Here is a 57,671-nt window from a genome sequence, read left to right on the forward strand (position 1 = left end):
CGCAGCCTGGTTCTGGTGGATGACACCCTTGCTGACGGCCTTGTCGAGCTTCTTCGACGCGACGACGAGAGCAGCGGTCGCAGCAGCCTTGTCGCCGGCGGCGATGGCGGTGTGCGTGGAGCGGAGGGCGGTCTTGAGGCCGCTCTTGACGGCCTTGTTGCGCTCCTGGGCCTTCTTGTTGGTGCCGATGCGCTTGATCTGCGACTTGATGTTTGCCACGGTGGTGACCCTTCGTCTGAGTGAGTTGTAGTTGTTGTACGCAGCCGACCAGACCTTTAGAGGGAAGTTCTGCTCGCGGTAGCGCGATGTCCGCCCGGCACGATGTCGAAAGACACTGACCAGATGAACGGTGGCTGCGATTCGCTGCGCAGCGGGGAAGCGGCAGCGGAAGCCAAAAATCAACACTACCAGGGGGTCCCTCCGCCCACAATGCAGGGCAGAGGCGCGTGTTGCCGACGGATTCGGCACCAAGACGCACGAAGCAAGCAGGAAACATCCCCGTAGTAGCGTCCCAGCATGCCTTCCCTCGCTCCGCACATCGAGTCCGTGCCGGGCTCCGGAATCCGTCGCGTCTTCGAGATCGCGATGAAGCTCGACGACGTCACGATGCTCGTGGTCGGCGAGCCCGACGTCCCGGTGGCCCGCCACATCATCGACGCCGCCCGCCGCGCCTGGGCCGAAGACCGCACGGGCTACACGCCGAACGGCGGCATCACGCCCCTTCGCGAGGCCCTCGTGGCGAAGCTCGCACGCGAGAACCAGATCCAGGCCGATGTCGAGCAGGTGTGGGTGACGGTGGGTGCCACGCAGGCGCTGCACCAGGCGATGGGGCTCGTCCTCAGCCCAGGATCCGAGATCCTCGTCCCCGATCCCGGCTACACGACCTTCACCATGAACGCCCACATGCTCGACGCCCGCGCCGTGCCGTACCAGCTCGCTCCCGAGGCGGAGTTCCAGCCCGACCTGGAGGCGCTCGAGCACCTCGTGACCGATCGAACGCGGGCGATCATCGTCAATTCCCCGTCGAATCCGCTCGGGGTGGTGTTCGGTGAAGCGACGCTCCGACGGATCCTTGATTTTGCGAAACGCCACGACCTCTGGGTGATCAGCGACGAGGTCTACGAATACTTTACCTACGGGCCGAAGCACGTCAGTCTTGCCGCCCTCGACGACGACGATCGAGTGTTCAGCGTGTTCTCGCTCAGTAAGACGTACGCGATGACGGGCGTGCGCGTGGGGTATCTCGTCACGCCGAAGGGTCTCGCCGACACGATGCGCACGGTGCAGGAGGCACAGATCAGCTGCGTCGCCGAGCCCGACCAGTACGCCGCCCTCGCCGCCGTGACCGGCGACAACCAGCCGGTGGCCGACGCTCGCGAGCACTATCGCGAGAACCTCGACCTGGCTCGCAGCCTTCTCGACGAGCGCGGTCTCACCTACCTCGACCCGGAGGGCGCCTTCTACCTCTGGATCGACGTCTCCCACGCCTCGCGCGGCGACGTAGCGACCTGGGCCGAAGACTTCCTGCTGAGTCACCGCGTCGCCGTCGCACCGGGCAGCGCATTCGGCCGCACGGGGGAGGGCTGGATCCGCATCAGCCTCGCCTCACCTGCCGAAGCCCTCACTCGCGGGCTCTCGGCGCTTCCCGCGCCCTGACGCTCGTCTCCAGCCCCACAGAACAGAAACGAAGGATCCGACCCGGCGCCGACGAACCGCACCGTCGCCGGTCCGTGGGAGAATCGACGGACCGCACTCCCGTCTGCAATCAGAGAGTCTCCGTGAGCCCCAAAGCCGTCACCGCCCTCGAGCCGAAGTCGACCGCGCCCGATGCGATCCGCAACTTCTGCATCATCGCGCACATCGACCATGGCAAGTCGACTCTCGCCGACCGCATGCTTGGCATCACGGGCGTCGTCGAAGACCGCGCCATGCGCGCTCAATACCTCGACCGGATGGACATCGAGCGAGAGCGCGGCATCACGATCAAGAGTCAGGCCGTGCGCATGCCGTGGGCGCTTGACGGCAAGACGTATGCGCTCAACATGATCGACACTCCGGGGCACGTCGACTTCAGCTACGAGGTCTCCCGGTCGCTCGCCGCCTGCGAGGGCGCGATCCTGCTCGTCGACGCGGCTCAGGGCATCGAAGCCCAGACGCTCGCCAACCTGTACCTCGCTCTTGAGAACGACCTCGAGATCATCCCGGTGCTCAACAAGATCGACCTGCCGGCCGCCGACCCCGACAAGTACGCGGCCGAGTTGGCGCAGCTGATCGGCGGCGACCCGAAAGACGTGCTGCGCGTGAGCGGCAAGACCGGTGTCGGAGTCGAAGAGCTCCTCGACGTCGTTGTCAACCGCATCCCCGCGCCGAAGGGTGTCAAAGACGCTCCGGCCCGCGCCATGATCTTCGACTCGGTCTACGACAGTTACCGCGGCGTCATCACCTACGTGCGCATGATCGACGGCACCCTGTCGCCGCGCGAGAAGATCCAGATGATGTCCACCCGTGCGGTGCACGACATCCTCGAGATCGGTGTCTCGTCGCCCGAGCCCATCTCGTCGAAGGGCCTCAGCGTGGGCGAGGTCGGCTATCTGATCACCGGCGTGAAAGACGTTCGCCAGTCGAAGGTCGGCGACACGGTCACCACCGCTGCGAAGCCCGCGACCGAGGCCCTCGCCGGCTACACCGAGCCGCTGCCGATGGTGTTCTCCGGTCTCTACCCGATCGACGGCAGCGACTACCCGGTGCTCCGTGAGGCGCTCGACAAGCTCAAGCTCTCCGACGCCGCCCTCGTCTACGAGCCCGAGACGTCTGTCGCGCTCGGGTTCGGGTTCCGCTGTGGGTTCCTCGGCCTGCTGCACCTCGAGATCATCACGGAGCGCCTCGAGCGCGAGTTCAACCTCGACCTCATCACCACTGCGCCGAGCGTGGTCTACGAGGTCACCACCGAAGACAAAAACACGGTCACGGTCACCAACCCGTCGGAGTTCCCCGACGGGAAGATCTCGTCGGTCGCCGAGCCGATGGTCAAGGCCGCGATCCTGGCGCCGAAAGACTACGTCGGCGTGATCATGGAGCTCTGCCAGTCGCGCCGCGGCACCCTGCTCGGCATGGAGTACCTCGGCGAAGACCGGGTCGAGCTGCGCTACAACATGCCGCTCGGCGAGATCGTCTTCGACTTCTTCGACTCGCTGAAGAGTAAGACCCAGGGCTACGCCTCACTCGACTACGAGCCGAGCGGCGAGCAGGAGGCCGACCTCGTCAAGGTCGACATCCTTCTGCAGGGCGAACAGGTCGACGCCTTCTCCACGATCGTCCACCGCGATAAGGCGTATGCCTACGGCGTGCTGATGACGGGCCGCCTTCGCGAGCTCATCCCGCGCCAGCAGTTCGAGGTGCCGATCCAGGCCGCGATCGGTGCCCGCATCATCGCTCGCGAGTCGATCCGCGCCATGCGCAAAGACGTTCTCGCCAAGTGCTACGGCGGCGACATCAGCCGCAAGCGCAAGCTGCTCGAGAAGCAGAAAGAGGGCAAGAAGCGCATGAAGACCATCGGTCGCGTCGACGTTCCTCAGGAGGCGTTCATCGCCGCGCTTTCGGGCGACGTGGAGAAAAAAGAGAAGAAGTAGCACGCGGCCGGCGACGAGAGCGGGCATGCTTAGGGGCATGCCTGCTCTTTTTATCATCCTCATCATCGTCGGAATCGTCCTCTTCGGACTGAGCTTCATCGGCGCCGCCGTCAAGTTCCTGCTGTTCATCGGCCTCATCGTGGTTGCGATCGGTGTGATCGGCTGGATCGTCCGGGCGGTCACCGGCAAGCGCTGAACCCACAAGCGCTGGGGCCCGGCCCCATCGAATGTACGAAAACCGCCCCCGCGACTCTCGCGAGGGGCGGTTTTCGCACATTCGGCGTCGTGCGGTCGCGCGCGGTGCCGAGTGCCGCCTAATGCCGACGCACACGCGCGCAATCCGGCAAAGGGCGGCACTCGGCCCAGAGCGCGAGCAGCACAGGGCCCGGCGTTAGACTCGAAGGATGCGCCGCGCGACCCACACCGACACCCAGACCACCTACGGGCAGGTCGGGGCAACGCAGGCCCCCGACCTGATGCAGTACCCGCCGAAGGGCTTCCGCCCCGTCGAGTACCGCACCCGCATCGGCCACGGCGACGCCCGCTTCGAGGCGGCCTGGTCGGCCATCATGACCTGGAAGGTGCAGGAGCGCAGTGGCATCGATGTCCACGTCGATTCCGTGCCGACCGTCGAGGAGGGCGCATACACGCCCGTCACCTTTGACGACGAGGGCAACCCGCTCGAAGGTGCTGACTACTCGCCCTCCGACGGAGAGTCCCACTTCTCGCCCGAAGGGGAGCCGTTCCTGACTGCCGGAACAACCGCCACGCTTTCGATCAAGGCTTACGGCCGCACCAATCGCGCGCCGGTGCGTGTGGTCTACGTGATCGACGAGCCGACCCGCAAGGGCTTCGCCTACGGCACTCTCGAGGGTCACCCCGAGAGCGGCGAAGAGTCGTGGGTCATCGACCAGACCGACGACGGCTCCGTCTGGCTCACGATTCGCGCGTTCTCGCGTCCCGCCAACTGGAAGTGGCGCCTCGTCGCCCCGTTCCTCCGCGCGCAGCAGAACAAGTTCACCCAGCGCTACCTCCGCGTGCTGGTCGGCGACTAGGCGTGCCCAGCACTCTTCCTCTGGGCGGCCCCGCGCCCGCCGACGGTGCCCTTCCGACATCCGTCGTCGAGGGGGCCGACGCTCGCGACTTCGGCGTTTACCTGCACGTGCCGTTCTGCCGCGTGCGGTGCGGGTACTGCGACTTCAACACCTATACGGGCGACGAGCTCCGCGGGGTGAAGAGGAGCGATTACGCCGGGCAGGCGGTGAGTGAGATCGAGGGGGCCGGCCGGATCCTTCGGTCTTCCGGTCTTCCCGACCGCGTCGTCTCGACGGTCTTCTTCGGCGGAGGCACACCGACAATGCTGCCCTCGAGCGATCTCTCGGCGATGCTCGCGGCGGTGCGCGACACCTGGTCGCTCGAAGACGGGGCAGAGGTCACCACCGAGGCGAACCCCGACTCGGTCGACGCCGAGTACCTCCGGGCGCTCAAAGACAGCGGGTTCACGCGCGTCAGCTTCGGCATGCAGTCGGCTGTTCCGAGCGTCCTGGCGACCCTCGAGCGCACGCACGACCCGGCGAGGATCCCGCTCGTCGTCGAATGGGCCCGAGACGCGGGGCTCGACGTCAGCCTCGATCTCATCTACGGCACGCCCGGTGAGACGCTCGGCGACTGGGAGCGCTCGCTCGACCAGGCCCTCGCGCAGGAGCCCGATCACCTGTCGGCGTACTCGCTCATCGTCGAAGACGGGACGAAGCTCGCCCGGCAGATCCGGCGCGGCGAGGTCGCTCAGCCCGACGACGACACGGCCGCCGACATGTACGAGTTGGCCGACGCGCGCCTCGCCTCGGCGGGCTACGAGTGGTACGAGGTCAGCAACTGGGCGCGCGGCGACGAGCATTCGAGCCGGCACAATCTGTCGTACTGGCGCGGCCACGACTGGTGGGGAGTCGGCCCCGGCGCTCACAGCCACGTCGGGGGAGTCCGCTGGTGGAACGTCAAGCACCCTGCCGCCTACGCCGAGCGCGTGCTCTCGGGCGTCTTGCCCGCGGCCGGTCGAGAGACCCTCGACGCCGAGACCCGTGCAGTCGAGAACGTCCTGCTGAAGACGAGGATCCGAGACGGCCTGCTCGTCTCCGAGCTCGACGAGACCGGCAGAAAGGCCGTCGCCGGGCTCATCGCCGACGAGTTGGTCGACGGCAGGCGGGCGCTTGCGGGCACGATCCGGTTGACGCTTCGCGGTCGGCTGCTGGCCGACGCCGTCGTGCGCCGTCTGCTCGGCGACTGAGCTCGTCCGCTGCTCGCCCGGCCCTGGCTCGGTGATCGGTTTCGCCGAGTGCCGCCAAATGCTCGCCCGGCAAGATCCGTGCCGGCATATGACGGCACTCGGGGCTTTAGCCAGTGCCTGGCTGGCGGCAGGCCGAGCAGCTTTTGCCGAGTGCCGTCCAATGCGCGCGGTGCCGGTGCCGGCGCCGATGCAGCAATTGGCGGCACTCGGGGGTCCGCCGACGCGCAGCAGCTCGCAGAGCGCCTCAGGGCTTGATGAACTCGATGCTCAGCGGGTAGCGGTAATACTCGCCTCGATTGGCCGCCAGCGCGGCGATGATCGAGAAGACGATGTTGACGACCCAGACGGCGCCCACGATCAGAAGGCCGATACCGACGATCGAGAGGAGGCCGCCGACGAAGCTGGCGATCAGCATCGTCAGCTGGAAGTTGAGGGCGACGCGAGTGTGCTCGCGGATGAAGGGCCCGCGGTCGCGCAACAGCAGGTAGCCGATCAGCGACGGCAAGAAGTAGAAGATGCCGCCCACGTGAATCAGCGTGGCCCAGAGCTTCTCGTCTTCGGGCCGGAGCGGCTGCTGCGGCTGGTTGCCGCCGTAGGGAGGCTGATTTCCGCCGTACGGGCCGTCGGTCGGGGGCGGAGGGGGAGGTGTGCCGGTCATGTCTCGCCAATCGTCGTCGGTCAGCGAGCCTAGCGGCACGCCCCGCCCCACGACCAGGGCTTGTCGGGGGCGTGGAGTACCATTGGCAGTCTCACGGAGCGAGTGCCAGCCGTGCGACGTTCCGAATTTGTGGAGGGAGGCGACCGTGGTCAGCGAGCGAGGTCTCGAGGTTCTCCGCGTCATCGTCCATGACTACGTCGAGTCGCGCGAGCCCGTCGGTTCGAAGTCGATCGTCGAGCGCCACCAGTTCGGTGTCTCCGCGGCCACGATCCGCAACGACATGGCTCTGCTCGAAGAAGAAGAGCTGATCGCCGCGCCCCACACGTCGTCGGGTCGAGTGCCCACCGACAAGGGGTATCGCTTATTCGTCAACCAGCTTGCCGACCTGCGGCCGCTGTCTGTCGCCCAGCGCACAGCGATCGAGACGTTCCTCGGCAACTCGTCCGATCTCGACGAGGTGCTCTCGCGCACGGTGCGGCTGCTGTCGCAGCTCACCAACCAGGTCGCGCTCGTCCAATACCCCACGTTCTCCCGAGCCACGGTTCGTCACGTCGAGCTCGTTCGTCTCAGCGAGACCCGCCTGATGACGGTGCTCATCACCGACTCCGGCCACGTCGAGCAACGCAGCATCGAGACGGCGATCGCGGTCGACGAGGCCTTCGTCGGCGAGCTCCGCGCGAAGCTCAACACCCGTGTCGGCGGCAAGACGCTCGCCGAGGCAGCCGCCGTGCTGACCGCGCTGCCGACCGAGTTCCGCCCCGAGCGCGCCGCCTTCGTGGCGGCCGTCTGCACCGCCCTCGTCGACGAGGCGACGGCAGGCCGGCAAGAACGCCTGGTCATGGCCGGCACAGCGAACCTCGTGCTCACCGAAGACGACTTCTCGGGCAACCTCTTTCCCGTCCTCGAAGCCATCGAAGAGCAGGTCACCCTGCTTCGACTCTTCGGCGAGATGCGCGACGGCCCGGCGGGCGACGCCGACGTCATCGCGCGCATCGGACGTGAGAACGACTCGTTCGGCCTCGGCCAGACGTCGGTTCTCGCTAGCGGCTACACGGCGTCGGGTGGCGAGGTGGCCCGGCTGGGCGTCCTCGGCCCCACCCGCATGGACTACTCAAGCAACATGGCGGCCGTCCGCGCGGTGGCACGCTACCTGAGTGGCCTTCTCGGCAACGACTGAGACGATTTCGCACCCTTTCCCGTCGGATCCTGAGCTTCAGGATCCCTCCCCAAGACTCACCGAATCACCTTACGAAAGCACGACGGAGACCAGTGGCAGATCACTATGACGTCCTCGGAGTCGAGCGCAGCGCGACCCCGGAACAGATCAAGAAGGCGTACCGGAAGCTCGCACGCGAGCTCCACCCCGACGTCAACCCGAGCCCCGAGGCATCGGACCGCTTCAAAGACGTCACGCACGCCTACGACGTCCTGAGCGACCCGCAGCAGCGGGAGCGCTACGACCTCGGCCCGCAGTCGGGCTTCGGGGCCGGTGGTGGCGGCGGCGCCGGTTTCGGTGACATCTTCGATGCGTTCTTCGGCGGAAACCAGCAGCGCCAGGGCCCCAGGTCACGCCGTGAGCGTGGGCAGGACGCCCTGCTGCGCCTCGAGGTCGACCTCGAAGACATCATCTTCGGCGTCCAGCGCGACATCGAGGTCGACACGGCCGTGCTGTGCGAGACCTGCAACGGCTCGTGCTGCGCACCGGGTACCAGCCCGCAGACCTGCGACATCTGCCACGGCACCGGGTCGATCAACCGCCAGGTGCGCTCGCTCCTCGGCAACGTGATGACCTCGAGCCCCTGCGGCACCTGCCGCGGCTACGGCACGGTCATCCCGAACCCGTGCCCGACCTGCCAGGCTCAGGGTCGCGTCCGCGCCCGCCGCACGATCCCCGTAGACGTACCTGCGGGCGTCGACACCGGCATCCGTCTGCAGATGCCCGGCCAGGGTGAGGTCGGCCCCGCCGGCGGCCCGAACGGCGACCTCTACCTCGAGGTCAAGGTCAAGCACCACGACGTCTACAGCCGCAACGGCGACGACCTCCTGGCAACACTCGAGGTGCAGATGGCCGACGCCATCCTCGGCACCACGACCACGGTCAAGGCGCTCGACGGCGACATCTCGGTCGAGGTCAAGCCGGGCACGCAGAGCGCCGACGTCGTCACCATCAAAGACCGCGGTGTCACGAGGCTTCGGGGCACAGGTCGTGGCGACCTCAAGATCGGCATCCAGGTGGTCACCCCGACCAAGCTCAGCCACAAGGAGCGCGAGCTGGTCGAGAAGTTCGCCTCCGGCCGCAAGCACGACAAGCCGCAGCTCTCGCAGTTTCAGCAGGGTCTCTTCGGCAAGCTCCGCGACCGGTTTCTGAACTTCTGATCGTGGCGCACTTCTACCTCGCCGACGAGCTGACCGAGACCTCGGTCGGCTCCGACGTGGTGCTGACGGGCGCCGAAGCCCGGCATGCCGTCACGGTGAGCCGGGTTCGGGTCGGCGAGGGGCTCCGTGTCGGCAATGGGCGCGGGCTCGTCGTCGGGGGCACCGTGCAGGAGGCGAGCGGAGACAGACTCGTGCTTCGCGTCGAGACAGTGGCGGCGGATCCTGGTCCGCTTCGCCGTGTTGTGCTCGCACAAGCGCTTGCGAAAGGCGATCGCGACGAGCTGGCCGTGCAGGCGGCCACCGAACTCGGGGTCGACGAGGTCGTGCCCTGGGCGGCGGGGCGCAGCATCTCGCGCTGGGAGGGGCCGAAGGTGGCCAAGGGCCTGGCACGCTGGCGCGCCATCGTGCGCGAAGCGACCAAGCAGTCGATTCGTGCGTGGCAGCCGACGGTGTCCGAGGTGGCGACGACGCCCCAGCTCGTGGCCCGGGCGGCGACAGCACGAGTGCTGGTGCTCGAACCCACGGCGACCGTTGCGCTCTCCACCGTCGATCTGGGCGACGAGGCCGACACCCGCGACGTCGTGATCGTTGTCGGCCCGGAGGGCGGCGTGACGCCGCACGAGATCGAGGCGCTCGAGGCTGCCGGCGCCATTGCTGTGCGCCTCGGCGACTCGGTGCTCCGCACCTCGACAGCGGGCCCGGCCGCGCTGGCCGCGCTGAGTCTGCGACTCGGGCGCTGGTGACGGTGCGCCGCGGCTCCCGCGCCCCGCTTTCTCCGCCCGGTCCGGTGTCGGTCGCCTTCGTTACGATGAGGGCATGAGCACCTCCGCAGCCGAGCCGACGATCTTCGAGCGAATTGTGCGTCGAGAGATCCCGGCGACGATCGTGTTCGAGAGCGATTCGGTGATCGCCTTCGAAGACATCGCGCCGAAAGCACCCGTGCACCTCCTCGTCGTGCCGAAGACCGCCGCCTACGCGAATGTGGTCGAGTTGGCCGCCGGCGATCCCGGGCTGCTCGCCGAGCTCGTCGCCGTCGCGTCGAGGTTGGCGGCGGATCCTGCCGTCATCCGGGAATTCACGCCGGGTGAGTTCCGATTGATCTTCAATACCGGCGAAGCAGCCGGTCAGACCGTTTTCCACGTTCACGCCCACGTCATGGCGGGCACTCTCCAGGAAGGCTCACTTGCCTAGTAGCTCCGAAAGCCCCACCGGTGCCGGCGGCACCGGTTCCACCGTTCGCGACGACCTCACCATCGATGGCGTGGCCATGGTGCAGCTACTCGGTCCGCAGGATCGCCTGCTGCGCACCGTCGAACAGCGGTATCCGTCGGTGCGAGTGCTGGTCCGGGGCAACGAGGTCTCACTCGAGGGCCCCGCAGACGACGTCCGCCGTGCGCGCGACCTCGTCGACGAACTGGTGACGATGGTGCGGTCGGGGCACGAGCTCGGCCCCGCCGAGGTCGCGACCACGGGCGAGATCCTCGACAGCGGCAAAGGTCACCCCGCTGAGCTGTTCGGCGCCACGATCCTGACGAACAAGGGCAAGAGCATCCGGGCGAAGACGCTCGGCCAGAAAGACTACGTCGACGCCATCGACGACAATACGATCGTCTTCGGCATCGGCCCGGCCGGTACCGGCAAGACCTACCTCGCGATGGCCAAGGCCGTCCAGGCGCTGCAGCGGCGCGAAGTCTCGCGCATCATCCTCACGCGGCCCGCCGTCGAGGCGGGTGAGCGGCTCGGCTTCCTGCCGGGCACCCTCACCGACAAGATCGATCCCTACCTCCGACCGCTCTACGACGCGCTCGGCGAGATGATGGATCCCGAGATCGTGCCGAAGCTTCTGGCGGCGGGCACCATCGAGGTGGCTCCGCTCGCGTACATGCGCGGCCGCACGCTGAACGACGCGTTCGTCGTGCTCGACGAGGCGCAAAACACCACGCCCGAGCAGATGAAAATGTTCCTCACGCGTCTCGGGTTCGGCTCCAAGATGGTGGTCACGGGCGACATCACCCAGGTCGACCTCCCGACCGGCTCCAGCGGGCTGCAGCTCGTCACGCGGGTGCTCGGCGAAATCGACGACATCCACTTCGCTCGGCTCACCAGCGACGACGTGGTGCGCCACACCCTCGTCGCCAAGATCGTCGACGCCTACACGAAGTTCGACGCTGAGAAGCTCGCCCGACTCCACGCGAAAGAAGCCCAGTGAGCATCGAGATCAACAACGAATCCGGCATCGACGGGCTGGAGGGCGACGAGGCGACCATTCTTCGCCTCGCGACCTTCGCGCTCGACCAGATGCACGTCCATCCCGAGGCCGAGCTCGCGATCGTGCTCGTCGACGAGGCAGCGATGGAGCAGCTCCACGTGCAGTGGATGGACGAGCCCGGCCCCACCGACGTGCTGAGCTTTCCGATGGACGAACTCCGGCCCGGCACCGAAGACGAGCCGACGCCCGCCGGTCTCCTCGGTGACATCGTGGTCTGCCCGCAGGTCGCCGCCGCCCAGGCTGTGACGGCGGGCCACTCGACGCTCGACGAGATGCTGCTACTTACCTGCCACGGCATCCTGCACCTGCTCGGATTCGACCACGCCGAACCCGACGAAAAGGCCGAGATGTTCGGCATCCAGGGGCAGATCCTCTCGGCCTTCGCCGAGCTCGATTCCGCGAGGTAGCGACCGATGATGATCGCGATTTTCGTCACCGCGGCCGTCCTCCTCGTCGTGTTCGGCGGTGTGCTCGCAGCGACCGACTCGGCTCTGACCGTGTTGAGCCGTGCCGACCTGCTCGAACTGGCCGAGAAGCGGCGCCGAGGTCGCAGCGCCCTGGTAGCGATCGCCGACGACATCGGCGCGCACGTCAATGCGGTCAACTTCGTGCGGATCCTCGCCGAGACGGCCGCCGCCGTACTGGTCTCGCTCGCTTTCGCCTACACGATCGCCGAGTGGTGGTGGGCGTTGCTCCTGTCCGCCCTCATCATGACTCTGGTCTCGTTCGTGCTCGTCGGCTCCAGCCCTCGCAGCGTCGGGCGGGCTCACGCGCGCTCTCTGATCGGCTTCGACGCCTCGCTCGTCCGGGCGATCCGGCTCGTGCTCGGCCCTGTCGCAGCCCTGCTGGTCGCGCTCGGCGACCGGGTGACCCCGGGCCGCAACAGCGCCACTTCGTTCTCCTCCGAAGAGCAGCTGCTCAGCATGGTCGACGAGGCCACCGAGATGGAGGTGCTCGACGAAGACGACCGCACCCTCATCCACTCCATCTTCGAGTTCAGCGAGACCGTGGTCCGCGAGGTGATGGTGCCGCGCACCGACATGGTCACCGTCGACGCCGACGCCACGATCGAGACCACCATGGGCGTGTTCCTCGGTAAGGGCGTCTCCCGTGTGCCGGTCGTCGGGCGCGACAGCGACGACATCCTCGGCATCGTCTATCTGCGCGATACGGCCCGCTTTCTCCACGAGGGTCGTGGTGCGTCGCTCCGTTACGCGTCCGACCTCGCCAAGCCCGCGGTCTTCGTGCCCGAATCCAAGCGAGCCGACGAGACCCTGCGCCAGATGCAGGCGGGCAAGAACCACCTCGCGATGATCGTTGACGAATACGGTGGCATCGCTGGCCTCGTCACCCTTGAAGACCTCATCGAAGAGCTCGTCGGCGACATCAGCGACGAATACGACCAGGCCGTGTCGTCGCACCGCGAGGTCTCAGACGGCGTGTACCTCGTCAGCGCCCGATTGCCGGTCGACGAGCTCGGCGACCTGTTCGGTATCGAGCTCGACGACGACGACGTCGATTCGGTCGGCGGGCTCCTGACGAAGGCGCTCGGGCGACTTCCCGAACGAGGATCCGAGGCCACGGTCTCCGGGCTCATCCTCACCGCGAATCGCACGGAGGGCCGTCGGCGCGACCTGCAGACCGTCCTGGTGCGTCGCGACCCGGCCCTCATCGCCAGCCAGGCCGCCTTCGCGGCTCACGCCGGCTCCACCACCCCGATTCGACCAAATTCCCCCGGCAGCACCAGCACCTCCAACGAGCGGACAGCACGATGACCCCTTCCCCCGAATACCGCGCCGGCTTCGTCTCGTTCGTCGGTCGACCGAACGTGGGCAAATCGACCCTCACCAATGCTCTCGTGGGCGAGAAGGTCGCCATCACCTCGTCGAAACCGCAGACCACCCGTCGCGCCATCCGCGGCATCGTGCACGCACCCAGTGGCCAGCTCGTTCTCGTCGACACCCCCGGCATGCACCGCCCCCGCACACTTCTCGGCGAGCGGCTCAACTCGGTCGTGCAAGACACGCTGGGCGAGGTCGACGTGATCTGCTTCTGCGTTCCCGCCGACGAGAAGCTCGGCCCCGGCGACCGCTTCATCAACGAGCAGCTCGACCAGTTTCCTCGCGCCAAGAAGGTCGCGCTGGTCACGAAGGTCGATGCGTCCTCCCGCGCCGCTGTGGCCGAGCAGCTCCTGGCCGTCAGCGGCCTGCGCGACTGGGAGACGATCATCCCGCTCTCCGCGGTCTCGAAGATCCAGCTCGACACGGTGGTTTCCGAGCTGATCCGACTCCTGCCGGTGTCGCCGCAGCTCTACCCGAGCGACATCGTCACCGAGGAGCTCGTCGAAGACCGCGTCAGCGAGTTCATCCGCGAAGCCGCGCTCGAGGGCGTCCAAGACGAGCTTCCGCACTCCCTAGCCGTCACCATCGACGACATCGTCGAACGCGACGACAAAGAGCTGATCGAGATCTACGCCAACCTCTTCGTCGAGCGCGACAGCCAAAAGGGCATCATCATCGGCCACAAGGGAGCACGCCTCCGCGAGGTCGGCGAGCGAGCCCGTGCTCAGATCCAACCGTTGGTCGGCAAGCAGGTCTTCCTCTCAATCCGGGTGAAGGTCGCAAAAGACTGGCAGCGCGACCCGAAGCAGCTCGGGCGCCTCGGCTTCTAGCCAGTACATCGCGAGAGTGATTCCGCTCGCCGAAGGTCGCGACTCCGCTTCCCGAGCGGGGCGGGCGGCGACAGACCCCCTACGGTGGAGGGCGTGATCTTCCGACGCCTCACCTCGCGGCAACTGGCGTTCGACGTGGCGGTGGCCGTCGTCACGGCGCTGGTCACGCTGCCGTTCGACTACCGGGCCAACGCGTTCTCGCTGATCATCACCGGGGGCATGGTAGTCGCGCTGGCCTTCCGCCGCATCTCGCCCGCCGCGGCGCTGTCTCTCGCCTGGGCGACCGCTGCCTTCGAGATGCTGACGCTTTCGACCCCGCAGGTGTCGAACCTCGCGATCTGTGCGGTGCTGTACGCCACCGCGGCGTACGGAAGCTCGCGCGTCAAGTGGCTCGGCCTCGGCTCCGTCGGCATCGGCGCAGCGCTCGGCATGTTCTACGTGACGTTCGCCCGGCTGGCCCTGTTCGGGGTGCCGCACGACGTCACCAACGCGACCGACCTCGTCCAGTTGCTGCTCCAGATCGGCGTGACGTTCCTCGGTTTCCTGGCGCTTCTCGGGTTGCCCTGGGTGGGAGGCCAGCTCGTCCGCACGCGACTCGCCGCGAGGGAGAGCCGCGACGCGCAGCTCATCGCCGAACGCGAAGCTCTGCGTGCCGAGAACGACGCGGCCCGTGCTGCCCGCGAGGCCGCTCGGGCCGAGCGCGACATCGCCGTCGAGCAGGAGCGGTCTCGGATCGCGCGCGACATGCACGACGTCGTCGCTCACTCGCTCGCCGTCGTCATCGCGCAGGCCGACGGTGCCCGCTACGCCTACCAGGCTGACCCGACGTCCGTCGAGCAGTCGCTGAGCACCATCGCGGCGACAGCCCGCGAGTCGCTTGTCGAAGTAAGGGTCCTCCTCGGCCAGCTCAGGCACAGCCAGGGGGCGGCGCCGCAGCCGGTTCTCGGTGACCTCGAGAAGCTCGTCGACCAGATGACGGCAGCCGGCCTCTCGATCGATCTGCGCTCGAGCGGCACTCCCGGTCAGCTCGGCAGCAACCGCCAACTCGCCATCTACCGGATCGTGCAGGAGTCCCTCACGAACGTCCTACGCCACGGCGACCGGACGTCCACCGTCGAGGTGCTCTTCGACTGGCGTCCCGACGACCTGATCATCGTCGTCGCGTCGACCATGCAGCCCGCGGCACCGATCGATCCGAACGCCCTGACGTCGAGCGGGCAGTTCCGCCCCGATGAGCGGCGGGGCCACGGCATCGTCGGCATGCGCGAGCGCGCGACCCTCGCCGGCGGCACCCTCACCACCCACCAGGCCGGGGGCAGCTTCATCGTGCGAGCCACGATCCCCACCGCCGCGCTGACCCAGGAGGTCCGACTTCGATGACAACCACCAGCCCCACCGACGCCCCGACCGCCTCGCGCATCCGAGTGCTCCTCGTCGACGACCAGGCGCTGTTCCGGGCGGGCATCCGCATGGTGGTCTCGTCGCAGCGCGACCTGGAGTTCGTGGGGGAGGCGGGCGACGGAGCCGAAGGAGTCGAGGTCGCGGCGCGGACGCGACCGGACGTCGTGCTCATGGACATCCGCATGCCGAACATGGACGGCATAGCAGCCACCGCAGCCATTCTCGAACAGGCAGACCGCGAGAAGAGGCCCGCACCCCGGATCCTCGTCTTGACGACCTTCGATCTCGACGAGGCGGCGACTCGCGCGATCCGCAGCGGCGCCAGCGGCTTCGTGTTGAAAGACAGCGATCCCGAATTTCTGCTCGCCGCGATTCGCACAGTGCACGCGGGCACGAGCGTCATCGCCGCGTCGGCGACTCGCGAGCTGTTCGAGCACTTCGACGGCGGAAACCAAGGATCCAAGGTGGCACCCGAGGCGTTCGGCGCACTGACCACGAGAGAGCGCGACATCTTCCAGTCGGCCGCTCGCGGGCTGTCGAACTCCGAGATCGCGCAGCTCGAATACCTCAGCGAGGCGACCGTCAAGACCCACATCTCGAGGATCCTCGCGAAGCTCTCGCTTCGCGATCGTGTGCAGCTGGTGGTCTACGCCTACGAGCACGGCCTCACTATGTAGAATATCGGGATGCCCGAATCGCCGTCATTCTGGTCGATCTCGCTGGTCGACCCCGCGAGTCTCCTCGCGGTCGACATCACGGCAGCATTCGCCCTGGTGATGGTCCTTGCTCGGTCTCGTCGCCCGGGCGCGCGGTGGTGGCTGCGCGTCGGCACCGGAGCCGTCGTCGCGGGGGCAGCGGGTCTCGCGCTCGTCTGGATCGTCGTCGATCTCGCCAACGCGTTCGATGTCCCCTCCAGCTCGGCTCAGCGCGTCGCCGTCACCGCGGTGTCGGCGATCTTGGGCGCCGTCGTCGTCGCGGGTGTCACCGGTCGCCGCCGAGGGAGCGGGGTGCTCGCCCGTCTGAGGCTCGAGTCGATCGCCGCCCTGGTCGTCACAGTGCTGGCCGGCGCCCTCGCGATCAACGGCGACATCGGCCTCTATCGCACGGTCGGACAGCTGGTCGGCGAGAACGACCTTTATCCGCTGGCCCTGCCGCCCGTCACCGGCAATCCGGTCGCGTTCGATGCCCGGCTCGATCGCCGTGCCCTCGACGGCGACAGGCAGCCCGCTTCTGGCCGGGTGGGCTCCGTTCAGATCCCCGGGACGGTCTCGAGGTTCTCCGCTCGCGATGCCTACGTCTATCTGCCGCCGGCCGCTCTCGCCGACGACCCGCCGAAGCTGCCCGTCGTGATCCTGTTAAGCGGCCAGCCGGGCGACCCGACGAAGATGCTCCTGGCCGGGCGGGTTAGCGAGACAGCCGACGCCCTGGCTCGAACCCACCACGGTCTCGCGCCGATCATCGTCGTGCCGGATCAGCTCGGACGCTCCGACGCCAATCCGATGTGCGTCGACGGGCCCCTCGGCGACAGCGCCGCGTACCTCACGATCGACGTGCCCGACTGGATCACGACACACCTCAATGTCGAGACCGACCGGCGCGCCTGGGCTGTCGGCGGCTTCTCGCAGGGCGGCACCTGCGCCCTGCAGTTCGGCGCGGGGCATGCCGACCTCTTCGGCTCGTTCATCGACATCGCCGGGCAGGAGGGCCCGCGTCTGTCCAGCCGAGAATCCTCGATCGCACAGGGCTTCGGCGGCGACGAGGCCGCCTACGATGCCGCTCAGCCGACCCGGCTGCTCCAAGCCCACGCGCCCTACCCCGACAGTGTCGGCGTCTTCGTGGCCGGCGAGGACGACCGCCGGTACGGGCCGGTGATGCGCGAGATGTCGAACCGAGCCGAGCAGGCGGGCATGAGCGTCGTGCGGTTCGCTCCGGGCGGGAGCGGGCACGACTGGAAGACCGTCGCAGCCGGTCTGCGGCGCGGTCTCGAAACGCTGTGGCCTCGGTTCGGACTCGGTCCTGTCGAGGGGGATAGGTGAGCGCGCCCGCGGGAAGCCGGCTCCCGGGCCGCAGGGCTCGTGGCGCCGCGTGCCGGGCGGCGGGCCGTGCCGGCCTCCGCGGCCTCGGTCGAACCCTCCGGGGCCAGCCGGTCAGCCTCGAGATCGCGGTCATCCTGGTGCTCGTCGCCGTCGTCTCGGGCAGCATCGACGGCGGCCCCCGCGACGACCTGCGGCGGGCCGTCGGCGCCGGTCTCGACGGCCGGAGCTCCTTCCAGGCCTGGAGTGCGACGCTCGCCTCCGTCCTCTTCGCAGGGAGCCTGGCCGAGCTCGTCGTCACGATCCTCGTCGTCCTCGTGCTGGTCGGCGTCTCGGAGCGTCTGCTCGGGTGGCGACTCGCGATCGCCGCCTACATCGTCACGGGCGCCCTCGCCACGGCGACCGGCATCGGCGTGCAGGCCGCCGGGTTGGCGGTGGGGGAGTCATGGTCTCTTCAGGTCGCCTACGACTCGACGCTGCACCCATTCACGCCCGCGCTCGGCACGATCTTTGCGGCCTCGGCATTCGCCGGCTCGCTCTGGCGCCGTCGAATCCGACTCCTCGGCTTCGCGGCGATCACCACCTTCCTCCTGTACGACGGCCATCCCGCCGGGCTCTACGCGCTGGCCGGCGCCGTCGCCGGCCTGGTGCTCGGAGTCGTCCTCCGCCGCGGCTCTCGACCCGTCGAGCAGCAATGGGTCCGCAGCACCCACCATGAGGCGAGGGTCCTCCTCTCGGTCCTCGTCTCGATGACTGCGCTCGGGCCGGTGGTGACGCTCCTCTCGCGCGCGCCCATCGGCCTGCTGGCACCCCTCGGTGAGCTCTACCGCGACATCCTGCCGGAGCGCCCCCTGTCGGCCGGCTGCCGCCTCGCCCTGCACCACCAGGAGACCGGCACTTCGCGCGTTCCCTCGGCGGTCGGCGCCTGCGCCCGTGCGGCCGGCCTCGACAGCCTCCATTCACCGGGCACGGTCCTGCTCAGCATCCTCCCTCTCGTGCTCCTGCTCATTTCGGCCTCCTACATCCGGCGCGGCCGACGGGTCGCTGCCTGGGCCGCCATCGTCGTCAACGTCACGCTGGCGTTGCTCGTGGCGTTCTATCAGGGGGTGCTCCCGCTCGCCGCCGACGACTCGCCCGTCGTACCCGGCCATCAGATCGAGCGCGGTTTCCTGAGCGCCCTCGCCGTCGTTGTGCCGCTGGCCGTGTCGGCCGCGATCGGCTCGAGGCTCCGTCACTTCACCGTCCGGCCGCCCCAGCGCGTCGTGCGGCGCTACCTCGTCCGTCTCGCGGCCTGGTTCGCGGTTCTGGTCGGCTCCTTCGCGACCACGGCCTGGCTGGCACGCGGCCGGTTCACCCCGGCCTTCGATCTCGTCGACCTTCCGGCGGTCACGCTCCAGCGCTTCGTACCGGTCGGCTTCATCGGTCCGACACGGGTCGGTCCGGTTCCGACCGACCTCCCGGTCCGCATCCTGTTCGAGGCGGTCGGCCCCGCGTTCTGGCTGCTGGCGGCGGTCGGTCTCATCGCCGCGGCGCACGACTCGTCGCAGGCCCGCGCCGGCGGCCCTCGAGGCGCGCTCCGCCGGATCCTGCGCCACGGAGTGCCCGGCTCCCTCTCGCACATGGCCACCTGGGAGGGCAACGACTACTGGTTCGGCCCCGACGGCGAGACCGCGGTCGCCTATCGCGCCATCGGCCGCCACGCGGTGACCACCGGCGGTCCGCTCTGCCCGCCCGACCGGGTGGCCGAGACCGTCGCCGCCTTCGCCCGGTGGTGCGACGACCAGGGCCTGTCGCCCGTCTTCTACAGTGCAGGATCCGAGCTGGTCACGATCTTCGAGAGCCTCGGCTGGTCGACGCTGCCGGTCGGCGAGGAGACCCTGCTCGACCCTGGGGCCTTCTCCATGACGGGCAAGAAGTGGCAGGACATCCGCACGAGCATGAACCGGGCCGCGAAAGACGACATCCGCGCCGTGTCCACCCGCTACGTCGACCTGCGGCCGTCGATCGCCCTCCAGATCGAGGAGATCTCGGAGCTCTGGGTCGCCGAGAAGCGGCTCCCCGAGCTCGGCTTCACCCTCGGCGGCTTCGACGAGCTCGTCGACCCCGACGTCGACCTGATGCTCGCCCTGGACGCCGACGACCGGGTGCTGGCCGTGACGAGCTGGCTGCCGACCTGGCGTGACGACGAGGTCGTCGGGCGCACGCTCGACTTCATGCGGCGGCACCCCGATTCCCGGAGCGGCGTCATGGAGTTCGTCATCGCCGAGACGGTGCTGCGGGCACGGTCTCAGGGGCTCGAGTTCGTGAGCCTGTCCGCGGCGCCGCTCGCCGGCATCGACGTCGACACCGACTCCGACGCGTCGTCGCAGACCCGGCGGGTGCTCCAGTTCGTGGCCGATGCGCTCGAGCCCGCATACGGGTTCCGGTCGCTCCTCGCGTTCAAGCGCAAGTTCCAACCGACCTTCCACGGTCTCGTGATGGCGTATCCGGATCCGATCGACCTCCCCGCGATCGGCACAGTCCTGGCGCGCGCCTACCTGCCAGAGCTCTCGGTGAGGCAGCTGCCTCAGATCCTCCGCTCTGTGGTCTGAGAGGGGAGGCCGGTGCTAGGGTCATTTTGTGCTGTTCGGCCCGCTTCTTCTTAGTTGCCGCGACGAGACCTCCTCCTAAGGCCTCCCTCGTCGCGGTGTTCGCGTTGCTTCTCCACGCAACTGGCTGACCACTTTCACGACGCAAGGTAGAGACCATGAAGAACTCGCAGCAGCCCTCCGGGATGCCGATCCACAAGTACGTCCCGTTCCACGAGCAGATCGCAGTCGACCTGCCCGATCGAACCTGGCCGACGAAGCGCACCACGAAGGCCCCTCGGTGGTGCGCGGTCGACCTCCGTGACGGTAACCAAGCCCTCATCGATCCGATGAGCCCCGAGCGCAAGCGGATCATGTTCGATCTGCTGGTGAACATGGGCTACAAAGAGATCGAGGTCGGTTTCCCGTCGGCCTCGCAGACCGACTTCGACTTCGTGCGCAGCCTCATCGACGAGAACGCGATCCCCGACGACGTCACCATCCAGGTGCTGACCCAGGCGCGCGAGCACCTCATCAACCGCACCTACGAGTCGATCAAGGGCGCCAAGCAGGCGATCGTGCACCTCTACAACTCCACCAGCATCCTGCAGCGCGACGTCGTTTTCCGCACCGACAAGCAGGGCATCATCGACATCGCCCTCGAGGGCGCCCGCCTCTGCAAGATCGCCGAGGCCACCGTCCCCGAGACGACCGTGTACTACGAATACAGCCCCGAGTCGTTCACCGGCACCGAGCTCGAATTCGCCCGCGACATCTGCAACGCCGTCGTCGAGGTGTTCGAGCCGACCCCGGAACGCCAGGTCATCGTCAACCTGCCCGCCACCGTCGAGATGGCCTCGCCGAACGTCTACGCCGACGCCATCGAGTGGATGAGCCGCAACCTCGCGCACCGCGAGAATGTGATCCTGTCGCTGCACCCGCACAACGACCGCGGCACCGGCATCGCCGCGGCCGAGCTCGGCTACCTGGCCGGTGCCGACCGCATCGAAGGGTGCCTCTTCGGCAATGGCGAGCGCACCGGCAACGTCGACCTGGTCGCCCTCGGCATCAACCTGTTCACCCAGGGCATCGACCCCGAGATCGACTTCTCCGATCTCGACGAGGTCAAGCGCACGGCCGAATACTGCAACCAGCTGCCCGTGCCCGAACGCAGCCCGTGGGCCGGCGACCTCGTCTACACGGCCTTCTCGGGATCGCACCAGGACGCCATCAAGAAGGGCTTCGAGGCGATGGCCGCGTCGGCGGCGTCTCAGGGCAAGTCCGTCGACGACATCGCCTGGGCCGTGCCGTACCTGCCGGTCGACCCGAAAGACCTGGGTCGCTCGTACGAAGCCGTCATCCGCGTCAACTCGCAGTCGGGCAAGGGCGGCGTCGCTTACCTGCTGAAGACCGACCACTCGCTCGATCTGCCGCGCAAACTGCAGATCGACTTCTCGGGTGTCGTGCAGTCGAAGACCGACTCCGAGGGCGGCGAGGTGACGAGCGAGCAGATCTGGGAGATCTTCCAAGACGAATACCTGCCCGCCAAGGTCGACGACGCCAAGTGGGGTCACTTCGAGCTCACCCGCACCGGCACCCGCAGCGACATGAGCGGTGAGACTCACCTCTCGGTCGACCTCCGGGCCGGTTCGTCGGTCGTCTCGACCGAGGGTGTCGGCAGCGGCCCGATCGCCGCATTCATCGCCGTGCTCGCCGATCAGGGCGTGCAGGTGAAGCTGTACGACTACGTCGAGCACACCCTCAGCGCATCGGGCGACGCGCAGGCCGCGGCCTACGTCGAACTCGACGTTGACGGCACGCGCCTCTGGGGAGTGGGAATCGACGCCGACATCTCGACGGCCAGCCTGAAGGCCATCGTCTCGGCCGTCAACCGCGCACTGCGCACCCGTGCCGATGTCGACGCCGAGTTGGCGACGGCCTAGCACGCTCGCTCCCTAGCGGCCCCGCGACACTGCGACACCGCCTTTCGGGGAAGACACCGCCCGTTGCGGGTGTCTTCTCCGAAAGGCGGTGTCGTCCGTGCTAGCTGCGGGCCTCGCCTAGCGAGGGCGACGCCAGCGCGGCAGCCGTGACAGCGCGCGTTGCTCGGGCAGGCTCCACCCGAACCGCACCGCCAGCAGGCGGATCGAGAACGTCGTCGCGGTTCCGATGAGGCCGGCCAGCGGGGTCGGAACCCCGAAAACGACGAGGGCGACGAGCAGTGCCGCTCCGGCTCCGGCGGCCACGGCGTAGAGCGAGCCGACGTGCATCATCGCGATCGTCAGGTTCATCAGCAGGTCACGGACGACCGAGCCGCCGACCGCCGAAACGACCCCGACGAAGACCGCCGGGATCTCGGGCAGGCCGAGCGCCAGCGCCTTGGTCGCTCCGATCGCCCCGAACAGGCCGATGGTCAACGCGTCGAGGATCGTGATGAACCCCGCCAGCCGGTTGAACAACCGCTGCAGCAGCATTCCGAGCAGCGCGGCGAGCACCGCGGTCGTGAGATACCAGTTGCTCTGCATCGCTCTCGGCACCTCGCCGATGAGCACATCACGAAGGATCCCGCCGCCCAGCCCCGTTGCCGTGCCGATGATGGCGACACCGAGCAGATCGACCCGACGCTCCCGGAACTGGCTCGCGAAGAGGGCGCCCTGGAGGCTGCCGATGGCCACCGCCAGAAGATCAGCCCAGAGGGGGATGGAGAAGGCTGTGGCGGACACCCAGTGATTCTGCCACGCGGGGGATACTGGACGGGTGCCGGTCTATCGAGATGAATGCGTGATCCTGCGCACCCACAAGTTGGGTGAGGCAGACCGGATCCTGACGATGCTCTCGCGCTCCCACGGCAAGATCCGCGCCGTCGCCAAGGGCGTCCGCCGCACCGCGTCGAAGTTCGGGGCGCGGCTCGAGCCGTTCATGGTGGCTGACCTGCAGCTCTACGAGGGCCGCAGCCTCGACATCGTCACCCAGGCCGAGTCGATCGGGTCGTACGGCGCCGCGATCGTCTCCGACTACGCGAGCTACACCGCCGCCAGCGTGCTCGTCGAGACCGCCGACAAGCTCACCGACGCCGAGGCGGGTCTTCAGCAGTACCTGCTGCTCGTCGGCGCCCTGCGGTCGCTCGCCCAGCGCGCTCACGACCCTCAGCTGATCCTCGACTCCTACCTGCTCCGCGCCCTATCGATCGCCGGCTGGGCCCCGAGCTTCGGTGACTGCGCCGTCACCGGTGCGCCCGGCCCGCACTCCGCCTTCGTGGTGCAGCTCGGCGGCGTCGTGGCCGACGAGGCGGCACCCCCCGGGGCGCCGCGCCTGGATCCTCCGACCCTCGCCCTGCTCGGGGCCCTGCTCAGCGGAGACTGGGCCACCGCCGAGGCGATGGGCGAGAGCACCCGCAATCAGGCGAGCGGCGTGGTCGCCGCCTACACCCAGTGGCACCTCGAGCGGGGGCTCCGGTCGCTGCAACACGTCGATCGCGCCCCCGCCGCCAGTGCCGCTGGCGTCAGTGCCCCTGGCGTTACTGCCGCTCGCGTCAACGCCCGAACAGGAGAAGTTCTGTGAGTTCGACCCCCTCCGCCGGTTCCGAGAAGCGCGGCCTGTTCGGTCGACGCGCCGTCCCGAAGCACATGGATGCCGTCGATATGGAATATCTGCCCCTCGACTGGCAGGGCGGCACGCCTCCGGTCTATGAGCCGGGCGCTGCGCCCAAGCACGTCGCAGTGGTCATGGACGGCAACGGCCGCTGGGCCAATGCTCGCGGCCTGCCCCGCATCGAAGGCCACAAGGCAGGCGAAGCGGCCCTGCTCGAGGTCGTCGCGGGTGCCATCCAGGCCGGAGTGCAGCACCTCAGCGTCTACGTGTTCTCGACCGAGAACTGGAAGCGCTCGCCCGAGGAGGTGCGCTTCTTGATGGGGTTCAACCGCGAGGTGCTCCACCGTCGGCGCGAGCAGCTCAACGCGTGGGGCGTGAAGATCGTGTGGTCGGGTCGGCGTCCGAAACTCTGGGCGTCTGTCATCAACGAGCTGCAGGTGGCCGAGGAGGCAACACGCACCAACACCACGATGACCCTGAACATGTGCGTCAACTACGGCGGCCGCAACGAGCTCACCGACGCCATGCGGTCGATCGCCGCGGAGGTCGCGGCCGGGCGCCTCAAGCCGTCGGGGATCACCGAAAAGGTCATCCAGCGGCACCTCTACCAGTCGCAGCTGCCCGACGTCGACCTGTTCGTGCGGTCGTCGGGGGAGCAGCGCACCTCGAATTTCCAGCTGTGGGAGTCGGCGTACGCCGAGATGGTGTTCCTCGATCGGCTCTGGCCCGACTTCACGCGCGGCGACCTCTGGGGTGCGATCGACCAGTACACGAATCGCGGGCGGCGGTTCGGCGGCGCGGTGGATGCGCCGGCTGCTGGCGGGGCTTCGGCGGAGCCCGCCTAGACCCGAGCGATCGGCACAAACCCGCACGATCGGCACATACCCGCCCGACTGGCACAGACCCGCGTCCTAGCCGGGCTGTTTACGCCGACGGCGCGGGTCTGAGCCGCTCCGGAGCGTCCGTCGCGCGGCCGATGCAAATTCGAAGGAAAAACGCCGGGGCGCGAGCAGAAACATCAGGATCCGACGGGGTCGAGCACCCGGATCTCCTTAAAATTCGGAGGCGGGGCGGGCGCGATCGGCTAGAACGTCACGTTCGCGCCGAGGAAGATCCGCTCCGACGGCCAGAGGAACTGCAGCGTGAGCGGACCGTCGCTGGCCCGGTGGAACCACGCGTTGCCGAACACGACGGCCTTGCCGGGCAGCAGGTACCACGTCGACGACCCGGCGGGGAACTGACTGCCGAGGTCAGAGCTGTACCCGTCTTTCTTGAGCAGGTCGGCGCCTGCGAACGTGTCTTGCGTCGCCAGGGCGTTGCCGTACGACGAGTAATCGGCGCTCAGGTCGGTGAGGTCGAGCCGTCGTCCGGAGTCGTTGACCAGCACGTACGCGGTCACCTCGACCTTGGTGCCGGCCGGGTAGGGGTCGTTGCCGCCCGGGTGGGCGTAGATCGACGGCGCGGTCGTCGTGAGCTCGCCGACCCGGTAGACGTAGATCGTGAGGTCTTTGTAATTGACCTGGTTGAGCAGGGTGCCGCCCGGAGCGAGCGATTTCGGGTCGATGCTCGACGACGAACCACTGCCGCCCGAGCCGGTGCCGCCCGTCACCTGCGGCTGGGGTGCCGAAGTCGAACCCCCCGACCCCGAACCGCCAGAGCCCGAACCGCCCGACCCTGAATCGCCGAGCCCCGAGCCCGACGTGCCGTTGTCGCCGACCGGGGTCAGCGACCCAACGGAGGGAGCGCATCCGGCGACGGCGAGCACCACCGCGGTCGCGAGCAGGGCTTTCAGCAGTCGTCTGGGCACACGGTCACCCTAACCGGCGCCCCCGACAGCGCCATGAGCCGGGCCGAGGCTAGGCGGAAACGGTTCGGAGCCCGAACGAGGCAGGGTCGAGCGTTCGCACGATCTCGACCGCCACCCCGATCGCGGGAATCCGCTCCGCCCCGCTGGCGTACGCCACCGACAGTACGCGATCGCTCGCCTCGGGCAGCCGCGCCGTCTCGACGCCCGGCGGCACGGGTGCCGGAACGAGCGAGAGCGCGGGCAGGAGTGCCACGCCGAGCCCAGCCGCCACCAGGCCGAGCACGGCCAGAGCGTTGTCGGTCTCGAGGATGATCTCGGGCTCGAAACCCGCTCGGCGGCAAGTCGCGAGAAGGTGCCCTCGGCATCGCGGGCAGCCGCCGATGAACCTCGACCCCGCGAGGACGGCGAGGTCGTCGAGGCGGGAGCCTGGGCCGGGCAACGAGGATCCGAGGGTGCCGGCAGGCGCGACAGCCAACATCGTGTCGCGGAAGAGCGGCCGCTCGGTGATGCCGTCGTGCTGAGACCCAGCCGGGCGGTGGCCGGGTTCGACCGGGTCGGATCCTGCCGTTCGTCCGTCTCCCGGGTAGCCGAAGGTCAGCGCCACATCGACCTCACCACGGCGGAGGAGATCGAGGGCCTCGGGTGGTTCGACCTCGATGTAGGTCGTGGTGAGCCCGGGGTGGGCTACGGCGAGTGCGGAGAGGATGGCGGGAACGAGGGTGGAGGAGGCGCTCGGGAATCCGGCGAGGCGGACGGAGCCCGACTCGACGCCGCGAAGCCCGGCCAGGTCGTCGCGGGCGGCGGCCAGGGCGGCCTCGACGTGGACGGCGTGGCGGGCCAGGCGCGTGCCGGCCTCGGTCAGCGAGACCGAGCGGCCGGACCGCCGCAGCAACGGCTGGCCGATCTGCTCTTCCGCTCGTCTCAGCCGCTGCGTGATCGCGGGCTGGCTGTAGCCGAGCCGCACGGCGGCGGCAGTGATGCTGCCGGTCTCGGCCACCGCTCGGATGGCTCGCAGGTCGGCGAGGTCGAGATCGTCGGTCATCGCGCCAGGATAACCGGCGGTTATACATTCGATCGACAAGTGGCGGTTGTGTGATGCCTGCCCCGGTTCCACGCTGGACTCATGACCGCATTCGATCGACTCGTCGCCGACTTTCCGAGTGGAACCAACTACCTGGCGGCCTGCACCGGCGGTCTGCCGACCCGCACGGCGACGGCCGCGATGCGCGCCGACCTCGACGCCTGGTCGGGTGGCACCGTGTCGCCCACCGCCTACGGAGCGTTCGCCGAGCGGGCCCGTGTCGCGTTCGCGCGCATCGTCGGAGTCGGCGCGGATCGGGTGGCGCTCGGCTCGCAGACCTCCGTGCTCGTGTCGGTGATCGCCGCAGCTGTTCCGGACGGAGCGGAAGTGCTCTGCGTCGAAGGCGACTTCAGTTCGATCGTCGCCCCATTCGCCAGCCAGTCGCATCGGGGCGTTCGCCTTCGCGAGGTTCCTCTCGACTCGCTCGCTGAGGCGGTGAACGACGACACCTGGCTGGTCGCCTACTCGCTCGTGCAGTCGGCCACCGGCGAGCTCGCCGACGACGATCTCGTCGTCGCCGCGGCTCGTGCCCACGGCACCCGGACGCTCGTCGACCTCACCCAGGCGGCAGGAGTCCTTCCCGTCGACGCGGGCCGCTACGACGCGACGGTCACCCACGCCTACAAGTGGCTCTGCTCGCCGCGCGGAGTCGCCTTCTTGACCCTGTCGAAGGCATTCGAGCCGACGGTTCGGCCCATCCAGGCCGGCTGGTACGCCGGAGCCGACGTCTGGGCGTCGTGCTACGGAGCCGCGTTCGAGCTCGCCAGAGACGCCCGGCGGTTCGACGTGTCGCCCGCGTGGCAGGCCGTGGTCGGCGCGGCCGTCGTGCTCGAACAGTTCGCTGAGGTCGATGCGGCCCTCATCTGGGCGCACGCGAGCGGACTCGGCGACGCGCTGTGCGACGCGCTCGAAATCCCTCGGCAGGGACGGGCCATCGTGACGTGGGCGGATCCTGAGGGGTCTGACCTGGCCCTGCTCGGCGCCGCGGGGATCACCGCCTCCGGTCGCGCCGGCCGGGCCCGAGTGGCCTTCCATCTCTGGAACACTCCGGCCGACGTGGCAGCCGTAGCCGCCGCCCTCGGCTCGGCGCACCGGTAAACTCGCCCGGAGCCTCGCGCATCCAGCGCGAGCGTCGCATCACTAACTTCTGGGAGTACTCCACGTGGCAGCACCGAACCGTCTCGATTCCGTCATCGCCCTGGCCAAGCGCCGCGGCTTCGTCTTTCAGGCGGGCGAGATCTACGGGGGCAGCCGCTCGGCGTGGGATTACGGGCCCCTCGGCACCGCGCTGAAAGAAAACATCAAGCAGCAGTGGTGGAAGTTCATGGTGCAGGGCCGCGACGACATCGTCGGGCTCGACTCCTCGGTGATCCTGCCGCGCACCGTCTGGGAGGCCTCCGGCCATGTCGAGGTCTTCTCCGACCCGCTCGTCGAATCGCTCCACACCCACAAGCGCTACCGGGCCGATCACCTGCTCGAGGCATACGAGAACAAGCACGGCCACCCGCCGGTCAACGGCCTCGCCGACATCCGCGACCCCGACACCGGTCAGGAGGGCTCGTGGACGGAGCCGCAGAACTTCTCCGGCCTGCTCAAGACCTACCTCGGCCCCGTCGACAACGAGCAGGGCATGGTCTACCTGCGCCCCGAGACCGCGCAGGGCATCTTCGTCAACTTCAACAACGTCATGAGCGCCTCGCGCATGAAGCCGCCCTTCGGCATCGCGCAGGTCGGCAAGTCGTTCCGCAACGAGATCACCCCCGGCAACTTCATCTTCCGCACCCGCGAATTCGAGCAGATGGAGATGGAGTTCTTCGTCGAGCCCGGCACCGACGACGAGTGGTTCCAGTACTGGATCGACGCGTGCGAGGCCTGGTACCTCGACCTCGGCGTGACCCCGGAGAACATCCGCCGCTACGAGCACCCCGCCGAGAAGCTGTCGCACTACTCGAAGCGCACCGTCGACCTCGAGTACAAGTTCCGCTTCACCGGATCGGAGTGGGGCGAGCTCATGGGCGTCGCGAACCGCACCGACTTCGACCTCAAGACGCACAGCGAGGCATCGGGCGTCGACCTGTCGTACTTCGATCAGGCGAAGAACGAGCGCTGGACCCCGTTCGTCATCGAGCCGGCGTTCGGACTGACCCGAGCACTCATGGCGTTCCTCGTCGACGCGTACCACGAAGACGAGGCGCCCAACGCGAAGGGCGGCGTCGACAAGCGCACCGTGCTGAAGCTCGACCGCCGCCTCGCTCCGGTCAAGGTCGCCGTGCTGCCGCTGTCACGCAACGAGAACCTCTCGCCGCTCGCGCGCGGGGTCGCGGCCACGCTCCGCAAGCTCTGGAACATCGACTTCGACGATGCCGGAGCGATCGGCCGCCGCTACCGCCGCCAAGACGAGATCGGCACGCCGTTCTGCGTCACGGTCGACTTCGACTCGCTCGACGACAATGCCGTGACCGTGCGCGAGCGCGACTCGATGGCTCAGGAGCGCGTGCCGCTCGACGAGCTCGAGGCGTACCTCGGGGCGCGGTTGCTCGGCGTCTAGCTCCGTTCAGGGCCTTGAGCCTACGAAATCGGGCAGATCTGCTGTTCTTCTGGCAGATCTGCCCGATTTCGTATGGTGAGGGTACGTGTGGACAACCGGAGCGGTGATCTCGTCAGCGCACCAACCTCGATGCATGACCGTTGCGCACCACATCACCGCACTCGGAGGCGTTGCCAAGCGCGATGCTCTCCTGAAATACGCGATCACCCGACGGCAGCTCTCCGCCGCTGTGCAGACGGGCACTATCCGCAGGATCCGGCGGGGCTGGTACACGACTCTGCCCGCGTCGGATCCTCGGGTCGTCGCCTGCCGCCTTGGGGGAGTTCTCTCGGGGCAAAGTGCCCTCGAACTCCGGGGAGCTTGGATGTAGAACCGACCGCGCGTTCTCGACGTCGCCGTTCTACGAGGTACCAAGCTTCAGGCGCCCCCACCCTCGACCGTGCGGGTCACCTTTCTGCCCGAGCTCTCTGATACCGGTTGCGCCTCCGTGATGGAGGCGCTGGTGATCGCAGTGAAGCACCTGCCCTTCGAAGAAGCAGTCGCGGTGCTCGACTGGGCCTGCCACACCCGCCGCCTCGACGAGGTCGACCTGCATCGGCTCTGCGCCCGGCTGCCGAAGCCGCTGCGGAGGATTGCCGAGTGGGTCGATCGCGATTGCGTAAGCGTGCTCGAGAGCATCGTCCGGACGCGGCTGCGGCTGCTCGGGTACGAGGTCGTATCGCAGGTGCCGGTCGATACCGTGCGGTCGATCGACCTCGTCGTCGACGGCGTGCTGGGGCTCGAACTCGACGGCCGGGCTTATCACGAGAGCTCGTTCGAGTCGGATCGCGAGAAAGACCTGGCGATCGTGCTGGAGGGGCGCTCGGCGATGCGCGTGTCGTACGGGATGGTGCGGCGCGATTGGCCACGGGTCGAACAGGGGATCGCCGCGGCGGTGGCCATGCATCGGGGTCACCGACGCCCGTCGGGAATGCCCGAGCGACACCGACGGTTGCAGACGCCGTGAGTATCGAGAACGCCGCCGCAACCGCCCCCATCAAAGTCGACATCTGGTCAGACATCGCCTGCCCGTGGTGCTTCATCGGCAAGCGCAAGTTCGAGGCGGGAGCCGCCGGTTTCGCCGGAGAGGTCGAGATCGAGTATCACTCGTTCGAACTCTCGCCCGATACGCCGGTCGACTTCGAGGGTGACGAGGTGGAGTTCCTGTCGACGCACAAGGGCATCGCCCCCGAGCAGGCCCGCCAGATGCTCGACAACGTCGGCGGTATCGCCGCGTCGGTCGGCCTGAAGTACGACTTCGACGCGATGCACCACACCAACACCGTCAAGGCGCACCAGCTCATTCACTTCGCCAAGGCCCGCGGGCTACAGCTCGACATGAAGGAGCGCCTCCTCGCCGCGTACTTCGAAGACGGCCGCCACCTCGGCCGACTTGATGTGCTGGCCGACATCGCCGATGAGGCGGGGCTCGATCGCGCCGAGGTGCTGCAGTCGCTCGAGAACGACGAGTACCTCGACGCCGTCCGTGCCGACCAGGCCCAGGCCCAGGCGTTCGGCATCAACGGCGTGCCGTTCTTCGTGATCGAGGGCAAGTACGGAGTGCCGGGAGCCCAAGAGGCCTCGGCGTTCCAGAACGTCCTCGAGACGGTCGCCGCCGAGAAGCGCGACGCGGCGGTGGCCGAGTGACCGACTCCGCACCGACTCCGGGCAGCTTCACGATGCTCGGCTCGGCCGACGCAGCGGCCTGCGAGGGCGACAGCTGCGTGATCCCCGGCGCCCTGACTGAGACCGTCACGATGCCCGAGATCGAACCCACGGCCGACGAGGCCGCCGCCGCCTCGGCGCGGGCCGTCACCGCGGCCCTCGACGAAGGCGCATCACTCTAGGTAACCGATGCCCTGGGTGTCCACCCCTCTACGAGCGCGGCACCTCGGGGTCGGTGATGTCAGCGACGGTGGCGGCCAGCGCCTCGATGAGCGCATCGGCCTCCATGAACGCACTGCGTCCGTGCGAGCCCGCACCGAGCGCGACGCGGGATCCTCGGATCCTCTCGTCGGCGAACACCGGCCACGCCGTCGTCGATCCGAGGGGAGTGATCGTGCCTCGCTCGTAGCCGGTCGCCTCGAGAGCGATCTCGGGGGAGGGCATCGAGAGCTTGTTCACGCCGACCACTGTGCGCAGCTTCGGCCACGAGATCGACCGTCCGCCCGGAACAAGAGCAAAAACGAAGGATCCGTCATGCCTCTTCACCACCAAACTCTTCACGACGGCCCCGGGCTCGATCCCCAGCAGCCCTGCTGCCTCGGCGAGGCTGTCCGCTGCCGGCCGCTCGACCACCTCGACGGCCAGCCCTCGGCTCTCGGCATCGGCGAGCATTCGGTCGGTTCCGCTGATGTTCGACATTTCTTCTCCAAGGGGGTGGGCGGCATCGAGTTCTCCACAGGGGCGTCTCGATCCCTCATCGGGCTTGCGGCCGTCTGGGATAATCAATGGTGATGACAACCACTCTTTCGCAACCAGAAGCCGGCGTGCATCCTGGGCAGACTTCTCCGCACCCGGGGCAGACCTCTCCGCACCCGGGGCAGCCTTCTCCGCACCCGGGGTTGGCTATCGGCCCCATCCAGGTCGCTTCGCCGGTCGTGCTCGCGCCGATGGCCGGCATCACCAACACCGCGTACCGTCGGCTCTGCCGCGAATACGGTGCCGGGCTCTACGTCAGCGAGATGATCACCAGTCGGGCGCTGGTCGAGCGCACGCCCGAGTCGATGCGCCTCATCACCCATCACGAGAGCGAAACCACCCGGAGCATCCAGCTCTACGGCGTCGAGCCGAAGACGGTCGCCGAGGCCGTCACGATGCTGGTGGCCGAAGATCGTGCCGACCACATCGACCTCAACTTCGGCTGCCCGGTGCCCAAGGTCACCCGCAAGGGCGGCGGATCGGCCCTGCCCTGGAAGCTCGGATTGTTCCGCGACATCGTCGAGGGCGCGGTCAAGGCCGCCGGCGACATTCCGCTCACCATCAAGATGCGCAAGGGCATCGATGACGATCACCTCACCTATCTCGAGGCCGGCAAAGCGGCTGAAGGGGCAGGGGTCGCCTCGATCGCGCTTCACGCACGAACCGCGGCCGACTTCTACTCCGGCCAGGCCGACTGGTCAGCTATCGAGACCCTCAAGAACGCCATCACGGGGGTGCCGGTGCTCGGCAACGGCGACATCTGGTCGGCGGCCGACGCGCTCCGCATGGTCGACGAGACCGGGTGCGACGGCGTGGTCGTCGGTCGCGGCTGCCTCGGCCGCCCATGGCTGTTCGGCGACCTCGCGGCGGCGTTCCGCGGCGAAGAGCGCAAGGCGGAGCCCACCCTCGGCGAAGTGGCCCAGGCGTTCCGACGCCATGCCGAGCTGCTGATCGAGTTCTACGAGGGCGACGAAGCGCGCGCCTGCCGCGACATGCGCAAGCACGTGGCCTGGTACTTCAAGGGGTATCCCGTGGGCGGCGACGTGCGAGCCAGCCTGGCCGCGTCGTCGAGCGTGGCCGAGATCGACGACCTCCTCGGCACGATGGATTGGACTCAGGCCTACCCCGGCATCGACGCCGAGGGTCCGCGCGGGCGCGCGGGCAGCCCCAAGCGTCCATCGCTTCCCGACCGGTGGCTCGAGAGCCGCGAGCTCGACGAGGCGTTCCGCGAGGAGCTCGCCGCCGCCGAACTCCACCACAGCGGTGGCTGAGACGCCCCGCACACGAGCGCTCCCGACCCACCCGCACCTCCCGCCCGAAGGGCCCGCGTGACCACCCAGAACACCCCTACCGCCAACGCCGATTTGCTGGGCATCCCGCGCTCTGGTCCCGGCTCGGTCGGCTCTGCCGGCTACAGCGAGCAAGACGGAGAGCGGTGGTTGCCCGAAGAGCACTCCAGCCGGCGAAGCGACTTCGCGCGCGATCGTGCGCGACTGCTCCATTCGAGTGCCCTCCGGCGCCTGGCCGCGAAGACGCAGGTGCTCAGCCCGACAGCAGGGCTCGACTTCGCCCGCAACCGCCTCACGCACTCGCTCGAAGTCGCCCAGGTGGGGCGGGAGCTCGCAACCAGCCTCGGCCTCGATCCCGACGTCGTCGACACGGCCTGTCTCGCTCACGATCTCGGTCACCCGCCCTTCGGCCACAACGGCGAGAAGGCCCTCAACGACTGGTGCACCGACATCGGCGGCTTCGAGGGCAACGCGCAGACGCTGCGACTACTCACGCGCATCGAGCCCAAGGTCATCGGCGCCGACGGCCAGAGCTACGGTCTCAACCTGACACGCGCCAGCCTCGACGCCAGCTGCAAATACCCGTGGCCGACTGCCCAGGGCATCCCCGATCCCGGCGGTCGAGTGAAGTTCGGGTTCTACGACGACGACACCCCGGCCTTCGAGTGGCTCCGCATCGGCGCGCCACGACGCCAGCGGTGCATCGAGGCCCAGGTGATGGATCTCAGTGACGACATCGCCTACTCGGTGCACGACTTCGAAGACGCCGTCGTCAACGGCTACATCGATGTCGCGGCGCTGTCGTCACCGGTCGGCCACGACTCGCTGATCGACGCCATGCACGCTTGGGTCGGCGGAGAACTCAGCCGAGACGAGCTGACCGAGGCCTTCGACCGCCTCCGCGGCCTCGACTTCTGGCTGCACGACTACGACGGCGGGCGGGTCGCGCAGGCTCGCCTGAAAAACCTGACGAGTCAGCTCATCGGCCGATTCGCCGGTTCGGCAATCGACGCGACGCACGAGCACTATCCGCTCGACAGCCTCATCCGTTTCGCCGCCAGCGTCGTGATCCCCGCCGAGATCATCGGCGAGATCGCCGCGCTCAAGGGCATCGTCGCGGCCTTCGTGATGACCCGCAACACTCGCCAGCCCATCTACGTGCAACAGCGCGAAGTGCTGACCACGCTCGCCGATGCCCTTTGGGCCAGCGGCGCGACCGAGCTCGACCCGGGATTCGCCGCCGACTGGCGCGACGCTTCCGACGACGCGGGCCGACGGCGCGTGATCGTCGACCAGGTCGCCTCCCTCACCGACCAGAGCGCCATGGCCTGGCACGACCGGCTGGTCCGCTCGTGACCCCGCCTAGACTGGATCGATTCGAAGGGGGCGGTGCGTGCCAGGTCTGATCAAACGCGCCGACATCGACGAGGTCCGCAGCCGCGTCAACATCGCCGACGTGGTGGGGGACTACGTCACCCTCAAGGGCGCGGGTGTGGGCTCACTCAAGGGCCTCTGCCCGTTCCACGACGAGCGCAGCCCCAGTTTTCACGTGCGCCCCCAGGTCGGTCGCTACCACTGCTTCGGCTGCGGCGAAGACGGAGACGTCTTCAGCTTCATCCAGAAGACCGACCACACGACGTTCCAAGAGGCCGTCGAGCGGATGGCCGCGCGGATCAACTTCACCCTGCACTACGAAGACGGCGGTCAGGCGAGCGATCACGGCAATCGCGCGAGACTCCTGGCGGCGAACGAGGCGGCCCGCGAGTTCTACGTCGAGCAGCTCACCGGCGCCGACGCCGATCCGGCACGACGGTTTCTGGGGCAGCGCGGATTCGATCCGGCGGCCGCGCAGCGGTTCGGCGTCGGCTTCGCACCCAAGTCGTTCGACGCGATCCGCTCGCACCTCAAAGGTCGAGGGTTCTCTGAGGAGGAGCTGGTCACCTCTGGGCTCCTCAGCCAGGGTGATCGCAACGCCTACGACCGCTTCCGCGGGAGGCTCATCTGGCCGATTCGCGACGTCACGGGCGCCACGATCGGCTTCGGTGCCCGCAAACTTCTCGACGACGACAACGGCCCGAAATACCTCAACACCCCCGAGACGCCGATCTATCACAAGTCGCAGGTGCTGTACGGGCTCGACCTGGCGCGCAAAGACATCTCGCGCTCGAAGAGGGTCGTGATCGTCGAGGGCTACACCGACGTCATGGCCTGCCACCTCGCCGGTGTCACCACGGCGGTCGCGACCTGCGGCACGTCGTTCGGCGTCGACCACATCAAGGTGCTCCGGCCGATGCTCGGCGACGTTCGGGGCGCCGATGCTTCGAGCCTCGGCGAGGTCGTCTTCACCTTCGACCCCGACGAGGCCGGTCAGCGCGCCGCCAGCCGGGCCTTCGCCGAAGAGCAGCGATTCGCGGCGCAGACGTTCGTGGCGGTCGCCCCCGACGGTCTCGACCCGTGCGACCTCCGACTCAATCGAGGCGACGACGCCGTTCGACGTCTGGTCGACGGCAAGCGGCCGATGTTCGAGTTCATGATCAAGCGCACCCTCGACGGCCACGACCTCGAGACGGTGGAGGGGCGGGTCGCCGCACTCCGCTCGTCGGCACCGGTCGTCGCCGGCATCCGCGATGCATCGCTCACCCAGGGGTACGTCCGTTCACTTGCCGGCTGGCTCGGCCTCGACCCCGACGAGGTCGGCACAGCGGTCGACGCGGCCCGTCGCACGGTCGCCGCACAGCCGAAGGCCGTCGAACGTCTCGCCCCGTCGAGCGATCCCTCACGGCAGTCGATCACCAGCCTTCCGGAGGCGGAGCCCGTCGACGAGGGCCCGAGCATCCTCCGCCTGCCCGACGACCTTTCCACGCGCATGGAGCGCGACGCGCTGATGGCGATCCTCCAGCACCCGGCGTCGGCCCCCCGCGACCTCACGATCCAAGCCGCCTTCTCGGTCTTCGTGAATGGCTCGCTGGGGGTCGTCCGCGACGCGATCGCGGCCAGCCTCGATCACCTCGACGCTCCGAACTTCGTCGATCTGGTGTTGGAGCAGACGCCCGGGCCGTTCGCCGGTCTGGTGCGGGAGCTGGCAATGGGGCCCCTGCCAGAGCGCGAGGGCGCCGATGTGGCGCTGTACTGCGCCGGGATCCTCGGCTCCCTCGTCGAACGCGACCTGCTCCGTCAAAAGGCGGAGCTGCTCGGCCAGATGCACCGTACCGATGTGCGGGCCGAACCAGAGAAGCGGCGCGAGATAGGGCAGAAGCTAGTCGAAGTCGAGGCGGCGCGCCGCATCCTGCGCAACGAATAGGAGATATGCGCACACAAAGTGCGCGGCGCGTTGCGAACCTGTAAACACTTCCGCCTGAATTTCAGCCCAGCACCGGGCGTGTGTTAAGAATGAAATCCCGGCAGTCGATCACAGCTCTGCTCCGACCCCGGGTCCATGCACCGACACAAAGGGGTACCACCGTGAATTCCACGTCTTCCGTGAGGCGACGCCTGTTGATCGGGGTGGGTGGCGCCGTCGCCACCACTCTCGTTCTCGCAGGCTGCGCCAACAGCAGCTCAACGAGCACCGACGCCCTCGACGGTGTCGTGATCGGCACGTCCGACGTCATCACCTCGCTCGACCCGGCCGGCTCGTACGACAACGGCTCGTTCGCCGTGATGAACCAGGTCTATCCGTTCCTCATGAACACGCCGTACGGCTCGCCCGACGTCAAGCCCGACATCGCCACCAGTGCCGAGTTCACGAGCCCCACGCAGTACACAGTGAAGCTCAAGTCCGGCCTCAAGTTCGCCAACGGCGACGCACTCACCTCGTCCGACGTCAAGTTCAGCTTCGACCGTCAGATCGCGATCGCCGACGCCAACGGCCCCTCATCGCTGCTCTCGAACCTCAAGAGCACCGCTGCTCCCGACGACAGCACCGTCGTCTTCACCCTCAAGTCAAAGAACGACCAGACGTTCCCGCAGGTGCTCTCGAGCCCGGCCGGGCCGATCGTCGACGAGCAGGTTTTCAGCGCCACCAAGGTGACCTCCGACGCCGACATCGTCAAGGGAAAGCCGTTCGCCGGCCAGTACTCGATCTCGCAGTACAAGGCGAAAGAGCTGATCCAGTACACCGCCTTCTCGGGCTACAAGGGCCTCCTCGGCGCACCCAAGACGAAGAGCGTCACGGCTCAGTACTTCACCGACGAGACGGCGCTCAAGCTGGCCGTGCAGAAGGGCGACGTCAACGTCGCCTACCGCTCGCTCAGCCCGACCGACCTCGCGTCGCTCAAGAAAGACGACAAGCTGACCGTCCACGACGGCCCCGGCGGCGAGATCCGCTACATCGTCTTCAACTTCGACACCATGCCCTACGGTGCCAAGACCTCGGAAGCCGACTCGGCCAAGGCCCTCGCCGTCCGCAAGGCCGTCGCCGACTCGGTCGACCGCGAGGCCCTCTCCGAAGACGTCTACAAGGGCAGCTACACGCCGCTGTACTCGCCCGTGCCCGACGGCCTCACCGGCTCGATCACCCCGTTCAAGTCGCTCTACGGCGACGGCGACGGTGGCCCCGACGCCGACAAGGCCAAGTCGACCCTGACCGCGGCCGGTGTCACGACGCCTGTCACGCTCAACCTGCAGTTCACGCCCGACCACTACGGTGCGTCGTCCGACGACGAGTACGCGCTGATCAAGAAGCAGCTCGAAGACACCAAGCTGTTCAAGGTCAACATCCAGTCGACCATCTACGACGAGTACAGCACCGAGCGCACCAAAGACAGCTACCCGCTGTACCAGCTCGGATGGTTCCCCGACTACTCCGACGCCGACAACTACCTGACGCCGTTCTTCCTGCCTTCGCCCGGTGCCGACGGCAAGCCCCTCGACGGCGGCTTCCTGCTGAACCACTACAACAACCCGAAGGTCGACGCCCTCATCGAGGCGCAGCGCAGCGAGACCGACACTGCTGCCCGCACTAAAGACATCGAGCAGATCCAGACGCTCGAGGCCGGCGACATCTCGACCCTGCCGCTGCTCCAGGGCGCTCAGGTCGCGGTCTCGGGCAAGGACGTCAAGGGTGTCGACGACGCCCTCGACGCCTCGTTCAAGTTCCGCTACGCGACGTTGTCGCTGTAGCTTACGAACAGAAGGTGGGGTGCTCCGCCGGGCCGAAAGGCCGGGGGAGCACCCCACCACCGTGTCGGGCGATGACGCCCGCCGAAGAGCAAACGAAAGGGAACGCGACCTCGTGACCGTTCTGAACGACACCTCGCCCACCGCCCCCGCGGTGCCGGGGCCCTCCCAGGGGAAGACCAAGGGCGGTGGCCTCGGCCGCTACGTCTTGATCCGGTTCCTGCTCATCATCCCGACCGTCTTCATCCTGGTCACGCTGGTGTTCTTCCTCATGCGAGTGGTCGGCAACCCGATAACCGCCTCGGTCGGCGGGCGTCTCACGCCGACTCAGCTCCAGGAGCGCCTACACGCTGCCGGTTACGACCGTCCGATCATCGTGCAGTACGGCGAGTACCTCGGGCAGCTGCTGCGCGGTGACTTCGGCACGACGCTGACCGATCACCGCAAGATCAGCGACATCCTGCTGACCTACGGCGGCGCCACTGTCGAGCTCGTCTTCTACGCGCTCATCATCGCTCTGCTCATCGGCATTCCGCTCGGAATGCTCGCCGCGTACCTCCGCGACCGCTGGCCCGACGTGATCCTCCGCGTCTTCGCGATCTTCACCTACGCCACCCCCGTCTTCTTCGCCGGGCTTCTCTTGAAGCTCGTCTTCTCCGTCTGGCTCGGCTGGTTGCCCCTCGGCGGCAGGGCGAGCACCCGCATCGAGCTCGCCCTCGGCACCGTGCCGAACCCGACCGGCATCTACCTGATCGATGCCCTCCGCACCGGCAACTCGGTCATCATCAGCGACGTGCTGCTGCACGCGGTCATGCCGGCCCTGGCCCTCGGCCTCATCACCGGTGGCATCTTCCTTCGTCTGGTCCGCACGAACGTCATCGGCACGCTGGGCTCGGAGTACGTCGACGCGGCCCGCTCGCGCGGTGTCTCTGAGGTCCGCCTGGTGCGCACCCACGCTTTCAAGCCTGCTTTGATCCCGATCATCACTGTCATGGGTCTGCAGATCGCGATGCTTCTCGGTGGTTCGGTGCTCACCGAGACCACCTTCGGCTGGCGCGGCCTCGGCTTTGAGCTGCAGCAGTATCTCTCGGCCCGCGACTTCGTGGCCGTCCAGGGCATCGTGGCCCTGCTGGCCGTCATCGTGGCGGTCACCAACTTCATCGTCGACATCGTCGCGGCGTTCATCGACCCGCGCGTGAGGTACTGATCATGACGACCACTCTCGCCGCCGCCAAAGGCGAGCGCGCCCCCTGGTTCGCACGCCTTCCGATCGTCGCGCAGCTTCGACGCAGCGTCGGCCTCCAGCGCGGAATGCTCATCACCGGCATCGTCATCTGCCTGGTGTTCCTCCTCGGTGCGATCTTCGCCCCGATCATCGCGCCCTACGGGTTCGGTCAGCTGAGCGACGGCGCCGGATCCTTCCCCCGCCAGGCCCCGCCCTCGTCCGACCACATCTGGGGCACGACCGTCGGCGGCTACGATGTCTTCAGTCGTGTCGTCTGGGGTGCGCAGACCGCCATCGCCGTCGTGATCGTGGCCGTCATCCTGTCGGTGCTGATCGGCGTGACGCTCGGCCTCGTGTCGGGTTACCTCGGTGGATGGCTCGACCGGATCCTCGTCGTCATCGCCGATGCGGTCTACGCGTTCCCGTCGCTCCTGCTCGCGATCGTCGTCTCGATCGTGATCTCGGGAGGCCAGTCCAGTCTCGTCGGCGGAATCGTCGCCGCGGGCATCTCGATCACCGTGGTGTTCGTGCCGCAGTATTTCCGCGTCGTCCGGGCCGAGGCCGTCCGCCTCAAGTCGGAGGCCTTCGTCGAGTCGTCGAAGGTCGTCGGCTCGTCGACCGCCCGCATCATGTTCAAGCACGTGTTGCGCAACGCCACGCGCAGCCTGCCGCTGATCCTGACGCTCAACGCGTCCGAGGCGATCCTGACGCTCGCGTCGCTCGGCTTCCTCGGCTTCGGCATCGGGCCGACGGCCGCCGCCGAGTGGGGCTACGACCTCAACCGGGCACTCTCCGACACCGCCAGTGGCATCTGGTGGACGGGCGTGTTCCCCGGAGCCGCGATCGTCCTGCTCGTGCTCGGCGTCACGCTCGTCGGTGAGAGCCTCAACGACCTCGCCGACCCGCGCCTGCGCACGCGCCGGCGGGCCAAGCGCCGGAAGGCCGTAACCAGCGCCTCCAGCGACCCCGCCGTCGGTGACACCAAGACCCCCGGCAGCACCACCGCCCCCGAAGGAGGACGCGCATGACCGACATCGTCCGCGACGACCGTCACACGGCCGTCGACATCAAGAACCTCGAGGTCACCTTCGCCACCGATGGCGGCGATGTCAATGCCGTGCAGGGCGTCAGCCTGACGGTCCGGTCGGGCGAGGTGCTCGCGATCGTCGGAGAATCAGGATCCGGCAAGACCGTCACGGCCAAGACGATCCTCGGCCTGCTCCCCGAGACCGCCGTCGCCTCCGGCGCCGTGCTCCTCACCGGCGAAAACGTGCTGACCGTCGGGCCGAAGCGCGTCCGCGAGCTGCGCGGCACCGACGTCGCCATGGTCTTCCAGGAGCCCTCGACGGCGCTGAACCCGGTCTTCACGGTCGGGTGGCAGATCGCCGAGGGCATACGCGCCCACGGCAAGGTGTCGAAGAAAGAGGCGCGGAAGAGGGCCATCGACATCCTGTCGAGGGTCGGGATCCCGGATCCTGAGACCCGCGTCGACTACTACCCGCACCAGTTCTCGGGCGGCCAGAAGCAACGTGTGGTCATCGCGATGGCGCTCGTGCTGAACCCCTCGGTGATCGTCGCCGACGAGCCGACCACGGCGCTCGATGTGACGGTGCAGGCCGAGATCCTCGATCTGCTGCGCCGGTGCCGCGACGAATTCGGCGCCGCTATCGTGCTGATCACTCACAACATGGGCGTTGTCGCCGATCTCGCCGATCGCGTGGCCGTCATGTACCTCGGCAAGGTGGTCGAAGAGGCCGACGCGAAAACGCTGTTCGCCAACCCGCAGGACGACTACACCAAGCGCCTCCTCGGCAGCGTGCCTCGACTGGAGGCCCGCGGCCACCAGGCTGCTCCGTCGGCCGACGCCGAGATCGTCGTGAACGCCCGCGGGCTCGAGATCGAATACCCCGGACGTCTCGGTCGTGCGGGATTCCGTGCGGTGAAGGGTGTCGACTTCACGATCGCCAAAGGCCAGGTGCTCGGGCTGGTGGGGGAGTCCGGCTCCGGCAAGACCACCATCGGCCGCGCGATCGCGGGGCTCACCCGGGTCACCGGCGGCTCGCTCGAGGTGCTCGGCGTCGAGATGAACGGCGTGCACGAGCGCGACTTCAAGCCGAAGCGGGCCGAGATCGGGTTCGTCTTCCAAGACCCGGCCTCGTCGTTCAACCCGCTGCTGACGATCGCCGAGGCCGTTGCCGAGCCGCTCATCGTGCACGGCCGCGCCGGAGACGCCCGAGCCGCACGCGCGCGCGTCGACGAGCTGATGGAGGCCGTCCAGCTGCCCAAGGCGTTCGGTGACCGCTACCCCCACGAGCTGAGCGGTGGCCAGCGCCAGAGGGCCAGTCTCGCGAGATCGCTTGCGCTGGATCCTGCGCTCCTGATCGCCGACGAGCCCACCAGCGCGCTCGACGTCTCGGTGCAGGCGCGGGTGCTCGAGCTCTTCGCCGAGCTGCAGAGCGACCTCGGATTCGCCGCTTTGTTCATCAGCCACGACCTCGCGGTAGTGAACCTGCTCGCCGACCGTATCGGCGTGCTCTTTCACGGCGACCTGGTCGAGTCGGGGCCGAACGACCAGGTGCTCGGCGCGCCCGAGCACGACTACACGAAGCGACTGCTCGCCTCGCTGCCGGTGCCCGATCCTTCCGAGCAGGCCGCGCGCCGCGAAGCGCTGAGAGCTCTGACCCGTCAAGCTTAGGTATGGCCGACACCGACGCACCCGTCCTCGTCGCCGACGATCTCTCGCTGCTCTACCCGGCTCGCGCCGGGCGCCCGGAAGTACGCGCCGTCGACGGTATCTCGCTCCAACTGGCTCCGGGGGAGATCCTCGGGGTGCTCGGAGAAGCAGGATCCGGCAAGTCGACGCTCGCCCGCGCCTTCGCCGGCCTGGCCTACGCCTCGAGGCCCCCCGAGGGGTCGGCGACGATCGCGGGTGGCGAGTTGTTCGTGCTCGGCGAGCGGATCAAGACGATCTCGAAACGGCATCGTGACCGCCTCACGGGGGCCGTCGGCTATCTGTCGCAGTCGGACGGCGACAACCTCAACCCCGATCTCACCGTGGGGGAGGCGGTAGCCGAGCCGCTCTACGAGCGTGACAAGAAGTTCGATCGCAAAGAGGCCGGTCGGCTGGTGTCGACCCTCGTCGACGCTGTGCATCTGCCGCTTTCGACCATGCTCAAGCAGACGTGGGAGCTCAGCTCGGGTCAGCGTCAGCGCATCGCGCTCGCCCGCAGTCTCGTGCTCTCGCCGAGCGTTCTCATCGCCGACGAACCGGCCCGCGGGGTCGACGTGCTGGTGCGCCAGTCGGTCTTGGAGCTGCTCCGCGGCATCCATGAGACCAGGCAGTTCTCGGCCGTCGTCGTCACCTCGTCGGTGAACGAGGCTCGCGCGGTGGCCGACCGCATCGCCGTGCTCCGCTCGGGGCACCTGGTCGGCCTGGGGACCATCGACGACGTGCTCGCCACGACCGTCGACCCGTACGTGAAGGTTCTTTCGCAGACGTCGCCCATCGACATCATCCCGTCGTCCGACCGCACCCCCAAGAAGCACCGTTAGGAGCACTTTGTCTTCCGCCACCCCCGCCTCCTCGTCCGCCCGTGGTCACCGTGCCGTCCTGACCCCGTCTGCGACCGTGCCTTCCGAGCACCGTCCCACGCCCGGGCCCATCGCCATCGGGCCGAAGCCACTGCAGCACGTCGTCGACGCCGTCGAATCGGGCGGCGGCACCCTCGGCCCCCTCGACGAGTCGACGCGAGGGCTGATGTGGCTATCGCACACGAAGATCGACGAACTCGACGACGCGCTCACGACCTATCCCAACATCGAGTGGGTGCAGCTGCCCATGGCCGGGGTCGACATGTTCGCCCCGATCATGGCGAAGTACGCGTCGTCGCCGCGTCCGCTCTGGACCAGCGCCAAGGGCGCCTACTCCGAGCCGGTCGCCGAGCACGCCGTCGCTCTCGCGCTGGCCCTGCTCCGGGTGTTCCCCGAGCGGGTGCGTGCCAGCTCCTGGGCAACCGAGCCCAAGGGCATCTCGCTGTACGGGCTCGACGTCGTCATTGTCGGCGCCGGTGGAATCGCCCTCGAGATCATGCGCCTCCTCGCGCCATTCGACCCGCGAATCACCATCGTCCGCCGCAGTTCGTCTCCCGTCGAAGGCGCGGCGCGCACAGTGCCGGCCGCGCAGCTCGGCGAGGTGCTGCCGACCGCCGACGTCGTGATCGTCGCGGCGGCCATGACCGACGACACCGCCAAGATGTTCGGCGCGTCGCAGTTCGCCGCCATGAAAGACACCGCCGTGCTGGTGAATATCGCTCGCGGCGGACTCGTCGACACCGACGCCCTGGTCGACGCGCTCGACTCCGGGTCGCTGTGGGGTGCGGGGCTGGATGTGACCGATCCGGAGCCGTTGCCCGAGGGGCACCCGCTGTGGACCAACGACCGAGCGCTGATCACCCCGCACCAGGCCGACACGCCCGACATGGTCGCGCCGCTGCTGGCCGAGCGGATCCGGCACAACGTGAGGGCGCTCGAAGGCGATGGGGAATTCATCGGCGTCGTGGATCCTGCCGCCGGCTACTGAGCTCGTCGCCCCCCTTGCAAATTTGAAGGAGATTTCGAGTCGCGACCCCGGTGGACCCTGATGTTTCCGCTGGGGTCGCGGCGTTTTTCCTTCGAATTCGGAGGCGGAGGCGGAGCGGGGTTGGGGGCCCGGCGCGGCACAGCACACCGCGCGCACTAAAAAAGGCCCCCACGGGTGGAGCCGTGAGGGCCTTCGCTCCCCGAGTTGGACTCGAACCAACAACCTGCCGGTTAACAGCCGGCTGCTCTGCCAATTGAGCTATCGAGGATTACAACTCCCGTTCGATTGGCGCTGAACGAGCGACCACAACTCTAGCAAAGGTTTTGGCCCTCGATGTACACCTCAGCCTTCGGGGTGGTCGAGCCCCGGGGTCCAGGTGTGGCCGGGGCCGCCCCAACCGTTCTTGCGGACGGCCTTCGCGGCCGCCTTCGAGAACGGGTGCTCGAGGCGGTCGGCGTAGAGGATGCCGTCGAGGTGGTCGTATTCGTGCTGGAAGATGCGGGCCAGCCAGCCGTGCGCCTCGATCTCGTAGGGCTCGCCCTCGAGGTCGACGGCCCGGAGCAGCACGCTGTCGGCACGTCGCAGCGGGAAGCGTTCGCCCGGAATCGACAGGCACCCCTCCGACTCGTCGTCGTCGTCGAGGTCGTTGAGGGTCAGTGGGCTCTGCCAGAGCTCCGGGTTGATCGCGACACCGCGCCACGACTCGCCCTCGTCGTCGGCCCAGGAGAAGACGAAGACGCGCAAGGCCACCCCGACCTGCGGGCCGGCCAGGCCGACGCCCGGCGCTTCGTCCATCGTCTCGAACATGTCGGCGACGAGAGTGCGGAGCTCGTCGTCGAAGACGGTGACGGGGGAGGCGATCTCGTGGAGGACGGGTTCGCCGGTGATCGTGATCGGTCGGACAGCCATTCACTCAGCCTATCGGCGGGCCCGGCGCCGGGCCTCACGGTACCGTGAGAGCGTGCCTCTGCCTCTCGACGTCCTCACCGAGCCGGTGACACTCGACTCTCAGACCGCGATCGGCATCCCGCTCGCGCTGATCGGCGCGATCTTCCTCTCGGTGGGAGCGCAGCTGCAGCACCGGGGTGTGACGAAGGTGGAGCGTGCCTCCGGCGGCGCTTCGAAGGGGCTCAATGTCAGGCAGGTGCTGCGACTCCTCGGCCGGCCGTCGTGGGTGCTCGGCACCCTCATGCTCGCGCTCGCCATCGTCTTCCAGCTCACCAGCCTTAGCTTCGCTCCGCTCATCGTGGTGCAGCCTCTCGGTGCCGTCGCCCTCGTGGTGACCGCCGTGCTGAACTCCCGAACCACGAGGCAGCGACTCGATCGACAGTCGAAACGCGCGATCCTCTTCTGCGTCGGCGGCGTCGCGCTGTTCGTGCTGGTGGCCGCGCTGACAGCCACCGAGCCCGTCATCACCCACGGGCAGCTCATCACCGTGCTGGTGATCCTCGCGATCGTCTTCGCGCTGCTCCTGACCGCGTTCACCCTCTTCCGGCGCAAGATCCGGGCGCTGTTCTACATCATCGCCGCCGGGTTCCTCTACGGATTCGTCGCCACCCTCGCGAAGGTCGTCATCAATCGCGTCGAGTCGCACAACTTCGACATCCTCACCGCCGTCTGCATCCTGTTCCTCCTGGCCGCGGGTGGTCTCGGCGGCTACTTCGTGCAGAACGCCTACGCGTCGGGCCCGCCCGACCTCGTGATCGCGGGCCTCACCGTCGTCGACCCCCTGGTTGCGGTCGGTATCGGCATCCTCGTTCTCGGTGAGGCCTCGCAAGCCCCCTGGTGGGCCGGCATCTTCTACGTCGTCGCGGGGGCGATCGCCGTCTACGGCGTGTTCCAGCTGGCGAAATACCATCCGCAGGCCAAGGGCTGAGCTAGCCTGACTGGTGTCGGCCCCGACCACGGGGCCGCAGCACAAGACGCCCGGATCACCGGCCGCCCACGGCAAGGACGCAACCGACAAGTGACGATCGACCATCACGATGAGACGACCGCGAGGTCTTCCGATACCAGGCCGCTTCGGATCCTGATCGCCGGAGACACCTTTCCGCCCGACGTCAACGGCGCGGCAAACTTCACCGAGAGGCTCGCTGTCGGCCTCGCCGAGCGGGGTCACGATGTGCATGTGGTCGCGCCCGCTCCGACCCGTCGCCACGGCACCTTCGAAGAGCAGCACGCCGGTGCGACGCTCACCGTGCACCGACTCAACTCGACCCGCTGGCCGCTGCACGACTGGCTCCGCTTCGCGACTCCGTGGATGGTCAAACACAACACCAGGCCGATCGTCGACTCGTTCCGGCCCGACGTGGTGCACATCCAGTCGCACATCATCATCGGCCGCGGGCTGACCACGATCGCGAAAGAACGCGGCATCCGCGTGATCGCGACGAACCACTTCATGCCCGAGAACCTCATCGAGCACACACCGCCGATGCCCCGCAAGCTGCTCGACTGGATCACGCGACGGGCGTGGCAAGACGCCGCGAACACGTACCAGCACTGCCAGGCGATCACGACGCCGACGCGCAAGGCCGCCGGATTCCTCGAGGAGGCGACCGACATCACCGGCGTCATTCCGATCTCGTGCGGCATCGACGCTTCGCACTACACGGCACGGCCCGACCGACCGTCGACCAACCGAATCGTCTTCGTCGGCCGCGTGACGGGCGAGAAGCACATCGACGTGCTGCTCACCGCGATGACGAAGCTGCCCGCCGCTCTCGGCGCGACTCTCACGATCGTCGGAGGTGGCGACCTCCTCGCGAAGCTGACCCAGATGGCGGCCGACCTCGGCCTCGCCGAGCGGGTCACGTTCGCCGGCTACCTCTCCGACGACGAACTGCGCCGCACCCTCACCGATGCGACCGTCTTCGCGATGCCCTCGACCGCCGAGCTGCAGAGCATCGCGAGCCTCGAGGCGATGGCGTCGGGCCTCCCTATCGTCGTCGCCGACGCCATGGCGCTTCCGCACCTCGTCGACCACGGCTCGAACGGCTATCTGTTCACCCCGGGCGACGCCGACGACCTCGCCGCGAAACTCACCGACGTGCTCACGAAGAGCGACGACGACTACATCGCCATGCGCCGCGCGAGCCTCGCCATGATCGAACCGCACGACATCAACCGCACGCTCGACACGTTCGAGAAGCTGTATCGTGGGCAAGCGGCGACCTCCCCGGTCGCCGACACCGCCGCTCCTTCGATCGAGTCCGCGTCCGCGCCAGGTGCTCGGGCCGGAGACGAGATCGAATCCGGCGGTTCGGGGCGGTAGCTCAGCTGGTCAGAGCAGGCGACTCATAATCGCTCGGTCACGGGTTCAAGTCCCGTCCGCCCTACTCGCGAGTGCTGCTCTCCGTCGGCCAGTGCAAATTCGAAGGAAAAACGCGCGCGCCAGGACGAAGAATCAAGGATTCGACGGGGTCGGGTACCAGGATCTCCTTCAAATTCGGGGCGGGGCCGGGGCAGGGCAGGCACGGGGCGGCAACGGGCATTTGTGCCCCGCGAGGAGTACGACCGGAGTCGGTAGTCTGGTCGAGCAAGAAACGGGGAATCGGGGGAGTTGCGCACGAGGCAGGCTGGGATCTCACGTGGGCTCGCCCGGTGACGCTGGCTCTGCTGCCCGACCACACCGACGAGGCCGCCCTCTCGATTCGCCAGGGCTCCACACGCATCGTGCAGATCACACTGGGCGCGCGGGTTCGGCTCAGCATCACCACGGGAACCGAAACGCTGGAGGTCGACGGGCGCCACCCGCCGGCCGAGCAGATCCACGGTGTTCTGGCAGTCCACCGCGACGATGTCGAGATCGCCCCCGACGAGTCTGATCTCGACTTTGATTTCGACGAGACGATCCTGACTCTTGGCGAGGAGCAGCCGCGCAGTCCTCACGAGACGTCGGTGCCGGCTCTCGAGCCGGACTTCGACGCGACGATCCTGACGCCGAGGGTCGATGACGCCGGGCAGACCGCCGACGGTGGCCGGAGTGCGGGCGCGGCTCCCTCGGATCCTGTTTTCTTCTTCATCGACCTCGCCGACCGCAACGGCCGCGTGCTCCACCGAGTCGACGGGACCACCTGGTCGGGCGCGCCCCGCGCGACCGCGACGACGCCGGGGCAGCCCTGCTGGCCGTGTGGAGCGTGACCGACCACGTGTCGGCGGCACACCTCTCGCTGACGAGCTCGGGGGCGCACCTCGTCGTGCGCGACCTCGCCTCGACGAACGGCACGACGCTGTTTCCCGTCGTCGGCGAGCCCTACCGACTCACCCCGCACGAGGCCGTGCCCATCGTCCCCGGCACCCATCTGGTGCTGACCGCCGATGTCACGATCACGGTTGTAGCCGACCCCGCCGGCTCGGACCCAGCCGGCCTGGACCTCGCCAGCCCGAACCCCGCCGGCTCCGACCCGGGAGCCGTCGGTGCCCTCTAGGCTCCCCGAGACCGCACCCGTGCTCCCCGGCTAGTCTGCGCGATCGCGGAGATAATCCACGGACTTGTGGCCGGTCACTTGCCGTTCAAGACGGTCGGCGGCGACAACTCGATTGAGGCGATCCAGCGGAGGATCGTCGGTCGAAACGGAGCCTCGACCGCTGGCGCCCAGCGCTTCTGCGTCGCCGATATTCCCTCCCGGTAGCCCCGCCTCTCAGCCCCAGCAGCCCCGCCTCGTCGGGCTCTCGTGAGTGTCCACGATCGGCTAGTCCTCGGTCGCGATCATCAGCAGATCGCGGACACTCGCCAACCCGTGGGGCGATCAACCTGAGAGCAGCTACCTGTGAAATACCAATAAATACAGGAGTGCCCAGGATGGGTGCCTTGCGCCGGGGGAGGGGGTGCGTGTCAGACTGGATACACGTCACTCGTCGTGGAGTGGTCTGTCCATCCAATCCGAAAGTCGATCGCTTCAGCCTCGCGGCCAACCCCGAGGCACGATCGCAGAAACAGAGTCCACGGCGAGACGCCCGGCCCCGACAGGGTCCGATCGAGTGCAGCAGCGCTCGTGTTTTGTCGTGCACCCGAGGAGACCCGTGTCCGACACCACAGCACCCGCGCGCACCGGGTCAGTCCGAACCGTGCCCACCCGAACCGGCGCCGTCCGGTCCGTCAGCGACCAGGCCCACACCCTGACCCCGAAGGCCGTCGTCGGCATCGCCGTCCTCGGCCTCGCGACCTTCTTCGCCATCACCACCGAGCTCATGCCCGTCGGCCTCCTCGGCCCGATGAGTGCCGACCTCGGCGTCAGCGTCTCGCAGATGGGCCTCGTGGTCACCGTCTACGCGCTCGCCGTCGCGCTGCTCGCACTGCCGCTCACCGTGGCGACCTCGCGTTTCCCGCGGCGAGCCGTGCTCATCGCGACTCTCGGCGGCTATGCGGTCTCGAACCTGCTGATCGCCCTCGCCCCGACGTTCGCCGTCGTCTGCGCCGGCCGCGTCATCGGCGGCGTCGCGCACGCTCTGTTCTTCTCGGTCGCGTCCGCCTACGCCACCCGGATCGTGCCGCCGCGCCTGGCCGGCCGGGCCATCGCGTTCGTCTATTCCGGCAGCTCGCTCGGCTTCGTGCTGGGCGTGCCGCTCGCGACCACGGTCGGCGAGCACAGCGGCTGGCGGCTTGCCGTCGGCGGGGTCGCCGTTGCGTCGGCCGTGCTGGCTCTCGTCGCGGTCGCCTTCTTGCCGTCGGTGCGGGGAGAAGCACAACCCCACTTAGGATCCCCCAAATCGTGGGCCCGCTCCGGCCTCCTCGCGGTGGGCGTTGCCGACCTGTTGCTCTTCGCCGGCCACTACGTCGTGTACACCTACGTCGGGCCGTACCTCGAGGGCGCCGGGCTCGGCCACGACGCCATCGGTGGCGCGCTCCTCGTTCTGGGTGGCACCGGAATCATCGGACTCCTCGCGGCCGGATCCTTCGTCGACCGAGCCCCGCGCCAGACCCTGCTCGTCGCCGTGGCCGTCATGGCTCTCGCTCTCGCGGCACTGCCGTTCGTGCACGGGTCGCTGGTCGGCACGTTCGTCGTCGCCGGCATCTGGATGGCGGCCAACGGAACTACCGGCACGCTGTTCATGGCCGCGGCGATCCGCACCGGGGGAGTGAGCCCCGACATCGCGGGTGCGCTTATTAACGGCGCCTCGAACGTCGGCATCGCCGCCGGTGCCGCCGCGGGTGGTGTCGTGTATGGGTCCGCCGGTCTCGGCGCACTGCCGCTGGCGGCCGCCGTCGTGCTCGCCGCGAGCTTCGGCGTGGTCGTCGTCGCGCGCAAGGCCTTCCCGCTGCACGGCCACGCGCAGGCCACCCTGTCGACCACGAGCATCCCGGTGATCACGACGTCGATCCAGACGATCACGACGTCGATTCCCACCCTCGTCACGTCGTCGATCCGCACGATCAAGACGCACACGTCGTCGATCCGCACGATCCGCACTCCCGACACTGCGACCGGGTCGACTCGTCTGCCGTAGGTCGGCGACCCGCTCAAGGCCCCCACCCCCAGCGCCGTTTCGTATGCCGGAGGTCCGCCGCCGCCCAAGCTGGCGCTCGCCCCGTTACCCGCGCCCGTCGGATCCTCGTCTTCAGCCGGCCCGTCGGCCGCGAGACTCCAAGAGTTGCCCATGCGCACGGCACTTCATAGGCACATCGTGGAGTCTCGATACCCGCCGCACGGGTGCGCGAGCGACAGCAGGTGCGAGAATGGCCGCATGTTCGGCAAACGCCTCCGCGGGACTGACTCGCCCATCACCCGCGACACCGGCTTCGGCATCGGGGCGCAGGTCTACGTGGTCGACTCCGACGAGGATCCGACCTCGCCCTTTCCAGAAGGCCCGACCGGGGTGGTCGTGCGCCCCGGGGGATCCGCGTGGCAGCCGGTCTCGGTGATCGGCGGATCGTCCCGCGTGTGGACCATCCAGTTCGACACCCCGCAATACACGGCCGAGCTTCACGGGCCCATCGCGATGGTGCAGTTGCCCGAGCGCTACCTCAGGCTGGCCCCGCCCGTCGAGTAGCGGGTTTCGCGGATGCCCCCGAACGGGGGCTACTCGTTCTGGGACTAGGGGGCGAACCCCGGCATCGATAGCGTCAGGGCATGATCTCACCCCGGCTGGCTCTCGCCGCCACTTTCTTGACCGTGGCTATCGCCGTGCCGTCCGTCGTCGTCGCTGCTGAGGCGTCGTCCGCGAGCCCCTCGTCTGCAAGCACTTCTGCGAGCACAGCGTCCACGAGCACGAGCCCGACCGCGGCACACGCGACCTCGTCGCGCCTCGCGAAGCCCGCCGCCAAGGAGTACAAGAACTGCACCGCCATCAAGAAGGTGTACTCGGGCGGCATTGCCAAGAAGGGCGTGAAGTACAACGTCGTTAAGCACAAAGACGGCACGAAGACCAACAAGGCCCTCAAGGGCAAGGTGAAGTTCGACACTGCCCTCTACAACGCCAACAAGAAGTCCGATGCCGACAAAGACGGAATCGCCTGCGAGAAGAGCTGAGCGGCGTTTCGCCGGATCCTCGTCGCCCTCCCATCCTCTCGATGCGGAGGGCTTCGCTCTGCCCCCTGCTCAGCCCCGCGCCCGGCCCACCCCCGAATGCCGCCAATTGCACGCTGCCCCCCGCACACGCCGGCGTTTGCCGCCACTCGGGAATAGACCCGACCCCACCGCGTTGAACCCAACTGTATGCAGACGCATACAAATGACGTAGGGTGAGAACATGGAAAACAAGAGCGGCATGCAGTTCGGCGTCTTCTCCGTCGGCGACATCACCACCGACCCGACCACCGGCATCACGCCGACCGAGCACGAGCGCCTCAAAGCGATGATCACCATCGCGAAGCATGCCGAAGAGGTCGGCCTCGACGTCTTCGCCGCCGGCGAGCACCACAACCCGCCGTTCGTGAACTCCTCGACGACCACTCTTCTCGCCATGATCGCGGCTCAGACCGAAAAGCTCCTGCTCAGTACGGCGACCGCCCTCATCACCACCAACGATCCGGTGAAGATCGCTGAAGACTACGCGCTCCTCCAGCACATCACCGACGGCCGTATCGATCTGACGCTCGGTCGCGGAAACACCGGCCCGGTCTACCCCTGGTTCGGCAAAGACATCCGCCAGGGCATCAACCTCGCCATTGAGAACTACGCCCTGCTGCACCGCCTCTGGACGGAGGAGGTCGTCGACTGGAAGGGTCACTTCCGTACACCCCTCCAGGGCTTCACTGCGACCCCGCGCCCCCTCGACGACGTCGCGCCGTTCGTGTGGCACGGTTCGATCCGCTCGACCGAGATCGCCGAGCAGGCCGCGTACTACGGCGATGGATTCTTCGCGAACCACATCTTCTGGCCCGCCTCGCACACCGCCCAGATGGTCAAGCTGTACCGGGAGCGCTTCGAGCACTACGGCCACGGCACCGCGGCGCAGGCGATCGTCGGCCTCGGCGGCCAGGTGTTCATGGCGAAGAACTCGCAAGACGCCGTGAAGCAGTTCCGCCCCTACTTCGACAACGCGCCCGTCTACGGTCACGGCCCCTCGATGGAAGACTTCACCGCTCAGACCCCTCTGACTGTCGGCAGCCCGCAGGAGGTCATCGACCGCACGCTCGGATTCCGCGACTACGTGGGCGACTACCAGCGCCAGCTCTTCCTCATCGACCACGCCGGACTGCCGCTCAAGACCGTCCTCGGGCAGCTCGACCTGCTCGGCTCCGAGGTCGTGCCGGTGCTGCGTCGCGAGTTCGCCGTCGGACGCCCCTCCGACGTTCCGGACGCGCCCACCCACGCGTCGCAGGTCGCCAAGCGCGACGCTGCCCTCGCTGTTTCCGCGCTCTAGACACCAAGGATCCGCCACCATGCCCCTCAAGCACATCGCCGTCGTGGCTGCCGGCCTCAGCCAGCCCTCCTCGACACGCCTGCTCGCCGACCGTCTGGCCGAGGCCACCGTCCGCTCCCTCGCGGAGCACGGCGACCAGGTCGAGGTCACCGTCGTCGAGCTGCGCGACCTCGCGCACGACATCACCGACAACCTGCTGACCGGGTTCCCGTCGCCCGAGCTCGACGCCGCCATCACCGCCGTGACGTCGGCTGACGGCGTCATCGCCGTCACTCCCGTCTTCTCCGCGTCGTACAGCGGCCTGTTCAAGTCGTTCTTCGACGTGATCGACAAAGACTCATTGTCGGGCACGCCCGTTCTCATCGGGGCGACCGCTGGAACGGCCCGCCACTCGATGGTGCTCGACTTCGCGTTGCGCCCCCTGTTCTCGTATCTCCGCGCGGTCGTCGCTCCGCTCGGCGTGTTCGCGGCCTCGGAAGATTGGGGCTCGGGCGATGAGACCACGACCACCCTGCCTGACCGGGTAGCTCGGGCTGGCGCCCAGTTCGCCGATCTCGTCTCGGGTCACTCGACGGCTCGCGATGACGCGTTCGACGGCGTCGTGCCGTTCGAGGAGCAGCTGCGGCGTCTCTCTGCCGACAGCTAGGCATCGCCGACACCACCTTTCGGCCGCGCACCCGCTTTTCGGCGGTGTCGCGGCCGATCGGTGGTGTCAGGCACTGCCTGTTGCGAGGCACCACGTGGTGGCGCGCCGGATCTGACGGAAATGTCGGGGGCCTCTTCTACGTTGGAGCCATCATGACTGAGACGAGCACCGCCGACAGCAGCCCCGCCGAAACCAACGCAGCCGACCCCGGGGCCGACCTCGCCGAGTTCCACCAGCGGCGCCTTCGACGAGCGCAGAGCCCCCAGGGCCCGCTCGCGCTGACGAACACCCAGTGGGTCGACTCCGAGCAGCCGATCTACGGGGTGCCTGGGCGGTGGGCCCCTGCGCCGAAGGGTCTTGGCGGCCTCGCCGTCACCGCAGCGACCGCCGACGGCATCATCGTCGACGGCGATCCGGTCGACGGCACGGTCTACGTCTCGGGCGACGATGCAATTACCCCCTCGACGATCGCTTTCGCCGACGGATCCACCGGCACTGTGATCGCGAACGACGACCGCAGCGCTTACGCTCTCCGGGTCTGGAACCCCGCCTCCGAGGCCATCGAGGCGTTCGGCGACATCGACGCGTTCCCGTTCGATCCGTCATGGGTCGTGACGGCCGCGTGGGTACCGACGGCGGAGGGAACCGAGGTCGACATCCGACACCAGAAAGACCTCGACCTCAGCCGTCCGAAGCCCCTGCCCGGCCTCATCCGCTTCAGCCGTGACGGGGTCGACCTCGAGTTGGCCGCTTTCCCCGCGGGCGACGGAGACCTGCTGCAGCTGGTGTTCGGCGACGCCACCAACGGCGACTCGACCTACTCTGTCGGGCGCTTCCTGTTCCCGACCCCGAACGACGATGGCACCATCACCCTCGACTTCAACCGTGCCGTGCTGCCACCGTGCGCCTTCTCGTACAACTTCAACTGCCCCATCCCGCCGAAGCAGAACCGTTTCGCCGTAGCCATCGAGGCGGGGGAGAAGAACGTCCTCGCCAAAGATGGCTCGCTCCTGCACGAGTAGCTGGCCAGACGCGCCCGCCGCCTAGAATCGAACAAATGTTCACGTGTCTCGTTCGTCTGCCCGACGAGTCGATCGAGGTGACGGTGATCGGGCGTGACGAGGCCGGGGCACTTCGGTCGGGGTCGGTGCGCCGGATCCTGGGCTCCGATCTCGCCGGCGAAATCGAGCGCGGTGAAGCGGTCGCCACGCGGTGGGTCTGGGACGACACCGCTCGGTGGTATCCCCAGCTGCTCGCAAACGGCCTCCACGTCGATCGATGCGTCGATCTGCGCCTCACGCACGCTATTCTGCGGGCCTCCCAGTTCACGATCGGCTCCGAGATTCATCGGGGCGGTGCGGGCCCGTGGGATGCCGGCCAGGCTCCGCCGGTAGCCGCCGACGCGCTGTTCGTCGTCGAGCGGGAGTCGCTGCCCGATCCGGTCGGCGAGTTCCTGCTGCAGCGCGCCGCCATTGAAGCCTCTTCCCAGCGCGGTCAGCTCGAACTGCTCGTCGCCGCCGAGTCGACGGGTGCCCTGATCGCGGCCGAGATGCGAGCGCGCGGCATTCCGTGGTCGGCGTCGACGCACGACGCCCTCCTCACGGTCGCCCTCGGCCCCAAGCCGCACCCGGGCCAGCGCCCTGCCCTGATGCTCACTGATCTCGCGGCTCTTCGGCGTGAGCTCGGAACGCCCGACCTCAACCCCGATTCGCCGGCCGAGTTGATCAAGGCGCTGCGAGGCGCGGGGCTTGCGGTGCGCACGACCCGGCAGTGGGAGCTCCAGCAGCTCGACCATCCGGCGATCCCGCCCCTGCTCGCCTACAAGAAGAAGCAGCGGCTCCTCGTCGCCAATGGCTGGGCCTGGCTCGACGCCTGGGTCGCGGGCGGGCGCTTCCGGCCCGACTACGTCCCCGCCGCCGCAGCGACCGGCCGCTGGGGCACCTCGGGCGGGGGAGCCCTCCAATTGCCGAAGGCGGTGCGCGGCGCCGTGGTGGCCGACCCGGGGTGGGCCCTCGTGGTCGCCGACGCCTCGCAATTGGAGCCCAGGATCCTGACCGCCCTCTCCCACGACGACGCCATGGCGCGTGCCGGCGCCGGAGACCTCTACGAGGGGATCGTCGCGTCCGGCGCCGTGGCGACCCGCGCCGAGGCGAAAGTCGCGATGCTTGGCGCCATGTACGGTGCCACCTCGGGCGATGGTGGGCGGCTCATGCCGCGACTCACCCGCGCCTTTCCGAAGGCGATCAAGCTCGTCGAAGACGCGGCCCGAGTCGGGGAGGGCGGCGGCGTAGTGCACACGCTCCTGGGGCGCACCTCGCCCGATCCCTCGTCCGCGGCGGGCGACGACCTCGCACCGCCGCCTCCCGAGGTGGGCGTCGGCGACGTGGGGGCGGGGCGCCGCGCCTGGGGTCGCTTCACTCGCAACTTCGTCGTGCAGGGCACCGCAGCCGAATGGGCGCTCTGCTGGATGGGTGCTCTCCGCCGTTCGCTCGACACGCGGTTCGGGCATGGCCCGGACGCGCCGCACCTCGTGTTCTTCCTCCACGACGAGGTCGTCGTCCACACGCCCGCCGATGTCGCCGCCGAGGTGGTCACCCTGGTCGAGGGCACTGCCGCCGAGGCGGGGCGGCTGCTCTTCGGGCAGGCTCCCGTGCGCTTTCCGGTGACGGTGGCGACAGTGAAGTCGTACGCCGACGCGAAATAGCCACTAGCGGCTCCCCGATTCGGGTGCCTTCGGGTGGACACTCGTCTGCTCGTTCGACAGCTCCTGAATTCAGGTGCGCCGACGCCGTACTCGTGATTTCAGGCGCGCGAAGAGCCGCTCCTCCTGAACGCGGGCCGCAGACGCGACGATGTGCCTGAGTCGGCGCGCGATACTCCTGTATTGGGCGGGGCCGGCGCCGGATCCTGGATTCCTGCCAGCCGGGCCTCCTCAATACAGGCGCGGCCCTCGAGAGCAGGCATCTGACCCCGGATCGGGCACACAGGAATCACACACTTGTCATTACCCAGCCGCATCAGCCATACTTCACGAAGTACCACGTTTGTTCCACTCACAGGTCGATGGGGAAGTCGCACCTAATCGAGTGGAGAAAACTGTGGCTGAAATAACCAACACCGCGGTGACGCGTGGCGTGCTCTTCGTCCACTCGTCGCCCAGAGCTTTGAGCCCGCATGTCGAGTGGGCTGCTGGTCGCGCCCTTGGCACGGCTGTCAACTTCTCGTGGGGCGAGCAGCCCGTGCTCAAGGGTGCCCTGCGCGCCGAATTCTTCTGGGAGGGTCCGGTAGGCACCGGAGCCCAGATCGCCTCTGCCCTGCGCGGCTGGGAGCACCTCCGCTACGAGGTGACCGAAGACCCGTCGAGCCATGCCGACGGCGGTCGGTGGATGCACACGCCCGACCTCGGTGTTTTCTTCGCGCAGACCGACTCGGCCGGCAACACGGTCATCCCCGAAGATCGCATTCGCTACGCGATGGAGATCGCAGGATCCAACACGCTCGAGTTGCACCGCGAGTTGCGTCTCGCTCTCGGCCAGGCGTGGGATGACGAGCTCGAGCCGTTCCGCCACGCGAGCGAGGGCAACCCCGTCGTGTGGTTGCACAAGGTCGGCTAACGCGCACCGGCGTCGACTCTCCGCAAGCTGCTTCACGTGCCCTCCCGTTCGACATCGGGGAGGACGCAAGACGAAGGCCCGACCATCCCGCGAGGTGGTCGGGCCTTCGTGCGCGTGCGCCTACGCCTGAGGCCAGCTCCGCAGGGCGATCACGGCGTTGTGGCCACCGAACCCGAACGACGTCGAGATCGCGACGATCTCGCCTTCGGCCGGAAGGGCCCGCGGCTCGGTGACGAGGTCTATGTCGATCTCGTCGTCGGTCTGCGTCGTGTTGATCGTCGGGGGAGCGGTGCGGCTGCTCAGCGCCTTCACGGTGAAGGCCGCCTCGATAGCACCCGCGCCACCGAGGAGGTGACCGGTCGACGCCTTCGTGGCCGAGATCGCGATCTTGGGCAGGTGGTCGCCGAAGACGCGGAGCAGAGCGTGGTACTCGGCGACGTCGCCCACGGGGGTCGAGGTCGCGTGCGCGTTGATGTGCACGACCTGCTCACGCTCGACGTCGGACGAGCTCAGGGCTTCGATGACGGCGCGCGCGGCCCCGGTTCCCTCGGGGTCGGGCGCGGTGATGTGGAAGGCGTCGCTCGTGACTCCGCCACCGAGCACCTCGGCGTAGATGCGGGCGCCGCGGGCGAGGGCATGCTCCTCGGTCTCGAGGACGAGCGCTCCCGCTCCTTCGCCGAGCACGAAGCCATCGCGCGTGACGTCGTAGGGGCGCGAGGCGGTCGCCGGGTCGTCGGCACGCGTCGACAGAGCGTGCATGGAGGCGAACGCGGCCAGGGGAAGCGGGTGAATCGCTGCTTCCGACCCGCCCGTGACGACGATGTCGGCGTGGCCGAGCTGCAGGTGCTCGTAGGCGTTCACTAGCGACTCGGTGCTCGACGCGCACGCGGAGAGCACCGTGCGGGCTCCGGCGCGGGCACCGAGATCCATCGACACGGCCGCTGCCGGGCCATTGGCCATCAGCATCGGAACCGTCATGGGCAGCACGCGGCGGGGACCCTTTTCGCGCAGGGTGTC

General features: G+C 68.1%; 55 protein-coding genes and 2 tRNA genes (2 of these 57 only partly in view). 48 read left to right on the top strand and 9 right to left on the bottom strand.

Annotated elements, in window-relative coordinates; translation table 11 throughout:
* Positions 1-219, bottom strand: partial view of a 30S ribosomal protein S20 gene (gene rpsT / locus ITJ49_RS09305; RefSeq protein WP_055958372.1) — the 5' portion only. Its footprint begins 42 nt before the window's first position; only the first 219 of its 261 coding nucleotides appear in the window; it begins with the start codon at positions 217-219; its stop codon lies beyond the left edge, outside the window.
* A 297-nt stretch (positions 220-516) separates the two neighbouring features.
* Between rpsT and ITJ49_RS09310 the strand changes: the two genes are divergently transcribed.
* The 5 genes from ITJ49_RS09310 (at position 517) to hemW (ending at position 5,913) form a co-directional block, all read left to right on the top strand.
* Positions 517-1,656 carry a pyridoxal phosphate-dependent aminotransferase gene (locus ITJ49_RS09310; protein ID WP_194604389.1) on the top strand — a complete coding sequence of 380 codons (1,140 nt, stop codon included), beginning with the start codon at positions 517-519 and terminating at the stop codon, positions 1,654-1,656.
* A gap of 122 nt (positions 1,657-1,778) precedes the next feature.
* Positions 1,779-3,629 (top strand): translation elongation factor 4, encoded by a 1,851-nt coding sequence (lepA, locus tag ITJ49_RS09315; RefSeq protein WP_194604392.1) that lies wholly within the window; start codon positions 1,779-1,781, stop codon positions 3,627-3,629.
* Positions 3,630-3,666: 37 nt separating this feature from the next.
* Positions 3,667-3,825: a hypothetical protein gene (locus tag ITJ49_RS09320; protein WP_194604395.1), complete on the top strand. Its 159-nt coding sequence runs from the start codon at positions 3,667-3,669 to the stop codon at positions 3,823-3,825.
* 208 nt (positions 3,826-4,033) lie between these two features.
* On the top strand, positions 4,034-4,684 hold the full coding sequence (locus ITJ49_RS09325; RefSeq protein WP_055958361.1) for a DUF1990 family protein: 651 nt from the start codon (positions 4,034-4,036) through the stop codon (positions 4,682-4,684).
* Between the two features lie 2 nt (positions 4,685-4,686).
* A complete protein-coding gene (gene hemW, locus ITJ49_RS09330) occupies positions 4,687-5,913 on the top strand; it encodes a radical SAM family heme chaperone HemW (RefSeq protein ID WP_194604398.1) in 1,227 nt (408 codons plus the stop codon).
* Positions 5,914-6,157: 244 nt separating this feature from the next.
* Here hemW and ITJ49_RS09335 read toward each other — a convergent pair whose 3' ends face one another.
* Entirely contained in the window at positions 6,158-6,571 is a 414-nt protein-coding gene (locus ITJ49_RS09335; RefSeq protein ID WP_194604401.1) for a DUF4870 domain-containing protein, read from the bottom strand.
* Between the two features lie 145 nt (positions 6,572-6,716).
* Here ITJ49_RS09335 and hrcA point away from each other — a divergent pair, with 145 nt between their 5' ends.
* The 13 genes from hrcA to leuA all read left to right on the top strand — a co-directional run bounded on the left by hrcA (position 6,717) and on the right by leuA (position 21,831).
* Positions 6,717-7,748 (top strand): heat-inducible transcriptional repressor HrcA, encoded by a 1,032-nt coding sequence (gene hrcA / locus ITJ49_RS09340; protein WP_194604404.1) that lies wholly within the window; start codon positions 6,717-6,719, stop codon positions 7,746-7,748.
* Between the two features lie 92 nt (positions 7,749-7,840).
* Positions 7,841-8,947 carry a molecular chaperone DnaJ gene (gene dnaJ / locus ITJ49_RS09345; RefSeq protein ID WP_194604407.1) on the top strand — a complete coding sequence of 369 codons (1,107 nt, stop codon included), beginning with the start codon at positions 7,841-7,843 and terminating at the stop codon, positions 8,945-8,947.
* Between the two features lie 2 nt (positions 8,948-8,949).
* The gene (locus ITJ49_RS09350; protein WP_194604410.1) at positions 8,950-9,690 is read left to right on the top strand and encodes a 16S rRNA (uracil(1498)-N(3))-methyltransferase; all 741 of its coding nucleotides are present in this window, start codon (positions 8,950-8,952) and stop codon (positions 9,688-9,690) included.
* 73 nt (positions 9,691-9,763) lie between these two features.
* Positions 9,764-10,138, top strand: coding sequence for a histidine triad nucleotide-binding protein (locus ITJ49_RS09355; RefSeq protein ID WP_194604413.1), 375 nt, complete (start codon positions 9,764-9,766; stop codon positions 10,136-10,138).
* Positions 10,131-11,156, top strand: coding sequence for a PhoH family protein (locus ITJ49_RS09360; protein ID WP_370544442.1), 1,026 nt, complete (start codon positions 10,131-10,133; stop codon positions 11,154-11,156). Before ITJ49_RS09355 ends, ITJ49_RS09360 begins: the two co-directional genes overlap by 8 nt.
* Positions 11,153-11,623, top strand: coding sequence for an rRNA maturation RNase YbeY (ybeY, locus tag ITJ49_RS09365; RefSeq protein WP_055958340.1), 471 nt, complete (start codon positions 11,153-11,155; stop codon positions 11,621-11,623). The genes ITJ49_RS09360 and ybeY overlap by 4 nt, the downstream gene beginning before the upstream one ends.
* Positions 11,624-11,629: 6 nt before the next feature.
* Entirely contained in the window at positions 11,630-12,991 is a 1,362-nt protein-coding gene (locus ITJ49_RS09370) for a hemolysin family protein (RefSeq protein ID WP_194604415.1), read from the top strand.
* Positions 12,988-13,887, top strand: a complete 900-nt coding sequence (era, locus tag ITJ49_RS09375) for a GTPase Era (protein WP_194604418.1) — start codon at positions 12,988-12,990, stop codon at positions 13,885-13,887. The genes ITJ49_RS09370 and era overlap by 4 nt, the downstream gene beginning before the upstream one ends.
* Positions 13,888-13,980: 93 nt before the next feature.
* Entirely contained in the window at positions 13,981-15,267 is a 1,287-nt protein-coding gene (locus ITJ49_RS09380; protein WP_235480907.1) for a sensor histidine kinase, read from the top strand.
* Entirely contained in the window at positions 15,264-15,965 is a 702-nt protein-coding gene (locus ITJ49_RS09385; RefSeq protein ID WP_194604421.1) for a response regulator transcription factor, read from the top strand. The genes ITJ49_RS09380 and ITJ49_RS09385 overlap by 4 nt, the downstream gene beginning before the upstream one ends.
* A gap of 9 nt (positions 15,966-15,974) precedes the next feature.
* Positions 15,975-17,324 (top strand): esterase family protein, encoded by a 1,350-nt coding sequence (locus ITJ49_RS09390; RefSeq protein WP_194604424.1) that lies wholly within the window; start codon positions 15,975-15,977, stop codon positions 17,322-17,324.
* Positions 17,321-19,912: a DUF2156 domain-containing protein gene (locus tag ITJ49_RS09395; RefSeq protein WP_194604427.1), complete on the top strand. Its 2,592-nt coding sequence runs from the start codon at positions 17,321-17,323 to the stop codon at positions 19,910-19,912. The genes ITJ49_RS09390 and ITJ49_RS09395 overlap by 4 nt, the downstream gene beginning before the upstream one ends.
* Before the next feature lie 155 nt (positions 19,913-20,067).
* Entirely contained in the window at positions 20,068-21,831 is a 1,764-nt protein-coding gene (leuA, locus tag ITJ49_RS09400) for a 2-isopropylmalate synthase (protein WP_194604430.1), read from the top strand.
* A gap of 117 nt (positions 21,832-21,948) precedes the next feature.
* On the opposite strand, the gene ITJ49_RS09405 is transcribed toward leuA, so the two are convergent.
* Positions 21,949-22,611, bottom strand: a complete 663-nt coding sequence (locus ITJ49_RS09405; RefSeq protein ID WP_194604433.1) for a TRIC cation channel family protein — start codon at positions 22,609-22,611, stop codon at positions 21,949-21,951.
* A 34-nt stretch (positions 22,612-22,645) separates the two neighbouring features.
* Here ITJ49_RS09405 and recO point away from each other — a divergent pair, with 34 nt between their 5' ends.
* Complete coding sequence (recO, locus tag ITJ49_RS09410) at positions 22,646-23,449, top strand: DNA repair protein RecO (protein ID WP_194604436.1); 804 nt, start codon at positions 22,646-22,648, stop codon at positions 23,447-23,449.
* Positions 23,450-23,514: 65 nt separating this feature from the next.
* Positions 23,515-24,324 carry an isoprenyl transferase gene (locus ITJ49_RS09415; RefSeq protein ID WP_194604867.1) on the top strand — a complete coding sequence of 270 codons (810 nt, stop codon included), beginning with the start codon at positions 23,515-23,517 and terminating at the stop codon, positions 24,322-24,324.
* A 239-nt stretch (positions 24,325-24,563) separates the two neighbouring features.
* On the opposite strand, the gene ITJ49_RS09420 is transcribed toward ITJ49_RS09415, so the two are convergent.
* Complete coding sequence (locus ITJ49_RS09420) at positions 24,564-25,286, bottom strand: hypothetical protein (protein WP_194604439.1); 723 nt, start codon at positions 25,284-25,286, stop codon at positions 24,564-24,566.
* Positions 25,287-25,335: 49 nt separating this feature from the next.
* The gene (locus tag ITJ49_RS09425; RefSeq protein ID WP_194604442.1) at positions 25,336-26,328 is read right to left on the bottom strand and encodes a LysR family transcriptional regulator; all 993 of its coding nucleotides are present in this window, start codon (positions 26,326-26,328) and stop codon (positions 25,336-25,338) included.
* Between the two features lie 81 nt (positions 26,329-26,409).
* On the opposite strand from ITJ49_RS09425, the gene ITJ49_RS09430 reads away from it, so the two are divergent.
* The 6 genes from ITJ49_RS09430 (at position 26,410) to ITJ49_RS09455 (ending at position 30,801) form a co-directional block, all read left to right on the top strand.
* On the top strand, positions 26,410-27,465 hold the full coding sequence (locus tag ITJ49_RS09430; protein ID WP_194604445.1) for an aminotransferase class V-fold PLP-dependent enzyme: 1,056 nt from the start codon (positions 26,410-26,412) through the stop codon (positions 27,463-27,465).
* Between the two features lie 64 nt (positions 27,466-27,529).
* Positions 27,530-28,915, top strand: coding sequence for a glycine--tRNA ligase (locus ITJ49_RS09435; protein ID WP_194604448.1), 1,386 nt, complete (start codon positions 27,530-27,532; stop codon positions 28,913-28,915).
* A gap of 133 nt (positions 28,916-29,048) precedes the next feature.
* Positions 29,049-29,285 (top strand): hypothetical protein, encoded by a 237-nt coding sequence (locus tag ITJ49_RS09440; protein WP_194604451.1) that lies wholly within the window; start codon positions 29,049-29,051, stop codon positions 29,283-29,285.
* 69 nt (positions 29,286-29,354) lie between these two features.
* Positions 29,355-29,921 carry a hypothetical protein gene (locus tag ITJ49_RS09445; protein WP_194604454.1) on the top strand — a complete coding sequence of 189 codons (567 nt, stop codon included), beginning with the start codon at positions 29,355-29,357 and terminating at the stop codon, positions 29,919-29,921.
* Complete coding sequence (locus ITJ49_RS09450) at positions 29,918-30,601, top strand: DsbA family protein (protein ID WP_370544443.1); 684 nt, start codon at positions 29,918-29,920, stop codon at positions 30,599-30,601. The genes ITJ49_RS09445 and ITJ49_RS09450 overlap by 4 nt, the downstream gene beginning before the upstream one ends.
* Positions 30,598-30,801, top strand: coding sequence for a hypothetical protein (locus tag ITJ49_RS09455; RefSeq protein ID WP_194604457.1), 204 nt, complete (start codon positions 30,598-30,600; stop codon positions 30,799-30,801). Before ITJ49_RS09450 ends, ITJ49_RS09455 begins: the two co-directional genes overlap by 4 nt.
* 28 nt (positions 30,802-30,829) lie before the next feature.
* Here the strand turns inward: ITJ49_RS09455 and ITJ49_RS09460 are convergent, their stop codons facing one another.
* Positions 30,830-31,318: an aminoacyl-tRNA deacylase gene (locus ITJ49_RS09460; RefSeq protein WP_194604460.1), complete on the bottom strand. Its 489-nt coding sequence runs from the start codon at positions 31,316-31,318 to the stop codon at positions 30,830-30,832.
* A gap of 92 nt (positions 31,319-31,410) precedes the next feature.
* Here ITJ49_RS09460 and dusB point away from each other — a divergent pair, with 92 nt between their 5' ends.
* From dusB to ITJ49_RS09505, 9 genes are all read left to right on the top strand, one after another.
* A complete protein-coding gene (gene dusB / locus ITJ49_RS09465) occupies positions 31,411-32,646 on the top strand; it encodes a tRNA dihydrouridine synthase DusB (RefSeq protein ID WP_194604465.1) in 1,236 nt (411 codons plus the stop codon).
* 102 nt (positions 32,647-32,748) lie between these two features.
* Complete coding sequence (locus ITJ49_RS09470) at positions 32,749-34,020, top strand: deoxyguanosinetriphosphate triphosphohydrolase (RefSeq protein ID WP_194604874.1); 1,272 nt, start codon at positions 32,749-32,751, stop codon at positions 34,018-34,020.
* 37 nt (positions 34,021-34,057) lie between these two features.
* On the top strand, positions 34,058-35,965 hold the full coding sequence (gene dnaG, locus ITJ49_RS09475; RefSeq protein ID WP_194604468.1) for a DNA primase: 1,908 nt from the start codon (positions 34,058-34,060) through the stop codon (positions 35,963-35,965).
* Positions 35,966-36,126: 161 nt separating this feature from the next.
* Positions 36,127-37,785 (top strand): ABC transporter substrate-binding protein, encoded by a 1,659-nt coding sequence (locus ITJ49_RS09480; RefSeq protein WP_055958298.1) that lies wholly within the window; start codon positions 36,127-36,129, stop codon positions 37,783-37,785.
* A gap of 121 nt (positions 37,786-37,906) precedes the next feature.
* A complete protein-coding gene (locus ITJ49_RS09485) occupies positions 37,907-38,989 on the top strand; it encodes an ABC transporter permease (RefSeq protein WP_228514341.1) in 1,083 nt (360 codons plus the stop codon).
* A 2-nt stretch (positions 38,990-38,991) separates the two neighbouring features.
* On the top strand, positions 38,992-40,035 hold the full coding sequence (locus ITJ49_RS09490; protein ID WP_194604474.1) for an ABC transporter permease: 1,044 nt from the start codon (positions 38,992-38,994) through the stop codon (positions 40,033-40,035).
* A complete protein-coding gene (locus tag ITJ49_RS09495) occupies positions 40,032-41,702 on the top strand; it encodes an ABC transporter ATP-binding protein (protein ID WP_194604477.1) in 1,671 nt (556 codons plus the stop codon). Before ITJ49_RS09490 ends, ITJ49_RS09495 begins: the two co-directional genes overlap by 4 nt.
* Before the next feature lie 2 nt (positions 41,703-41,704).
* Positions 41,705-42,559 carry an ATP-binding cassette domain-containing protein gene (locus ITJ49_RS09500; protein ID WP_055958287.1) on the top strand — a complete coding sequence of 285 codons (855 nt, stop codon included), beginning with the start codon at positions 41,705-41,707 and terminating at the stop codon, positions 42,557-42,559.
* Between the two features lie 7 nt (positions 42,560-42,566).
* A complete protein-coding gene (locus ITJ49_RS09505; protein ID WP_194604480.1) occupies positions 42,567-43,586 on the top strand; it encodes a D-isomer specific 2-hydroxyacid dehydrogenase family protein in 1,020 nt (339 codons plus the stop codon).
* Between the two features lie 195 nt (positions 43,587-43,781).
* Here ITJ49_RS09505 and ITJ49_RS09510 read toward each other — a convergent pair.
* Together ITJ49_RS09510 and def are read right to left on the bottom strand one after the other, a co-directional pair.
* A tRNA-Asn gene (locus ITJ49_RS09510) sits at positions 43,782-43,854 on the bottom strand.
* A 74-nt stretch (positions 43,855-43,928) separates the two neighbouring features.
* Positions 43,929-44,495 (bottom strand): peptide deformylase, encoded by a 567-nt coding sequence (gene def / locus ITJ49_RS09515; RefSeq protein WP_194604484.1) that lies wholly within the window; start codon positions 44,493-44,495, stop codon positions 43,929-43,931.
* Between the two features lie 52 nt (positions 44,496-44,547).
* Here def and ITJ49_RS09520 point away from each other — a divergent pair, with 52 nt between their 5' ends.
* The 13 genes from ITJ49_RS09520 (at position 44,548) to ITJ49_RS09580 (ending at position 56,654) form a co-directional block, all read left to right on the top strand.
* On the top strand, positions 44,548-45,462 hold the full coding sequence (locus tag ITJ49_RS09520) for a DMT family transporter (protein WP_370544444.1): 915 nt from the start codon (positions 44,548-44,550) through the stop codon (positions 45,460-45,462).
* 96 nt (positions 45,463-45,558) lie between these two features.
* Positions 45,559-46,860: a glycosyltransferase gene (locus ITJ49_RS09525; protein ID WP_370544459.1), complete on the top strand. Its 1,302-nt coding sequence runs from the start codon at positions 45,559-45,561 to the stop codon at positions 46,858-46,860.
* A tRNA-Ile gene (locus ITJ49_RS09530) sits at positions 46,851-46,924 on the top strand. Before ITJ49_RS09525 ends, ITJ49_RS09530 begins: the two co-directional genes overlap by 10 nt.
* A 265-nt stretch (positions 46,925-47,189) precedes the next feature.
* Positions 47,190-47,729 (top strand): hypothetical protein, encoded by a 540-nt coding sequence (locus tag ITJ49_RS09535; RefSeq protein ID WP_194604488.1) that lies wholly within the window; start codon positions 47,190-47,192, stop codon positions 47,727-47,729.
* A complete protein-coding gene (locus tag ITJ49_RS09540) occupies positions 47,726-48,016 on the top strand; it encodes a hypothetical protein (RefSeq protein WP_194604492.1) in 291 nt (96 codons plus the stop codon). The genes ITJ49_RS09535 and ITJ49_RS09540 overlap by 4 nt, the downstream gene beginning before the upstream one ends.
* A gap of 595 nt (positions 48,017-48,611) precedes the next feature.
* Positions 48,612-50,036, top strand: coding sequence for an MFS transporter (locus tag ITJ49_RS09545; RefSeq protein WP_194604495.1), 1,425 nt, complete (start codon positions 48,612-48,614; stop codon positions 50,034-50,036).
* A gap of 237 nt (positions 50,037-50,273) precedes the next feature.
* A complete protein-coding gene (locus ITJ49_RS09550; protein WP_123944070.1) occupies positions 50,274-50,579 on the top strand; it encodes a hypothetical protein in 306 nt (101 codons plus the stop codon).
* A gap of 80 nt (positions 50,580-50,659) precedes the next feature.
* On the top strand, positions 50,660-51,058 hold the full coding sequence (locus ITJ49_RS09555) for an excalibur calcium-binding domain-containing protein (RefSeq protein WP_194604498.1): 399 nt from the start codon (positions 50,660-50,662) through the stop codon (positions 51,056-51,058).
* A gap of 238 nt (positions 51,059-51,296) precedes the next feature.
* On the top strand, positions 51,297-52,394 hold the full coding sequence (locus ITJ49_RS09560; protein WP_194604880.1) for an LLM class flavin-dependent oxidoreductase: 1,098 nt from the start codon (positions 51,297-51,299) through the stop codon (positions 52,392-52,394).
* Between the two features lie 19 nt (positions 52,395-52,413).
* On the top strand, positions 52,414-53,040 hold the full coding sequence (locus ITJ49_RS09565; RefSeq protein ID WP_194604501.1) for an FMN reductase: 627 nt from the start codon (positions 52,414-52,416) through the stop codon (positions 53,038-53,040).
* Positions 53,041-53,192: 152 nt separating this feature from the next.
* Positions 53,193-54,062, top strand: coding sequence for a DUF1684 domain-containing protein (locus ITJ49_RS09570; RefSeq protein WP_194604504.1), 870 nt, complete (start codon positions 53,193-53,195; stop codon positions 54,060-54,062).
* A gap of 35 nt (positions 54,063-54,097) precedes the next feature.
* A complete protein-coding gene (locus tag ITJ49_RS09575) occupies positions 54,098-55,744 on the top strand; it encodes a bifunctional 3'-5' exonuclease/DNA polymerase (RefSeq protein ID WP_194604507.1) in 1,647 nt (548 codons plus the stop codon).
* Between the two features lie 394 nt (positions 55,745-56,138).
* Positions 56,139-56,654 carry a DUF3145 domain-containing protein gene (locus ITJ49_RS09580; protein WP_233573134.1) on the top strand — a complete coding sequence of 172 codons (516 nt, stop codon included), beginning with the start codon at positions 56,139-56,141 and terminating at the stop codon, positions 56,652-56,654.
* 120 nt (positions 56,655-56,774) lie between these two features.
* Here the strand turns inward: ITJ49_RS09580 and ITJ49_RS09585 are convergent, their stop codons facing one another.
* A protein-coding gene (locus ITJ49_RS09585; RefSeq protein ID WP_194604511.1) for a beta-ketoacyl-[acyl-carrier-protein] synthase family protein crosses the window boundary here: on the bottom strand, positions 56,775-57,671 show its 3' portion. It continues 363 nt past the right edge of the window; 897 of the gene's 1,260 nt are visible here — the last part of the coding sequence; the start codon falls outside the window, past its right edge; it ends in the stop codon at positions 56,775-56,777.

The organism is Frondihabitans sp. VKM Ac-2883 (genome assembly GCF_015350875.1).
Classification (GTDB): Bacteria; Actinomycetota; Actinomycetes; order Actinomycetales; family Microbacteriaceae; genus Frondihabitans.

Bases quoted from the DNA above. Each gene is read 5' to 3' on its own strand.
- ITJ49_RS09310 (WP_194604389.1), top strand. From the start codon at position 517: ATGCCTTCCCTCGCTCCGCACATCGAGTCCGTGCCGGGCTCCGGAATC.
- ITJ49_RS09320 (WP_194604395.1), top strand. From the start codon at position 3,667: ATGCCTGCTCTTTTTATCATCCTCATCATCGTCGGAATCGTCCTCTTC.
- ITJ49_RS09325 (WP_055958361.1), top strand. From the start codon at position 4,034: ATGCGCCGCGCGACCCACACCGACACCCAGACCACCTACGGGCAGGTC.
- ITJ49_RS09335 (WP_194604401.1), bottom strand. From the start codon at position 6,571: ATGACCGGCACACCTCCCCCTCCGCCCCCGACCGACGGCCCGTACGGC.
- ITJ49_RS09355 (WP_194604413.1), top strand. From the start codon at position 9,764: ATGAGCACCTCCGCAGCCGAGCCGACGATCTTCGAGCGAATTGTGCGT.
- ITJ49_RS09370 (WP_194604415.1), top strand. From the start codon at position 11,630: ATGATGATCGCGATTTTCGTCACCGCGGCCGTCCTCCTCGTCGTGTTC.
- era (WP_194604418.1), top strand. From the start codon at position 12,988: ATGACCCCTTCCCCCGAATACCGCGCCGGCTTCGTCTCGTTCGTCGGT.
- ITJ49_RS09385 (WP_194604421.1), top strand. From the start codon at position 15,264: ATGACAACCACCAGCCCCACCGACGCCCCGACCGCCTCGCGCATCCGA.
- ITJ49_RS09390 (WP_194604424.1), top strand. From the start codon at position 15,975: ATGCCCGAATCGCCGTCATTCTGGTCGATCTCGCTGGTCGACCCCGCG.
- leuA (WP_194604430.1), top strand. From the start codon at position 20,068: ATGAAGAACTCGCAGCAGCCCTCCGGGATGCCGATCCACAAGTACGTC.
- ITJ49_RS09415 (WP_194604867.1), top strand. From the start codon at position 23,515: ATGGATGCCGTCGATATGGAATATCTGCCCCTCGACTGGCAGGGCGGC.
- ITJ49_RS09425 (WP_194604442.1), bottom strand. From the start codon at position 26,328: ATGACCGACGATCTCGACCTCGCCGACCTGCGAGCCATCCGAGCGGTG.
- ITJ49_RS09430 (WP_194604445.1), top strand. From the start codon at position 26,410: ATGACCGCATTCGATCGACTCGTCGCCGACTTTCCGAGTGGAACCAAC.
- ITJ49_RS09440 (WP_194604451.1), top strand. From the start codon at position 29,049: ATGACCGTTGCGCACCACATCACCGCACTCGGAGGCGTTGCCAAGCGC.
- ITJ49_RS09460 (WP_194604460.1), bottom strand. From the start codon at position 31,318: ATGTCGAACATCAGCGGAACCGACCGAATGCTCGCCGATGCCGAGAGC.
- dusB (WP_194604465.1), top strand. From the start codon at position 31,411: ATGACAACCACTCTTTCGCAACCAGAAGCCGGCGTGCATCCTGGGCAG.
- ITJ49_RS09490 (WP_194604474.1), top strand. From the start codon at position 38,992: ATGACGACCACTCTCGCCGCCGCCAAAGGCGAGCGCGCCCCCTGGTTC.
- ITJ49_RS09495 (WP_194604477.1), top strand. From the start codon at position 40,032: ATGACCGACATCGTCCGCGACGACCGTCACACGGCCGTCGACATCAAG.
- ITJ49_RS09500 (WP_055958287.1), top strand. From the start codon at position 41,705: ATGGCCGACACCGACGCACCCGTCCTCGTCGCCGACGATCTCTCGCTG.
- def (WP_194604484.1), bottom strand. From the start codon at position 44,495: ATGGCTGTCCGACCGATCACGATCACCGGCGAACCCGTCCTCCACGAG.
- ITJ49_RS09550 (WP_123944070.1), top strand. From the start codon at position 50,274: ATGTTCGGCAAACGCCTCCGCGGGACTGACTCGCCCATCACCCGCGAC.
- ITJ49_RS09555 (WP_194604498.1), top strand. From the start codon at position 50,660: ATGATCTCACCCCGGCTGGCTCTCGCCGCCACTTTCTTGACCGTGGCT.
- ITJ49_RS09560 (WP_194604880.1), top strand. From the start codon at position 51,297: ATGCAGTTCGGCGTCTTCTCCGTCGGCGACATCACCACCGACCCGACC.
- ITJ49_RS09565 (WP_194604501.1), top strand. From the start codon at position 52,414: ATGCCCCTCAAGCACATCGCCGTCGTGGCTGCCGGCCTCAGCCAGCCC.
- ITJ49_RS09570 (WP_194604504.1), top strand. From the start codon at position 53,193: ATGACTGAGACGAGCACCGCCGACAGCAGCCCCGCCGAAACCAACGCA.
- ITJ49_RS09575 (WP_194604507.1), top strand. From the start codon at position 54,098: ATGTTCACGTGTCTCGTTCGTCTGCCCGACGAGTCGATCGAGGTGACG.